The sequence below is a fragment of the Dysgonomonas sp. 520 genome (assembly GCF_010501095.1).
Taxonomy (GTDB): domain Bacteria; phylum Bacteroidota; class Bacteroidia; order Bacteroidales; family Dysgonomonadaceae; genus QVMP01.
This window is the reverse complement of the sequence record NZ_QVMP01000004.1, coordinates 57,672-115,342: the sequence shown is the minus strand read 5'-3', so window position 1 is coordinate 115,342 and position 57,671 is coordinate 57,672. Positions and strand designations below refer to the sequence as shown.

Below are 57,671 nucleotides of genomic sequence, written 5' to 3'. Positions count from 1 at the left end.
CAAGGAGCCATTGCCAATGCGGCAGAAATTACAGACGCACCCGGACTGGAACTGTTGTTCATCGCATTACGTCCTTCCGACGACATGAAAGAAAGGTTTTCTCCAATCTTCAACCAAGATCGAACTTGATGCGAGGTATTCACACGTAAAGTGAAACGCTCATAATCCGAACCTGATATAGTTCCTTTCTGGTTGAAATAACTTCCGCTTATCGCATATCGGCTTATATCGGTACCTCCAGTAACTGAAAGGTGATAATTCTGGATCAAAGCATTTTTTTCGAACACTTCGTCTTGCCAGTCTGTTTCAACCGAACTGTAATCCATCCCGTAAGGATTGGCATCTGTTTTTATCAGGGGGAAATATGGTGAGCCACCTGTATTACCGGACATCCACGCATTGAAGCCACGATTTTGATATCTGGCAATTGACGATGGTTGCGGGTTTATACGCATAAGCGTTTCCGCAAATTCGTCACGTTTCATCAAATCCAATTTCTTCCAACGGTTCTGAACACCCCAATAAGTATTCAATGAAATAACCGATTTGCCGGATTTACCTTTTTTAGTTGTCACAATGATAACACCATTTGCACCCCTCGAACCGTAAATAGCAGTCGCAGACGCATCTTTCAATATCTCTGTCGATTCTATATCGTTCGGACTTAAAAAAGTAATATTTTCCAAGATAATACCATCTACTACATAAATAGGAGCACTATTGTTTACCGTACCGATACCTCTAATGCGTACTTCTGCCGCTGCTCCCGGTTGTCCGCTGTTTGCATTCACCGTAACCCCGGCAACACGACCTTGCAGTGCCTGGTCAATCCCTGCCGCAGGTGTCTTTTGAAGTTGATCGGCTTTTACAGAGGCTACCGCACCGGTCAGGTCACTTTTTTTCATCGTACCATAACCGATAGCAACTACTTCCTGAAGCATTAAGACATCGTTTTCCATCGTGATATTAAGAGTAGAATTGCTCTTAATTGTTTTTGTCGTTTGTTCCTGATAACCCATATAGGAAAAAGTCAATGCTTTTCCGTTCGGAACCTTAATTGAATACTTTCCATCAAAATCGGTGGTAGTACCTAACCCTGCTTCACCCTTTACAATTATAGTAACCCCGATTAAAGGCTCTCCATCATCAGCTGATGTTACTACACCTGAAACTTGCCAACTATCTTGAGCAAAAAGTGAGCGCGTTAGAAAAAGAAAAAATAAAAGAGGAAATACCTTTTTCATGTTATTAAACTTTATCTTAGATTTAAACAAAATTGTTTGTGAACTGAGACAAAATTAATGAAGAACTCTCTTTTACTTTGCAAAAATCACCACACAAAAACTCAACAACACCTCTCAAAATACTCATCGCACATACAACAGGCGGTTGTGATATCTGTTAATTATCAGTGTGTTATATCTAAATATGCCAAACAACATATTTTGACAATAAGGTACATCAATCAGTTTTATTCTAAAATGCTCTGTTTTTAACAAAAAAATAGGGATGTCATAAACCCTATCTCCAAAAACATGTTAATCATGAAAATTGGCTGTATATCCGTTTCGCTAATTTGTGGGTTGAGATAGAGTTTTTGTTGGGTTTTAGTTTTTTTTAATTGAGATCATTGAGCAGCAAAACCGTTTTGTAGAAAGTTTTAATATTGGTTCTGGGGAGAGTTCTGCTTATATCTGTTGGTGGGGATTAAGAAGATTGTATCCAAGAAATCTATTCTTTAACTTCTATTTGAAATTTAGACATTAGGAATTTAAATAGCCTCTAAATCGCAGTGGTAATGTTTTATCTATTATTTTCATCTTTCAAAGATGCTTGATCAGTGGGTTGCCGAAGCTGTTAAAGGTCTTACAACTCAACAGCTCCGTACCCCCTTCATTGCAGTTATTTCACAAAGACTTTAGTCGTATGACAACTACCGTCCGTAAGGCAAAGTTTAAATAAATATATTCCCGGTTTAAGATCCGAAATATCGTACCGATCCAAGACTCCTTCACTCTTCAAAACAGCTCCCCAAAGATTCATTATTTGCACTTCCGAAAAATCATTTCCTTGTACGTAAAAATAATCTTTAGCAGGATTGGGATATATAAAAGCAGATGGCATTTCTGTTTTTATCTCATTTATCGAGGTCTTTTTTGGCTGTTGAATATATATGCGGGGCGAGGTCGATTTTTTTGAGCTTACATATTGCTGAAACGTCACCATAGAAGAACGCTCGCCTCCCGTTAACGACAAGCAGATCGATAGCTTTTTCCGACCTTCCGATATGGCATTTCGTAATGCATCGGAAATATCAAACCCATATGCTCGAAGGTTGTTGTTATTTATTGTAATTTTTCCTATTTCGGTTTCTGTTTTCCAATGTGGGCGATCGTTCCAGTACATAGGCTTGGGAAATTCTGTTTCTACGGTCGTCATCGTTATTTCTACCGGAAATAATGGTGCAATAACCTCTCGTAAAGACAGGAATAAATAAGCATGTTGATCTTCATTCAAATTTGCTGGGACATCAAACTCCAGATATCCTAAACGATTATACATCCGATCTGTCTTCAGTACTAGATTTTGATTTGCAGAAAGATCTTTTAGAGCTTGATTTTCTTGAATATAAGTATCGAAAGATGGGTATAAAACAACGTCTTCGTTGGATGGAACATATACAATACTTTTCCCGTTTAAAGCTCTTTTTCCACTCTCGTTTTCAATAGAAGTTAATTGATATGTTGTGGTTTTATCAGGAGAAACATATTCTTTTAAAATTCCATTCTCACCTCCTGCCCAGGACAGCGTTTCTGTATCGGTAGAATTAACAGACAAGGATATTGATGCCGCAGATTTACTTCTCACATCGAAAACAATACTGTCTGCTATATTTGCAGAGCGTAAAATAATATCGTGCGTATCGGCATATGGAAGTTGCTCTTCGTTTGCAATCACGCTCAGAAAGTTATCGCCTTGCCTGACATTTGATATTTCTATTTTCTGATCCGAATAATTTTCAAACTCAATCGCCTTAATCTTAGCATTGAATGTACCCTTCGCATTCAATGACCACTGATTATTAATAGAGGTTTGTCCTGTTTCATCTACATTCGGGTAGAAAAACGGTTCCAGATCACTTACAGATTCGTAGTCGTTATATAATTTTACACTAATAGCATCTGCTAAGTTTTGCGAAGCCGTAATCCGGGTAACAAACAATCGTTTGCTCGTTGCTTGTGGCCTCAGGTAAAAAGAATAAGGATAAACCGACTGCGAACTCGTTTGTTTGCTGCCTGCTGCTAGTACATAATCGGTATCGGAATTGTAAGTTAAGGACGACACCACATTGTTTGCCTCGTCCAGCAATCTGACCTGAAAATTACTATCATCAGGATTGTCCAACCAGTAATTCAAATAATGATTTGCTGTGAGATTTAAGTCAATCTCTTTATCTAAAGTAATTTTATGACTCCCCTTTGCCAACTGCATTGTGTTGGGCAACAGAACTATCGGATTTCTATCCATCTCTTTTTCGGGAACAAAACTCCTTACCCAATCAATAGCCATATATTGACCGTCGGCCTCGTCTGTTTCGGGTGTCCAATTAAAAGCCATCAGCATATTACTGAATGCGATATGCATCAGTTCTCCGGTGTAGCCACCCATATAGTTCCAGTCGTCTTGCCCATACTTTCCGTAAGCACGCTGTTCCTCGTCCGTTGCCCAAGGGTTTATCTGACCAACACCTGTATCCCACTGATTTGAATAAATGGCATGCGTTTTACCATTCCATACTTCTTCTCCATTCAGATAGAAATGAAAATCATTTCCGTTTAACCACAATCCCCAGATTTGATAATCGTCTTCGGCATAATATTTCATTGCGCCAAGTCCGTTATCTACCTGATTGCCGTTGATATCGGTTGCATATCCATAGGTTTTCCAGTCGTGCCAGCCTGAACGTGCGGCAAATTGCTGCCTGTTTATATCGTATTGTATTTCGTTGATGTCAATCTCGTAACGATCGGAGTATGCTGTTGCCATCTTAGCCCTGCTAACCATCCAGAATGCGCTGTTTACACCCGAAGCTCTTACTGCTTTCATTCGGGCTTCAATGTATACATTTCGCCCAAACATCTCCTTCGTATAAATATATCCGCAAGTCCATCGTTGTCGGGGAGCATTTTCGTCGGTTTGCTTTAGCATATAGATGCGCAACTCGCCATCTTCTACTTTTACATTAGCACTATCACGCTTAGAGTCGCCCAAAGTATTATAATTGCCATGCTCCACATTCCAAATATCAAGGTTCAGAGCATCCTGATTAAATTCGTCGGCAAATGAAACTATCCAATTACCCATAGCAGGCGGATGAACAGGAGTTTGAGCGCTCATACTCAAAATTCCTGATACAAAAAGAAGTATAAGGTTTATTGTCTTCATGAAATCGTAATAGATTTATTCTTTTATAAGCAGTTCGTTAAACGGAACAGCCGGAAACCCCGCAACATTATACAAATTAGGGCATGCAGGATTGTTTCGCCATGCGTATCTCGCTCCCACGGGAGCTTTTACATCTTCTGCCCAAAGTTTTACCATTCCGTAACCAACAACTGCCTTTGCAGGTTTATAAACATTATCGCTACCACATATTTCGAACTCAAGAAGTTCTTGGTTGTCCTTGACCTGCAATTTTTCGGCATGAGTAAAAGATATAAACAACGTATCGTTTCGCACTTTCATCGAATTAAATACCGGACCTGTATATTCATCTTTATCCGAACCATACATTAAGTGCTCAGCCGCCGCAACAAATCTTTCGCCCACAGCTTTTTTATTTTTAGGGTGAATGTCATTTAAAGTGCCAACATCAATTGTTGTTACCATCATCGTATGCGGAGTATTTCTCCATACACGGAATTGTGCATCTCTCAATTTTGCCCAAGAGACATTCGACGGTTCGCCGGACACGGTATAAGCTGACAACTGGGCAAATATGAAGGGCAATTCAGGGTCGTTCCACTGATTTCTCCAATCGGAAATTAAGGTCGAGAATAGCTTCTCGTAAGTATCCGGCTTTCTGCCATTGGCTTCTCCCTGATACCAAAGTACCCCTTTGATCGGATACCCCAATATTTTTTGTAGCATCAGATTGTATAGTGAGGAGGCATTTCTGTAAAAACTTTTAATATCGGTATCTTCCACCTGAAGGATACAGTTCTTTATAAGGTCGGAATCACTATCAAATGACATCGGACTTATCCATGCTCCAATGGGGGAATCGCCATGATTGCAACCGATAATTCCGATCGGAACATCTTGAGCCTTATTTAGTTCTATCGCAAAATAAGTAGCAATAGCCGACCATTCGTTTATCTTATCTTCCCGGCAAACGCTCCAAATACGATCTTCTCTGTTCAGGCGTTTTCCTCCGCTTACTATTCGTGCAACATCGTAGTATCTTATATTCGGGCGATCAGCCTGTTTTTTCAATTCGGTTATGTCTTCATCGGTTAATAAGCCGACCTTGAATGCCATATTGGATTGCCCTCCGGCAATAAACACATCGCCGATCAACACATCCGAAAATGTAACAGACTCGCCTCCCGAACTGACATTCATCCGATATGGGCCGCCCGCCGGCATGGAAGGCAACATAATGTGCCACCTCCCGTTATTATCAGCCAGAGTTTCTATTGTTTCATTATTAAATGCAACCCGTACAGAAGCGTTTTGCTTAGCTTTTCCCCATATTTTAATCTCTTTGTTTCGTTGCAATACCATATGATTATTGAAAACCGAAGGCAACTCCAACGCGAGAGATACAGTATCGTTACCGGCAGCAACGGAGCAGGATATAAACAAAACAAGATATAAACATGTAAATATTATACGCTTCATTTTAAACAAATTGATTGATTTTTACTTCTTTATTTCGATTGTTTTTTGCAAACGGATATCTGCAGACGAGCTTCCAACCATTATTTCATATTGTCCGGCATCGTAATCAAAATCTTTCAACTCTTCCTTATAATATGAAAAGGCTTCTTTGTCGAGAAGAATCTCGAATATTTGAGCACTGCCTTTTTCAATAAAATGTTTCGAAAAGCCTTTTAATTCTTTATAAGGTCTGGTTACTTTAGGTTTTATCGGTCTGACATAAACCTGAGCAGCTTCTGCGCCATCGTACTCCCCTGTGTTCTTAACAACAAAACTTACTTTATACTGAGGGCCTTTCTGACTTATTAATTTACTGACATTCAGGTCGGAATAATTGAACTGAGTGTATGATAGTCCAAAACCAAACGGAAATCGGGGTTTGGTGTCACTAATATCATAATGCCGATAGCCCATAAACAGTCCTTCTTTATAATGTACACGTTTACTGTTATTTGTGTCATAATAATATGGGTATGACGGATTATCTTCCCACTTCTTTTCGAAAGACATAGGCAACTTGCCTGACGGATTTGTTTTACCGAACAAAATTTCTGCTATTGCGGTTCCTCCCTCCTGACCGGCATACCAGATATGCAAAAGTGCAGGAACTTTATCTATCCATTTCGACATATCGGCATTCCCTCCGGCATTTAATAATACTACGGTGTTGGGGTTTGCAGTAACTACACTTTCAACCAAACGGTCTTGATACTCTGGCAATTGGAACGGACGATCGTTGCTTTCGCGCTCGCTGCTTTCATTGAAGCCTATATTAACAATGGCTACATCTGCGTTCTTTGCCAATTCGGCAGCTTCATCAAAATACAATTTGTCTTCTCTCCATCCGAAAGAAATATCTACGGGATGCACATGTGCAAAATATTCAAGTTCTATCGGATATTCTTTTCCTGCTTTCAAGGATAAAACAACTTCACGCGTAGTAATTCCCTGGTTTCGCCATTCTGTTATAACCTGCTTACCGTCAACCTTCAGCCTGAAACCATCGAACCCTCTTATGACAAAACGATATTTAGCCGTTTTTTCTGGTTTAACAAATCCCGTCCAACGCATCGAGCAATGATCGTAGGGAATACCTTTTCTTTCAGCTGCAATATGCCATCCGTTACCAATGTTGACAACAGAATCTATTTTTGTTATGGCAGGACTTCCTTCCAGTTTAATATTATTATAGTATTCACCTTTAAGACCTTTAACCTTTCCACCGGGTTCGGCATAAAAAACCGAGTTAAACACGGTTTCGGGTAGCGTCGGGACTCCTGATATATAAGAGATCTGAACATCATTTCCACTGTTTCTCAAGCCATCCAATACCGATACCGATTTGAAAGGAAAAGTATAGGAACTTCCTCCTCCAGATGTATATGAATTGGCATTAGGACCTATCACTGCAACGGTCTTAACTTTCGATGTCTTTAGAGGAAGCAGGTTGTTTTCGTTTTTGAGCAACACGATTCCGCCACGCGCCAGGTTCAACGCAATTTTAGCTCCCTCCGGATTATTCAACGGAATGGATGTGTCTAACTGTTCGTTCTCGAAAAATCCGTTTTTGAATATTAGCCTTAATATTCTTTTCACTTTGTCGTCGATTGTCGATTCTTTCACTTTCCCCGATTCTATGGCCGGAAGCAGATGTTCTTTATTCATAAACTTTGCTCGTGGCATTTCCAGGTCAAGACCGCCATTGGCAGCCTCCACAGCGTCGTAAGTAGCTGACCAGTCGCTCATAACAACACCGTCGAAACCCCATAGAGTTCTTAAGACGTAATTGTTCAAATAGTCGTGCTGAGTGGCATGAACGCCATTTATCAGATTATACCCATCCATGACGGCTCCGGCTCCGGCTTTCTGAATGGCTGCTTTGTATGCCGGTAGATATATTTCGTGTAACACCCTTTCGTCTATATCGCTGCTTACATTGTTTCTGTCCCATTCCTGATTGTTGGCGGCATAATGTTTTAGAGTTGCAATCACTCCCTGACCTTGCAATCCTTTGACGTATGCCACAGATATTTGAGAATTTAGAAGCGGGTCTTCTGTAAAATATTCGAAATTACGTCCGCAAAGAGGTGAACGGATAATATTCATGCCCGGAGCCAAAAGAATATGCACACCACGAGCGCGCGAATCGCGTCCCAGTTGTTTACCCAATTCATAGACCAACGACGTATCCCAAGTTGCAGCAGACAATGTGCCTGCAGGATAGGCGGTCGATTTCCCGTCTTTATGCGTACCAACAGGGCCATCCGTCAACTTAATTTCAGGAAGATCCAGACGTTTTATGCCTCTGATATAAAAGTCGTTATAACCTCCTATATAATCTATCTTTTCTTCCAACGTCATTTTCGACAGCAGGTCATTTACCCGATCTTCTACGGATGCGGTCACATCCTTATATGTCTGTCCGTATCCTACTAAAGAAAGGCAACTGAGGATGCTTATAATAAATACTTGTTTAATCTTCATTTGCTTTTTTATTTGATAAATTTTAAAATTATTTCTCTCCAAATTTTATAACCGTCAGTCGTCAGATGCCGACCGTCTTTCTGATAATGTTCGGGATTTAATTCTCCCCGTTCGTTTATCATAGCATTGTACACATCGGCATAGGCCGTATTTTCCTCTTGTTCGAGAAAATCTTTAATGAGTTTATTGGTTTCAATTGTCGACCCGAGCCTGTGAGCCCTTTTCGGGAAAGGTTTTATTGATATAAAAACGATTTCGGTTTCCGGCTTTTCTGCCCGTATAGCAAAAAACAACTTTTTGAACTGTTCTAATATTTCCTCGGGTTTCCAGTTATAACCTATATCATTATCGCCTACATAAATAAAGATCTGCTTTGCCTGATAGGGTGAAATAAGACGATCGCGATATTCGTATATATCCACTGTCTTTGTACCGGATACTCCACGGCTTACGATGGGTTTGTCGGGAAAATCACTTTCTATCGACTTCCAATTCTCGATAGAAGAACTTCCAACAAAAAGAATAACATCTTTTTGGGGTGGCGTAATCGAATCGAGCCGTTCATAACGCTGTATTTTTGTTTCCCATTTCTGTCGTTGAACCGGATTATCCTGTGCATTTAAATGGTTACTTAAAATAAGAAACCCGATAAAGATTAAAAACAAAAAACGGATTGTTGTCTTCATATTTTTCTGTTATTTAGCCTTTATATAAACTTTCTTAACTGTCTCTTTGCCATCAACTTTGGCAGTTATCTCAAATTCGGCATCCTCGTCCATTTTCAATTTATAAAAACTCCATTCGAAAGGGTAGTGAGAAACCGTTGTTGTCTCACCTTTATAAACGATTTCCAGAGACGCATTTTTACCTTTAAGCGGCGGAGTTTCGGAGTAACCGTATACCGAATCCCAGCCAAATGGAGACCGGATGCGGAAAACAAAAACTTTTCCGAACGGATCGCCCATATCAACAACTTTCAAACCTTCTTTCAATACCGGAGATTCGGCTCTTTTCATATTTTCGACGAGAGGAAAAGATATGGCTCTGAAACCTTTACCGGAGATAGTAGTCGAAAATTTATTTTTGGTTTTAGGTTGTTTTCCGATACTTCCTTTCTCAGAATAGACCGAAACAGGAGCATCTACTGCAATGTTAAGAGATTTGTTCAGGGTTATATCAAATGTTTCTTCTTTATCCGATTCATTGGTTACTATCACCCAGAAGTTTTTGTCGGAAATTGCCGTTATATAATTCAAAGCCGGATTGTTGAGTGTTACCAATCCTTTCTTCATCCATAATCTGGCTTCTTTATCTCCAAAAATATTCCCTTTTTCCGCACCATAGATACGATTAGAAAACCAAACAAATCCTTCTTGCTTACCATACGGGAAACTTACATTCCTACCCGAACGTTCGATGACTTCCGAAACCAAATAATCCCATGTAAATGCAAAATGAGGAGGAATATGATGATAGTAAATTGAACTGAAATCGGGCCCTTTGTAAGGAAAATCGGGCGACATTGTGACGTCCGTATAACCCGTTGCATAATAGCCCGGATAATTTGTAAACCTGCCTATAACGGCATTTCGGGCATAAGTTTGGTATATAGGCTTATTGGTATATTGATAGAGCCTTAATAAATGTGGAGCCCAGTTGCTCATAAATACGGGTCTGACTTGTTTGCCTTTTTGGAGCAGATAGTAAGTGGTTGATTGTTCAAAACCCAAACCAACGGGAGATACTAACCATTCAGGAACTTTTTTCTCCGTCACATCATTCGCAACCCGGGGAAAACCCAGACGGTATTTTTCTTTTCCTTTCCACCACAAACTTGTATTGCCATCGTATTTATTACCGGGGTGAATAACCTGTTCTTCATCCTTCACGGCAGGATAACTTCGGATTCCGGCAATTGTATGAGCAGCGCCATATTGAGCAGCCTTCAGATAATCTCCATTTTTGGTTTCCTCATACAAATCAATTAAGTTCCACCAGGGAGAGTAAAAAGTTGTATTGTAGAAAGACAATCTGTTCAATGGTTTTGATGTATTGGCATAGATTTGAGTACTGATATATCTGTCGGCTGTAGATGTTGCCAGATTCAACCATTTATGGTTTTTCGTTAATTTATACGCCGACAGAGCTTGCACCCACGAATAAACCGGAACCGAATAACCACTGGTTTTACGCAACGTATCTCCAGGCAATGCAATGTCTTTCAACCACGCATTCTTTCCTCCTAACATATGGTATAATCCTTCGTAATAAGACGTGGAGAACTGAGATGTAAACGGATTCAGTCGCAACGATTCCATTGTTCTGTTATATCCTGTCGGGACAATATCAATGGCCCACCGATAACCACTGCGCGAAAGAGTATATTCTATGGTTGGTAATCCGTGCGACAAATAAAACTCCTCGTCATCAGAAAAAACAGCAGCAGCAATTATAGCCAGTGGTGCTGCATGAACTACGGTGGGAGCTGTTTCCGGGTCTCCCTCAATGTCATAAAATCCTTTCAGTCCAACATCCCATCCTCCATATTCTTTGTTCTTCATCAAGTCGAATATATTGAACATGGATTCGGTTAACGAAAGATTTTCTTGCTTTCGATAATCATTCACCTTAAACACATTGTCCGAAACATATTCCATCGTTTCAGTCCATCCTTTCGGAAGTGCTCCGATGATAAATTTTCTTTTAATTGTTTCTCCCGCCTTCACTTTCGAGTCTTCCATTCCCAGAATGGGGGAGAACATAACAGGTTGCACTTCATTTATTTCGTTTTTTATTGCAAACCCCATAGGCGAAAAATCTACGCTACCCCATTGTTCAATAGAAGATACGTCTCCACAGATAAATGAAGAAACCAATCCCTGAGGGGTTTTTGCTTCGGCAATTGATACAGGTTGCTGCATTGCCGAAGAAGGAACCATTACCGGCTGATCTGTTAAACGCTTATACTGGTACAAAGGAGGTAATAGTATGTTATTCAGATTATTCTGTGGTATTAGCTGAAATGCTGCAAGACCCATGCTGTATGCTCCTGTTTGTGACGGATGACAAACCAAAGTTACTTCTATATGATTTTCATTTGTCGGTAATTTCCAATATCCGGTAATGGTAGAATTGTTTTTTGTTATATACTGAACCTTAATGGTCGTATTATTTATTTGAACAGCATTTACCGGAATAGCTTCGCTCATGTCTCCGGCATTGTAGGGATTAAGCAAATCTTCTTGTTGTTGTATTACATAGCTTTTTCCGTTGAAGGAGAATGAACTTTTAGCATCCGAATTAGGCCACAAAGGCAAGTATTTCTCATTGTTGACAACAGTTGCAGAGTCTGATGTGATAAGAAAAACTTTGTGGTCTTCGGCCGAAGTAAGAAACTGTTGCCATTTGCCATTCATCTTTATTTCGGTACGGCAAGCGATTACCTTATTGTTAACACCACCGCCAACAAAACTGAGGCGGATATTATCATTCTCTATTTTAGCTATTTCGACAACATTGTTATCCAAAAAAAGACGGGACGAAATATTACCCAATGTTAATGAGCTTGTTTTTACTTTCGCAGGGTTTTTTCTCCATTTGCCAACGTCTATTCTGGGTGTTTCGTTGGGATCAATTGAACTGTCCTTGACCAGTAAAATAGCGTCACACCGTCCATAATTACGTTTGGTATCATGTATTCTCAGTAATATTTGCTTTTTTTCTAACTCTACTTTGCCCACATTCTCCCAATAAAACCCTTCCTTGCCATGTTTGCCCGATTCAAGCATAGGCTGATCGTTTACAAACAATTGGAAAAGACGTGATCCCTGATCTTTTTTATAATCGGCTGCTCTCACCCATACGGTATAAGTGCCTTCTTCCTGAATATCAACAACTGTCAGGGCATCGGTCGATTCGTCGTTTTTGCCGCCACCAAGCACCCGAAGCATTTTTCGTGCAAAGCAGTCGGGATCGTTTGCTTCAATCCATTTTCCCTTAAACTGAAAAGCTTCAGCCTCAATCAGGTACTTGTCTTTTTGTGCATAAACATTTGCGCAAAACAGAATCAGTATACATATACAAATACTTTTTCCAATACTTCTCATTCTATACATATTTTATGTCGATAACGCATAACCCGACCATCCGTCATCTTATCCGACCATCGGGTTATGTGTTTTCTGTTTCAGAATTATGGTTTTACATTTACGGTGACCTCTGTCTCAGAATATTCGCTTCCACTATACCAAACCGAAGATGTAGCAAATACGGCCTTGAAGGTTCCTGCCTCTTGGTATACGTATTTATATTCATTCATTTTGGTACTGATATTCTTTAAGGCGACGCCTTCGTCCGCAATAGATGTTTTTACTCTGAATGGTTTCGATATTACCCAGTCGTCATTATTTGGTTCTTTACCTTGAATTAGGAGCTGGGCACTTGTAATTGTCCATTTGTCGGCAGTCGAAAAATCTACAGCTTTCCATCCCATCGTTGACATAGTTGCCAAAGTAGTTTTTACGCCTTCAGGAGAAACTTTATCTACATTTATAGTTCGTATAACCCATCTGTTTTTCTGGCCTGTATCTGTATATCGGAAGGCAAAATATACTTGTGCGGTATCGACTTCACTTACATAAGATTTCAGATTAACCACACCCGATGGAACCTGATCGGCGCCGGTCGAAAAAGTAAACAAGTGAGAGATATCTGTCCATGTTGCTTTTTCCACATTTGTTTCATCATATACACCATTAAAATCGTTGGACACATAACATTGCAGGTTCTGATCGATAACACCCAACGAAACATATGATTTAAAATCAACCAAAAGATCATTATCTGCATACAGCCTGTCTTTCAGTTCGTAGTTATGACCTGTTTCGCCCGAATAGAAAACAATATTATCGGGGTTTCCGCTAAAACGGAAAGTTACGGTATCTCCTACATGATATTCGGTATCAGCAATCCAAACATTCAATTTTGCACTTGGAATGTCATCTTTGCAAGAGACTAATAAAACTGCCAGCAAACTGCAATAAAATATTATTTTTTTCATGTTTTCAATGTTTTATTCATTAATTACCAACCTTTGTTCTGTACAATCAGCTTATTAACAACAAATTCGGTGTTCGGAATCGGGAAAACCACATTCCTGTCCGTAGTGTTCAGTCCGGCACTTGCCGCATATTTGTAACTAACGGGAGAAGATGGTGCATTTTTCTGAATGTCTGCAGCCAAATTTTTCATAGTCTGGATATATATTCCCCAACGAATTAAATCGTGTTTGCGAATTCCTTCGAAGCAGAATTCACGAGCTCTTTCGTCTTGTATCTCGGCCAAAAACTGAGCCTTATCTAAGCCTGTCGTGATGTCACAATCGGTGTCAGGAGTATAGGTCGGTTTATTAAAGGCTCTTCTTCTTACCTGATTTATAGCATCGTAAGCCTCCGCCGTTGGGCCATTTATTGCATTTTCGGCTTCTGCCTTCATTAATAATACGTCACTGTATCTGATAACCGGGAAATTGGTTGAATTAAAGCTTCTGGCTTTTACGCCCTTTTCGTATTCTCTGCGCCACTTTCCGGGTGTTCGGTCATAAATTTGTGCACTCGTGAAAAAGCGTTTCTCGAATACTTTTGTCGTAGCATTTTGTACATATCTGTAAGGAGCAATACACCAATCTCTTCGTAAACTATCTTTTTCGCCATACAAATCGTACAGTTTTTTTGTAATCTGTATCGGCCCTCCCGAATAGCCAATCTCTTCGCTCATACAATAGATTCCGTTTTCGATGCCTACACTGCCTGCCAAATCAACATCTCCAAGTTTATTTCCGAACATTCCTACTTCCCAAAGACATTCTCTGCTTTCATTCACATCCTGAGAGTGGTTTATGAATATTTGCTTGTAGTCTTCGTTTAAAGAATGTTTCGAAGACACTATCACACTGTCGGCATATACCAATGCTTGGGCATAATATTCCTGAGCTTGAGCAGATGACGGATCGGAGGTTAAAGGCATTCCTGCCATTTTCAGATATACGCGTGCCAGAATAGCCTGAACAGCTGTTTTTGACACTCGTTCGTTAGACGGTAATTGGTCAATATCATAAACAAGGGTTGAGGCTTCTTTCATATCAGCCACAATTCTGTCGTAAATATCCTGTAACGATGCTTGTGCCAGATATTTATCGTTCGCCGTTTTTGTAGATTCCAATTTTAGAGGGACACGTTCAAAAAAGTCGGTCAAAAGGAAATAATAATATGCCCTCAAAAACAAAGTTTCTCCTTTTATTGCTTTTTTGTTCCGAGTATCCAACTCCATCTCTTTCGTGTTGTCTAGCAACATATTGGCTCGGTTGACGGCTTCGTACAACACTTCCCAGAATCGGCCTATGTCAATATTGGCGGCGTCCATAGAATGTACTTTTATGTTTTTAGATGCAGTGCTTATGTTTTTGTAAAACGATTCGTCGCTAATTGTAAAATAGCTGTATAGAGCCTTACTGTACATTCTGCCATTGGTGTCGATCAATCGGTTGTAGATCCCATTCAATGCTTTTTGCAACTCGTCTTCCGTTTTATAATAATTTTCGGGCACTGTAAAATCAGGCTCCTTATCTAATATATCACATGAACTACCCATGAATAGGGTTAGTATCAATATAAAAATATAATGTTTCATATGTACTGATTTTTAATAATTAAAATGTTACTTCTAAACCTAAAGAAAAAACTCTTGGTCGAGGATAGGCCGACCAGTCGAAAGAGGGCGTTAGTGCGCTCGGACGAGTTGATACCTCAGGATCGAGCCCTGAATAATTGGTCCAGGTTATTAGGTTTTGTGCAGAAGCATATACCCTGAGCGATTTAATGTCTATTTTTTTCAACAAATGCTTAGGGATAGAATATCCTACCGAAAGAGTTTTCAATCTTAAAAAAGATCCGTCTTCAATCGTTCTTGATGAATATGCAGTAGGTCCCTGTCCGCCTATTCTGTACAACGAATTAGTTTGGTTTTCGGGTGTCCACCGATTTGCATAAGATGCAAACATATTTAAGAACGACCGGGTTGTGGGGTCTCCTCCTTCAAATTCGATGCGATTGGCATTCAGCACATCGCCTCCGTAGTTCCATTGAAGGAAAATACTTAAGTCGAAATCCTTGTAACGGAAGTTATTTGTGAAACCACCTATATGTTTCGGGTTCGGATTTCCAATAACCGTTAAATCGTTATTATCTACCACTCCATCTCCGTTTATATCTCTAAACTTAATATCTCCGGGTTGTACCGTTTCTCGTGGGGTTCCGTTATTTGGTATTCCGGGTTTTAAAGTGTAAGTGCTGCCCGATTTATCAAAATCTTCGTACTGATAAACTCCATCGAACAAGTAACCGTAATACATGGCTATCGGCTGTCCGGGTATTGCTATATAAGGGTGTGCATTGTTGAAATTGCCCCAGTAAACTGCAGTAGCAAGACTAGGCTCATCGTCGTTCAAAGCCAGTACCTTATTTTTATTGAATGAGATATTGAAATTGGAAGTCCATGTAAAATCTTTTGTCTTGATGTTTTCCGTATTAATTGTAAATTCCAGACCGGAGTTCGATACTTTTCCCACGTTTCTGTAAGCACTTAGATAACCCATGCTGGGAGCTAAGGTTGCCTTCAACAGTAAGTCTTTTGTTTTTTTATAGTAGTAGTCGGTAGTGAATGTAATTCTGTCGTCAAGGAACGACAAGTCCAAACCGATATTGCTTTGTACTGTTGTTTCCCACTTAAGGTTCGGATTGCCTAAGCTAAGAGGGATAACGCCTTTTTCCGGAACATTTCCGGAACTATACCCCGATCCTTTATTGATATCGAGTGATGTGTAAGCCGAGTAGTCTCCAACTCTGTTATTTCCTGTTGCTCCGATTCCGGCTCTTAGCTTCGCATCATTTACGAAACGAATGTTCTTCATGAAATTTTCTTCTGCAAATCGCCATGCCACAGAACCCGACGGAAAATATGCCCATCTGTTCTTTTTAGGGAATTTGGAAGATCCGTCTGCACGAAAAGATGCAGTGAGCAAATATTTCGATTTATAATTATAGTCAACACGTCCCAAATACGAAAGCAATCCGAAAGAAGAGTTATTTACAGGTGCAGGAGAAATTATTCCTTGAGATAGACCTGAAACACCAAGAGACTCATTAGGCACTTGTTTTGAGTAAAATCCGCTACTGAAATAATAAGAATCTTGTATCGTGAGCCCGCCTAATAGTTTCAGGCTGTGACCACTTTTGAATTTTTTGTCGTAAGTAAGCGTGTTTTCATTCAGATAGTTGATCCTGTCCATATTGATAATGGAACCATTTACTTTATCGTTCGTATTGGGGTGTCCCAATCGTGAACTCGAATTGTTAAATATTTCACGCCTTTGGTCAATACGGTTATATCCTCCGCTAACCCGAAGTTTGAGGTTGCTTAAAATATTGTATTCGATGTAGGCATTAGCCATAAAGAATGTTGTATGCAGAGGGTTGAACTCATTTTTCGCACCCATTAAAGGATTTACACGAAAATCTGTTGCGGAATTAACATCCGGATCGAACAATTCATTCAGCAGATCATCGCTTTCTCGTCCTGAAACCGGGCGATAACCCCAAATGCTGTACATCAAACTTGCCGTTGGACTGGTCTGCGATTCGGCAACCACTGTTCCGTATTTTTTCGTGTAAGTATAGTTCAGGTTTAAACCGGCACTTACTTTTTTACTGATTCGTTGAGTCAGCACCAAACGCCCTTGATATTTTTTATAGCCACTGTTCACAATAACTCCGTCTTGATCGGTAAGCAATCCCGATATAGAATATCTGGTACCTTCACTACCACCCCTGACAGAAATATTATGATTCTGAACAAATGCGTCCCGGTAAACCTGATCTTGCCAGTTTACACCTTTCTCGTTTCTGTAATCTTCCAACGTTTTGCCGTCAGATAGATATATGGGACTATACACATTCGGATTCAACTCTAGCTGATAACGAACAAATTCGTAAGGGCTCATCACATCCTGCTCCTTTATAATTTGATGGACTCCTGCCCAAGCGTTGTATGTAATAACAGGAGCACCGATTTTTCCTTTTTTCGTAGTTATTAGTATAACACCATTAGCACCTCTGGCTCCGTAGATAGCAGTAGCCGACGCATCTTTAAGAACATCTATCGATTCAATTTCTTCCGAGTTCAGGACATTACCTACTGCCGTTTCCATTGGGAATCCGTCAATAACATATAACGGAGAATTGTTTTGTGTAACAGAATTATTTCCCCGAATCACAATATTCAAATCGCTACCCGGCTGCCCGTCGCTGGACGTTACCATAACTCCGGCAACACGTCCGGCAAATGCTTCTTCGAAATTCGAAACCGGAGCTTTCTGCATTTCTTTGACATCGGCCTTTCCGATAGCTCCTGTCAAATCTTTTCGGGTAGTGGTTCCGTAGCCGATTACCACAACTTCGTTCAGTAGTTGATTGTCCGGAGCTAAACGTACAGTCACAGTTTTTCCTGCAACAGCTTTAATTGTCTGTTTTTTGTAGCCAAGAAAAGATATTTCCAACTGCGATGTTTCTTCACTTGCGTTTAACGTAAAATTTCCATTGATGTCACTAACTGTTCCTAGTTTTTCGCCAACAATGGAGACCGATGCTCCGATAATAGTTTCACCGCTTTCAGAATCATATACTGTTCCCGTCAGGGTGTAGGGTTTGTCTGCTTTCTCTGCCGAATGGAGAGAAAAAGAGAAAAAAAGCAAACCAATAAGACACAAAAAACCGATGTGCCGTTTTTTTCTTAAGATTAATGCGTTTTTCATTGTGTGATATTTAAATATATAACGTGATTGATAAGGATAACATTTAGATAAAATTCTATACTAATGCCGATACTGTTGTAAGTTTAACTGTCAATATGGATTCCAAATAAGGCTACGGGCACATTTGCGCTCGAGTTTTTCAGCTCTATTGTCAGTTTGTTTGTCTCCAGTTCCGAATCGAATTTTATATTAACTTTAGTCTGATAATTACTGATTTCTTTATTCCCGACAATTATTTCATCTACGCAAAATGGCATTTTTCTGTCATAGTGTCCCCATTGTACCGATTCCATAGCATGGTCGTAATCCGTGTCGGTGAAAAGAGTAATCCCTTTTATTTTTTTAGGTTCTTTCCAAGTCAGGGTTATCGTCGGTTTTTTATCGTTCAGGTCTGCTACCCAGGCATTCGGTTTTTCTACCGGACGGTAAGGCGATCTCAACAAATTTTCTTTAGCGAAACAGTTCAATGCCGGGCTTATTTTCATGGCAATGTTCTGTCCTTCGGGTCTGCGTTCGGGACACCAGAATTCGAAAGATTCAACCCCTATATCTTCCGCCGACTCTTGTTTTCCCCAATTAGACACTTCCGGACTGATTTTATTAAATACCGACACCAATCCCGATACAAGTTTCTGGGAAGAAAGAATTTCTGTGTCTTGGTTTTTCATAAAGCATACAAATACATAACATGTATTTGGTATATTGACCCCGAATGGTAAAGCTACATCATTTTCCCCTTCTTCTAGGTTAAAAGATAGTGTTTCTAGTGTTACATCGGGTGTATGATTGAAATACTTTGAACTGATACGTAATTCTACCAGTTGTGTCGTTGCTTTTTTTGCTTTTATCTTAACTGTTATCCGGGGCATTTTGCCAGCTTCTATCGGAAGCATTTGCGCGGCAGACTGGCTTAAGCTTTTCCATTTCCCATCAAAAGGAATCTCGCTAAGTTGTAGTTCCGAAGACACTTGCACTTCTGCTTCATTCAGAAGAATATCTTCGTATTGCACTTCCGATTGTGGCAAATATGCACCATCCTTAATCAGTTGAACCTGCAAATCTTTCATTTTATCCGCATCCAGTAACTGCGCTGTTGTACAATTGTTTGCGCTGCAAATTGCGGCAGCCGTTCCTATGGCCTGTCCTCCCACTGCAGCCGTCATCATTACACGGGTAGAGGCGAGAGCCACATGAGTAGAACTAAGAATGCGCCCTCCTATGAATACATTGTCTAAGTCGGGTGTGATATAGCAACGATACGGAATTTGATACACTCCTTTGGAATGCCACTGGCTACAAGCATCTTTCATAGAACTGAATACTCCGTCGGATGGATGCAGGTCTAAAGACCAACCTCCAAATGCAACAACATCCGGATGTGCTTGTTGTTCTATCAAATCGTGCTGGCGTATCATATATTGCCCTACAAATCGACGGCTTTCCCGCTTGCCGGGGATATTACCAACCCATTCCAGAGTCATGTTTTCTGCTTCAGGATATTTACCTGAGTTTTTTATATAGTTCCAAATGCCATATACAACCTTCAAAAGCTCGTATTTGATCTCTTCTGTATCAGCTATTGTATCCAGGCGTCCACCATACTCGATCCACCAATATTTACACCCGAATTGTTTCGAGTTAAAATAGTTCGGGTTCTTTATGCGGTTAATATTTTTTTCTATTTCTTCCTGAGATAATACAAAGTCGGGTGCAACATATTTTACGGGCTCTTTGGCTTCTTTGTAATAGAATAGGATTGAGTGCCCAAGCATTTCGCCATAAGTTTCTTTATTGGGAGCAAACTTTTCATTAAACTCGTCTCTGTCTTCAGCTCCAACCCTGTAAGTGGCTCCGGCCAGATACGCTAAAAGTCCATCGCCTGTGGCATCGCAGAAATAATTGGCTTCGAACGTATATTCTGTTTCGTTTAACGAATTATAAGCTCTGATGAAAGAAACATTTTTCTCGTCTCTTTTTTGCAAATCGAAGATTTCAGTATTCAGGAACAAAGAAATATTCTTTTCAGCCAATACTTTATCCAGCAAAATAGTATCGAATATAATCGGGTTTCCTTCTTTGTTCTTATAAGTATTTTCAACAACTATTTCGTCGATAATTCCGCCTTCGCGTGCCCACCGATTGTTATTTCCCATATGAGAAGTTGCCCCTAACATCCATACACGTACCTCGCTCGAAGCATTTCCGCCCAATACAGGTCGGTTTTGCACCAAAGCTACTTTCAAACCTCCTCTTGCAGCTGCGATTGCTGCGCATACACCTGTTATGCCACCGCCTGCTACAACAAAATCCGTGTTCACTATAGTTGTGGTTACCGAACGTTTTTCTTTTCTAAAAGATTCTATTACCATGAATATTTTTTATTCTTATAAATTAATTTACTTTTTTCTTACCTCGTTTAACAAGGAATAAGCCAAACAGGGCAAACACAACTCCGGTCGTGATTACTAATGTTTTTCCGGTATCGGCGATGCCTCCCAATAAAGCAATTGCAATACCTGTAAAGAAAATTCCGTAACCTATAACCTTCATGCTAAACTTGTTTTCTCCTTTTTCGGCTTGTATTTGTTCTTTAGATGTACTTTCTTGTCTTTTATTGTTTTGATTTTCCCATACCAAATAAGATTCGTACATGTCGGATACAGAGTTTTTATATTTGTAATATATTTCAAAACCAAGCATACATAAAATCGGGACGCTGACTCCCAAAACCATTTCTTCTGTTCGGTTCATTGACAGTCCGAAAAGCGGAGCAATGAATTTGAAGAAACCATTCAAGGAAAGACAGAAAATAGTTGTTGATAAGTTGGAGAACGAAGTTTGTCTTTTCGAAAACAAAGTCCATATAACAGGCAAATACATAGGCACACCGGTCAAAGCAGCTAAACTGATAACAACATTTACAACTCCTCCCATATACGGAATTAGCATTGCAACAATGATAGTTATCGTTCCGAATAGAATGGTAGACAATCGTGCCACACTCATTAGTTTTTTGTCGGAACTGTTTGGCCGTAATCGCTTGAAAACATCGTTTGTCAGAACTCCCGATGCAATATTCAGCTTCGAGTTAAGCGCACTTGTTGTTGCAAATATCATCCCTCCTATCATCAATCCCAATAAACCGTTCGGCAACACCTCTTTGCACATCAACAAATAAGCACCTTCGGCGTCAAGTGGCGACAGAGAAGAATCGCATATTCTGTAAATCATAGGTGGGAGCATCCATAAAATTGGACTAATGATGTATAAGCATCCGAAAAGCCATCCTACTTTTTTCGAATCTTTCTGTGTTTTAACACAAGTATAGCGTTGAACATACGCCCAGTTGCCACCCAGGAATATGCAGTTATAGATGCCGAACGCAACAATGAAACCAAGAGTGTATTCTCCGTTCAGAAAATTGAAGAACGTATCAGGAGCCGATTTCATAAGGGTTGTAACTCCATCTATTTGTTGAAACGAAAGTGGGATGACAATGATAACCGCCGCCGTAAGTATCACAAATTGCAACACATCGGTCGAAACAACGGCCCACAAACCTCCTGCAGACACATATAAAACACACAAGCCACCCAACAGCAAAATGCACGCATTTAAGGGTAGGTCGGTAGACACCTGCAATATTTTAGCCACCGGATATAGAAAAGAGGCGGTAAGGAATATGGAAAGAAACAGGAACAGATATGTATATACTTTCTGGGTTGGTACGCCCAACCTGTTGGTTATGTATTCGGCTGCTGTTAGTGCCCCTGTTTTATGCCAACGAGGTGCAATAAATGTGCCCACAATAAAGCCTGCAATAGCCATTGTCCATTGTATGCTGATGGCAACCCAGCCCTGCGAATAGGCAACCGAACCCCAAACGACAAAAGTTCCTGCCGAAAAAAATCCCATGAAAAGAGATAAACCGCTCATTTGCCAAGGCATTGCTCCACCTCCTGCAAAAAAAGATTTCATGTTTTTCCCTCTTCTGGTAAAGGCTAATCCAACAAGTACAACACCCAGACTGAAGAGGATAATAGTGAGAAGATCAAGAATTGTCATTTTGCGTTATTGTTTTTTTAATGGTATATGTTTTCCGTGTTTTAACAGTATTTATTAAAACAAAAGTAGAAGTAGGGCAAACTAAAAGCAACATTATTAACTAAAATCACTGGAAACGTTCTCGTAAATGTAGTGGGAGGGCGTATCACTTGCTGCATAATAGAGCCTTTCTTTGTTTAACATTTGGTCTATATATAAACCACCGATATTTTTTTAACTTATTATTAATTGCATTATCAATGTTTATTGACTAAAATTGTAGGAACGAGATTAAGTTTTATAAGTATCATGAAAACAGCAACAATTAAAGATATTGCTCTGGCTCTGGGGGTTTCTGTCGCAACGGTATCCAGAGCGCTCACCAACAAACACGACGTTAGCGAGCAAATGAGGGAAAAGGTTCTGGATATGGCAAAGAAGCTCCATTACAAGCCCAATATACATGCCCGTAACTTGTTGAAGAATAAGAATAATATGATTGGTGTTGTTGTTCCCGAATTCATTACGTTCTTCTTTCCCGAAATTATTATTGGCATACAAGAGGTTCTTAATCCGTTAGGTTATCAGGTATTGATCTGTCAGTCGAACGAGTCGTCTACACTCGAACGTAAAAATGTAGAAATGCTGGAAAACCAAATGGTGGAAGGACTGATAATTTCTGTAGCTAAAGAATCTCGAAACTACGAGTTATATGAACGATTAGCTTCGGAAAGTATGCCCATAGTATTTATCAATCGTGTGATTAACCGCCTGAATGTCAGTAAAGTTATTATTGACGACCGAAAATGGGCTTTTAAGGCCGTAGAGCATCTGATAAAGTGTGGCTACCGACGTATAGCTCATCTTGCAGGAAATGAACATTTATCAATTACGCAAGAAAGGCTGCAAGGATATCTGGATGCACTGAAAGCATACGATATACCTATCGACGAATGTTTGATTATGCACGTTGGAGTGCAACAGGATAAGGGGAAAATAGGACTTAACTACCTCTTGAACCTAAAACAAAAGCCGGATGCAATTTTTGCGGTAAATGACCCCGTTGCCGTGGGCGTTTTGTTGGAACTAAAAGCACAAAACATAAAAGTTCCGGAAGAAATTGCCGTTGTTGGATTTTCCGAGTCTCCTATCGGAAAAATATTAGGTTTGACGAGTGTTGCCCAACCAACATCCAAAATAGGTGAGGTGGCAGCTCAAATGCTTTTGGAAAAAATACAAGAGCCGAATTCTCCACCCCGAACACAAATACTGGAAGGGCAACTGAATATTCGTAGTTCGTCTCTACGAAAGAAACACTAACTTTTAGACAGCTTCAATATCTTTATTCCGTAAGACGGCAAATCGACACTGTGTGCCCCGTTATCCTTAACGGTCAAAGTTCCTTTTATATTTTTATTGCTACTGTTCATTACAATAACATACAGATGCTTCTTCGAAACCGCTGTCAGGTATTCGCATAGCGGATTATCGCAACTTATTAAAGAATCTGACAACAATAAATTAACTTTTTCGCCATTAATTTTACCGGAAGAAAATCCCATTGTTTGATGTGGCCCTACCTTGGGTGCTACAAATCCGCGGGGGAACGAAACATTACCATTGCTCCTCAATTCGGCTTCCGCAACAAGGTAATCCATAATCCATCCGATTTGCCACCAGGCATGATGAGGAAAAGCTCCGGCTCCATTATCAAAGCTGCTCCAATAATAAGAAGCAACACTCGTTTTTTTATCAACAAAACCATCCCTTCCGTTTGCAGCCGCCCTTGCCATATCTAAAAACAAGGTGTCTTTTGTTATATCATAAATACGTAAAAACATTCCGGCATGACTAGCCAACAAAATAGGGCCTCTTGTATTGGACGAGCCAATTGTGCCTGCATGTTCGAAGCAAAGACCCGATTGCGTAAAGCCCCATCCGGGCAACTCCTGTTTCCGTTGTTTCTGCATCTCTGTCTGCCCATTCGGATAGGTGTATATGTAGGTCGTATAAAATTTTGCTGTTTTTACGGCTGCCTCTTTGTATTTCTCATTTTTTGTTTGTTCGTACATTTCCAATAAAGCCTGTACGCTTTGCGATGTCGCAAAATCGGGAGAAAAACGGGTGTCGCCACAAACACCGAGAAATTGTCCGTTCTCTACTGCATTTTTAATAAACCAATCTGCACCGGCAATTGCGGCATTCAAATATTTCTTATCCTTTAATATCTTGTAGGCAGCAATCATCCCGTAAAACGTAGGACGTAAGTCTTTCAAGTCAGGATAAATAATTTCTTTAGTATGCTTGTCGATACCTACATTCCAACTTCCATCAGTATTTTGAACCTTCAACAAATATTCGGCCGCCAGCGATAGGTTGTGACGTGCTTCTTTATCCTGAGGATTGAATAAAAGCATATTCCCTAAATCAATAATTGCATAGTAAGTTACAGCTATGGGTTCGATATGTTGCCCCCATTCCTCGGCCCAAGTTTTACTCTTCCATAAATAGTACTGACCTTTAATAGCTCCTTTAAATTCGGAATTATCAGTATATTGTTGTTTCATTTTGAAGTTTCGGGCATATGGCAATACATTTCTTAACAATGCCGTATCTTGCGTTAATGATCCTAGCATCCACATTGCACCATAATCGGAGTTTTTCATCGCATCTTTATCTGCGCCTACCACTCCTCCCATATAATCTTGTGCGCCGATCATGGTTTCATCACATTCGGCCAACCGGAAACGTGATGTTTGCGTATCGGTGAGATAACGATACATTTTCAATACACGATCGATCAATGCTTGTTGGTTGTGCATTATTTTTGTTTTCTCGAAATCATATATGTCGTATACAATTTGTTTATATACTCCATACCAGTTGTCGGTCGAGAGAATATATCTGTATTCGAAAACCACTTCTTCGCCTGCATCCAATAGCGACTTCGTTTGTCCAAGTACAGGATAATATAGCGTAGGACTCACATTGTCAATAACATTCATCACAGACAGACCCACATTCCAATCAGAATGTGTGTTTTTGATTGAATCGTGAGGTATACGCGGGTATTGTGCTTCGGGCGAGATCCCGATTGTCAGTTCCCGGTCTGATAGTATAACGGCAGGTGTTGTTGCACATCTGTCCTGATAGATAACCGGACGGCGAGGAATATAATAACCATATCCGTATGCTGCAACAAAATCGTCACTAACCTTATTGGCGTGCAAATATCCGGGTATTGTTGCCCAACGAATTTCATCTTTTGCAACCTTCCATAGCTCGGGAGTAGAGACAGAATAATAACCTTTTTTTTTGGCTTTGAAAACCTGATGCACGCAAATAGAATTACCATCAACCCTCCACGTTGTTGTTATATCGCCTAAGTCCGATTCCGACTTGAATTTCAGAGGGTTATTTGATATCAGTACAGAGGGGCGCAGAAGGTCTCTGGTGCCGCCGGTGTTCAGAGAAACTGCCGAAATGTTACTTTTCCATGCTTCGTATGGATACCGAAAAACTTTCTCAGGGAAATGACCGCTTTGACGAGTAGAGAAAGTGTCTACCGGAGTCATATCGGGTTTTGTTTCGGAGTATATAACCAGCTGATTAAGCGAACCTCCTGATCCGGCTACATTTGCAGCACCTTGCCTGATAGCTATTTGTTCTAATCCCCAAAAGGTAGTGCCTTTTTTCCAGAGGCAAGTCAATTGCTCGTTTTGTAACAATACTTCGTCTTGATGAGCCGATAAAGAAGAAGGAAAGTATAATAAAAAGAAAAGGAGAATTTTTAGATTTTTCATGATTTTAGATTTTCATTCAGATTAAAAGACAAAGCTATCAGAAAGATTCATTTATCTCTTTTTTATGTGATCTTTTTTACCGTAAACGCTTACGGAGTTTCCTCGGAAATTAACAATAAAGAGATAGTTATTCAATTACATTTGTATCAAAACATATCATGAATGACGCATAATCTTAAGTAGAACACATCTTAGATTATACAAAATGATAGGGCAGTTTATTTATTATTTATACTTTATAAAATCTGATAACTTATGAGAAAATTATTTTTACTCACAGCCATTTTGGCAATTAGTATTTGTTCTGTTAGCGCAGCTAACGATGTAATCAGGGTTAGTACCGTGAATGGATATATAAATGAAGGTAGTCCGGCACAAACATTAGCCGGCAGTCGTGGCGGCTTAGAGATTCAATTAAGAAAGGGCGGAACAGCTACCCGTTGGGCATTTTTGTCGTTCCCTTTGGATGAAATAAAGGCCGATGCCCAAAACGTAACATTAAACATCTTCTTGACCTCGCCCCTTATACAACAACCCGACCTAGATCCGCTAAAGGCAAACTTGCTGTTACATGGTATTACAGGATACGAAGTCACCGACAACCTTAACTGGAACAACAAAACGGAGCCAACAGCCGAAAACGAAACATATATCGGAAAAGTTTCTTTAGCCAACAGCCAAAAAGGTAAATATCTGAAATTTGATGTTACCGACTTTGTGAAGAGTCAAAAAGCAGCCGGAAAATCCGTAGCAAACTTCCGCATGGTTCTCGATGGTGCTGCATCCAGCATTACTGTTGTTTATGTGAGAGGATATAAAGAAAATACAGCAAATAATTACCCTCCTGTTTTAATTCAAGATGAAGAAGAAAAAGATTCTTCAATCACAGCCCAAGGTGTTAACGGATTCATTCAGCAGGCAAGTGGAGATGCTGCAATCAGTTTAAATGCCAATCAGTATATTTACCTCCGAAACCATGCGGGTGCATACAACAGGTTAGGCTTTATCACATTCCCTCTAAATTCTATTGATGGAAGAAGTACGATTAACAATAAAATTGTTTTGAAAATATTTGTTCCCGGAGATAAAAATTCAGAGGATACCTTCGCTGGGTCTGTAGTCTCTTTGTTTGGTATCGAAAACTATCAAATATCAGCAACCTCAACTTGGAAACTTTATGACGGAATTGCAGATAAACAAGAAACCTTGTTTGGAACAACCTATACAATGTCTGAGGAAAGTAAAGACACTTATCTGGAGTTTGACGTTACTGATTTTGTGAAAGCGAAAAAACGTGCAGGAGCAACTTCCGTACAATTCAGACTAAGTGCTGTAGGCTCTCCTGCCACGGCCGGAAATGTATATCTTATGGGCGAAAATGCTGATAATTTGGCAATATATAACACAACACCTCCTGTTTTAGATCAAACTTTCGATTCGTTTTCGGTTTCAGTTTCAGCTGAAAAAGACAACGAGTGTCCTGTTTATCCAACCGTAACGTCAGATATCTTGAATGTTAATGCTACCGGACAAATAAGCATATACTCGATGGCCGGAAATTTGATTAAACAAGTAACTGCCGAAAACGGGCAAATAAGTGTTGCTAGCCTTAGCAACGGAACTTATTTGTTGAAAATCAACAATCGCATAGTTAAATTTGTCAAGAAATAGATTTGACAACAATCAGATTTCAAATTGAAAGACGGAAAAAACTCCGTCTTTTTTCAATGAAAACAACATGAAAAAAATCACACTTCTTCTTTTGTCCGGCATTTTATCGGTTTTTGTATTGTATGCCGAAAATAAAAGTTTTATGCTGACGGGTGCATCTTTTGCCATTCCTCAAAACGGATGGTTCGAAGTTATGTGCAAATCTTTTAATGCCATCCCTCTTAATAAGGCTGTAGGTGGAGACTCAATCTGCAGTACGGCAAACAGTATGGCCGCTAGCAGATTATATACTCTGGATGAACTGGATCGCACCGATGCCTTTATAATTTTTCATGCGCATAATGAGAACGTAAATGACGGGTCGGTATTGAAAGACGATTACACCAAATACGAATTGCCAACCAAAAATTATTCTATTGCTTACGATTATGTAATCAGAAAATATATGGACGATTGTAAGAATTTGGAGCATAATCCGTCTTCTAAATATTACAACATAGCAGGAGGAAAACCCGCAAGAATTGTTCTGTGCACCGATTGGCACGACGGACGCCTTGTGTTTAATCGTTCTGTCCGCGAATTGGCCACAAAATGGAACCTGCCACTTATCGAATGGGATAAAAATATAGGATTCTCGAATGCCGAAACATCAAATGGGACTCACCCCAGTGTGCAGTATGCAATGGATACAAAAACAATTGGTGGAATTGAATACGGCTGGCATCCCCGAAGAGGAGAGGCTGAGTATATACAGCTGAAAATGGCAGAAATAGCGGTGTCTGAACTAGAAACAATATTTGGCAAAGTTCCTGTTTCTGTGATAGCCGAGAATAAAAGTAAGGTAGTGACAAAAGGAGAAGATGTATATGCTTCCTTCTTTTTCAAAGGAAAATCGCCATGGAATTTCACTTATGAAGTTAACGGGACTTCTTTTTCGGTAAATAACGTTGATGTAACAAGTAATCCTTTAATTGTAAAGATCCCGACAGCCACACTTTCGGGAGACATAACGATTAAGCCGACGCATGTAAGCAATAGTGAAACATCTGAAGGTATTGCAGGTAACGAAATCATTATACATCAGTCCGATAATAATATGCTCCCTGTAATGGATACCTATATTCACGAAAGGAGCACAACGACATCTTACCTTTCGTCCAATAGTTTGCAGGTAAAAACTTATACCGACAGATATTCGAGAGAATCGTTCTTGTCTTTCAATATTACAGATTTGGATGAATCTTCCGAAAAAATCATTTTCCGAACCTATTTTTATAAAATAGATTACACAAAAAAAGATCTTGAATTTCAAGATGTACATAATATCGAACTTTGTGGAAACACTAATAATTATACCGATATTACCTGGTCAACCCGTCCCGATGATTTCGAAACCATTACATCAGAACGCATATACCCTAAAGACTTGAACAGTTATATAAACTGGGACATAACAAACTGGGTAAAACAAAAAAAGGCAGTAGGTGCTACACATATAACCTTATGTATAAAAGCGACTAAAGGTATCGATCTGCTAAATTTCTATTCTTCAGAGTATTCTAAATTTAAGCCTCAAATATTGACTGTGGCAGATAAGTCGAATTCTATAAATGAGGAAGTTATGCAAGAAAGAATAAAAATTTATCCGAATCCTGTAAAAGATGTACTTTTTATTGACGCAAATGACTTATCTTGTAAGTTAAATATATTCTCCTCGACAGGGCAAAAGGTATATGGTGCAACAAATTGCCAATCGTCAGTCAATGTATCTGCCTTACCTTCCGGGGTTTATGTTGTCCAAGTTATAACCGGGAAACAAATATATAACCGAACTATAATTAAAAAATAATGAAAAAGTATTCACTTTTATTTGTATGCTTAACAATTGTAAGCTTCACCCTTTTTGCACAAAAGGAGGAAACTCTGCCTGAAAAGGGATTTAATATTTTGCTGACGGGTGCATCTTTTGCTACCTCTTCTAATGGATGGTTCGAATTTGGGTGCGAACAATTAAATGCCAACCCCATCAATCGTGCCATTGGTGGTGAAGCAATTGCCAGCACTGCCAATAGAATGATAAAGGGTACGTTATATTCGAAAGAAGAATTGGAAGTGATAGATGCCCTCGTTATTATGCAAGTACACGAGCGGGACGTGTACGATCCAACTCAACTGAAGGCTAATTATAACGATTATGAAACGCCTTTCGATCGTATTAATTATGCGGCGGCATACGACTATGTAATTAAGAGATATATGACCGAGTGTTACGAACTGAAAAACGATTCTACATCCAAATACTTTGGCACACAAAGCGGAAAACCTGTTGTTATCGTCTTTTGTACACATTGGCACGATGGCAGAACCGTGTATAATCAAACAATCAGGCAGTTGGCCGAAAAATGGGGGTTTCCTCTAATCGAGTTTGACAAATTTATTGGGTTTTCAAAAGAAAAAAGACATCCTGTCACAAATCAACAAATTAGTTTGCTGTATGCACAAGATACCCAAAAAATAGATGGGGAAGTATTTGGCTGGCATCCGATGAAGGGGCAGAATCAATATATTCAACAACGCATGGGATGCATCTTTGCAGATTTGATGCGAAAAATACTTCCGATAGGCAGAAATTAGTTTTTATATTCGGAAGTCGTTCAGGCTAATTTGAAACTGTCAAAATGAAAGATATTATTATTCTTTATCTAAAAGAACGTTTTTGATTTGGAGGTCCTAAATATTTTTTATTTGATTATTCGTAAATATCTAAATTGAACTCTTCTAAAACGAAAAAGAGCAGTTTTCAATCTGAAAACCGCTCTTTCTTTTTCTATCATAATAAATTATTTATTCACTCTGAAACGTTCGTTGCCGTTTTTAAGGAAATCGACAATTTGTTTTGCGGCGGCAATACCAGCGTTTATATTTGCTTCTGCTGTTTGCGCTCCTGCTTTTTTAGGTGTAGAGAAGTATCTGTCTGCAAATTTTTCAGCTAATTCGGCATTGTTTCCGGGCATGATGTCTGTCACATATTTAAAGTCAGTACGTTCTGTCATCAATTTCACCATGTCTGCCTCGTTAATTACCTCTTTACGAGCCGTGTTGATAAGCACAGCTTTTTTAGGCATCTTGCTCAACAAGTCGTAGTTGATCGAGTTTTTAGTTTCTGCAGTTGCAGGAATGTGAAGCGATACAAACTGACATGTTGAATATAATTCTTCAACACTGCTCACAGCCTTCACACCTTCTTTTTCGATAGCTTCTGCCGATAGGTATGGATCGAAAGCATACACTTCCATGTTGAATCCTTTTGCTATACGTGCTACATTGCGTCCCACGTTGCCATAAGCATGAATACCAAGTTTTTTGCCGCCAAGCTCTATGCCCGACGTTCCGTTAAAGAAATTACGGATTGCGTAAATAGCCATGCCAAAAGCTAGTTCGGCTACGGCATTTGCATTTTGACCCGGTGTATTCATTACGCAGATTTTGTTTGCTGTTGCAGCTTCAAGGTCGATATTGTCATATCCGGCGCCGGCACGAACAACGATTTTCAGGTTTTTGCCTGCGTTCAAAACCTCTTTATCGAAAATATCGCTACGGATTATTGCTGCGTCAACATCTGCCACAGCATCTAGCAATTGTTTTTTTTCTGTATATTTCTCTAGTAAAACCAATTCATAACCTGCGCTTTCAACTTCCTTACGGATTCCGTTTACTGCTTCGGCTGCAAATGGCTTATCTGTTGCTATAAGTACTTTCATTGTATTTTGATTATTTTGTTACTTCTTTTTCAAATGCCTGCATTGCATCAATCAAATCCTGAACACCTTCAATTGGCATTGCGTTGTAGATTGAAGCACGGAAACCTCCTACCGAACGGTGTCCTTTAAGCCCGTCCAGATTTCTTTCTTTAGCAAATGCCAAGAAATCAGCTTCCTTGTCTTTGTATTCGTCGCTCATAACGAAGCAAACATTCATACGAGAACGGTCTTCAACTGCGCAAGTTCCTTTAAATACAGGGTTGCGGTCAATTTCAGCGTAAAGTATTTCTGCTTTCTTGATATTCAATTTTTCCATAGCAGGAACTCCGCCATTAGCTTTCATCCATCTTAATGTCTGCATAGCTGCATAAACAGGAACCACAGGAGGAGTGTTGAACATAGAGCCATTGTCGATATGGGTCTTATAATCCAACATCGTTGGAATCGGACGAGAAACTTTACCTAACAGGTCATTTCTGATAATAACGAATGTGACTCCCGCTGGCGCAAGATTTTTCTGCGCACCACCATAAATGATACCATATTTTGACACATCTATTACACGAGAGAAAATGTCGGACGACATATCTGCTACCAAAGGCACAGGAGAGTCAAGGTCTGTCAATATCTCTGTTCCGAAGATTGTATTATTTGTTGTGATGTGAAAATAGTCTGCATCTGCAGGTATAACGTAGTCTTTAGGGATATATGTAAAATTATCTGGTTTTGAAGTAGCAACTTCCACCACTTCCCCGAAGAGTTTAGCTTCTTTCATTGCTTTGCTAGCCCATGTGCCGGTGTTCAAATAAGCAGCTTTTTTCTCTAACAGGTTGAATGGAACCATGCAAAATTGCAAACTGGCACCGCCCCCTAAGAAAATAACCGAATATCCTTCGGGTATATTTAATAGTTCTTTAAACAAAGCCTCGGTTTCGTCCATAACCGCAATGAAGTCTTTTCCACGATGGCTCACTTCCATAAGAGACAGAGTAGAGCCATTAAAGTCAAGAATAGCTTTTGCTGTTTCTTCGATTGTTTGTTGAGGTAGGATTGATGGTCCTGCACTGAAGTTACGCTTCTTCATAATTTTAATAGGTTTATTTGAATTTATTGTTTTTTTAACGGCGACTTCAAAAGTAATAATTTTATCTGAAAACATGACTCCAAAATGTAAACAAATTACATTTTATTCATATTCCGAATAAATACCTTTAAAAAGGTAAGCATTTCGGCTAGCACGGCAAACATATTGTCTATATTTTTGCGAATTGAAAGTTACAATTTGGATGATAATGTACTTAACAAGATCAAAGATTCAGCCGTTTTGCCGTTTTTTTCATAGACATACCTACCAAAGCAAAGGTACAAAAAGGTACAAATATTTTGCAAACAAACATATAATAACGCAAAACAACCAATAAATATAAAAACAAAAAACTCGCTATAAATTAGCGAGTTAATATGGTTTATTTATAAATACTATGTATTTGTTTTGTATCAGTTACTTTCCGATACAGGATGTGTAGTTGTCATATTATCAGACAAATAGCATTTTTAACGGTACAAAGCTCAAAAAACAAATGTATAGAATGTATTGAAAACCAATTATTTAGAATTTTGCACGGTACAAATGTAGTGTTTTTCTTCAATTCTCCAAATCGGAGAGAGGTGGTTTCGATTGTGGCAGCAACACGTTTAAGATTACGGGTGGTGTTGTTTTGGGCATCGGAGGCGTGAGCAGCATTCCTACGTCATCAGTTAGCACACAGCGATCTGTTGTTTATGGTGGTTCAGGGTCAGCCAACCAGCTTATTTGTATAGAATCTAACAGCGGGGCACCCGTACTGACATACAAGATTCCACAAAATTACAAACAAATGACATTATTGTTTAGCAGTCCTGACTTTGCTGAAAATGCAGGCTACACTATATACACGGGAGGGAGTGTTTCGGGAGGAAACGATTTTCACGGATTATGCACAGGTGCAACTTATACTAAAGGAACTCCTATTCAGACATTTACTACCGACTCAATGGTAACAGTAGTGGATAAGTAGAAAATCATCCACCACTACTATTCACTAAAAAGTGGATGAATTAAACAAAAAAATGGAGTCACTATCTTTTTTCGGACTAATAAAGATAGTGACTCCAACTAATGATAAATTATTTCGATTTATAACATAATCTTGAACGAATATCCTCCAACTTTAAGAATATGTACTCCTTTCTTCGAAGAAACAGGAACAGTAAATTCTACCGCAGCTGCTTCACCTTGATAAATCAGGCAGCCATCAACAGAATATAAAGATATAGCATCACCTGGCTTAACATTCTTGATAGTCAAGATATCGCCTGAAACAACAGCCACAGGATAAGCCTGATCATAACTATCGGCTGTGATTGATGTAGTCATTTTTTCTACCGTTGCCGTGATGAAAACGTTTGCAAGATAAAATCCTTCAGTATCGTTCTCTTTGGGAGTACCAAACAATTCACTCTCCAAATCGGGAGTCCAACGGATATAAAGATTCTCTTTATCTGTTTCGGACAATGACGATGGAAGAGTTGCATTAAATTCTACCCACTGATTTTTGGCAGGAATTTCTATCGTAGCCAGACTTGTATATGGACCGGTAGCATTTGTTGCATATTCAATTTTTTGCTTTTTATGAACGCAGTCATTGTCTGCAGCAATATAAGATTTTATTTGAATGTTTTTATATTCCATTGTTTCAGCTCCGTCTTGGTATGCCTTTGCAGAAAATTCTGCCTGAAAATAACGTGGACTTGTAGTCATATTTGCAGCCTCGGTATATCTCCTTGCAGCTGTATAAGTAACCCCATCGAATGTTCTGGTATTGCTACCCCAGCTTGTAGAGCTTCCATCTCCTTTAAAAAATTTCATCGCACCTTTGTTTTCGGCCCTATGATAAAAGTCTCCTTCGCGGTTTGTTCTTGGCTCAGGAGCATCAAAATCCCAACCTACAATGAAAGGCACCCAGTCGAAATCGGCTGATGCTGTTTTGTTTCCGTCCATAGTTATCTGGCGGGTAAGCGAAGTAGAAGCATCATCCCATTGATTGAATGTTGCGATGGAATTGGGCACAACGGTCATTGTTACGTTTGTTCCTGTCTCGTATTTTCCATCTACAGGTTCTGGGTTTAGCGTAATTTTTCCCCAAGTTGCACCATCTCCTGTCTTATCTACGGTCAATGTATAAGTATCAATAGCTTCAAATACTGCTGTTACTTCTGTGTCAGCATTTATAGCGAAAGTAAATGGATTTTCAGTAGATTGCTGTACTCCTCCAATTTGCCATTCTTTGAAGCGGTAGCCAAAATTATTGGCCGCTGTTAATGTTACAGATTCTCCCTGATTGAAAGTTCCTGATGCTGGGGAAACACTTCCCGATGATGTAGGTGAAATAATTGTTGATAGTTGAGCTGGTGCAGATACAACATTAAGCCATCGAGGGTCGCCAATAATACCGCCTGTTGTACTTGCTGTTGTCAAAGGTGATGTAGATGGTATAGTGAAAACACCATTACTCGGATCTGGAAAACCCACCGATGTTAGGCTAAAATCGGATAAAGTGTAATCATCCTTTGTAGTCCAACCTGCCGATGGTGCAGTATTAAAATTACTTGTTTCAACGACTAAATTTTTTTGACTGGTAATGCTTCCTGAACCCACACTAACAGCATACGGAGATTGACCTGCTGTTCCCGAACCATTTATTATGTTGTTTTGAAGAGTATACGTTGATGATGCAGCATATTCTTCTACTTTACAAAAAGCATAAGTACTGTTTTTTGAGAAATTATATACTGTATTATGTTCAAATAGGAAAGTGAAAGCATTTGTATTGTCTTTTGCTCTTCCCCAAAACAGATGTTCTCCTCCGTAATTATATATTGTAGAGTTTGATACTGTCAAATTCTTCAACACATGAGCACTGTTAAAATAGATGAAACAATATCCCGTACCATTATTACCAACAATAGTATTATCAATAGTCATTTCGTTAACTGTTCCTGTACCTCCGGCATTAACTAAACATCTGTTTATCCCGGTTATATTACAATTACGAAATTCTATTTTGTCTACACTTAATGCTCCATTAAATGAAATGAAATAGTTATTGTTTCCTCCTCTGTTAATAGTTATTCCGTCAAATATAATGCTACCACCTGATATTCCCGCATCAGCACCCATTTCAAAATTGAGGATAGGACTAGCACCATCGGCTGCCTTGAGGGTAATAGCCTTTCCACTCGGAATTTTGACAGCAGTGTTGTATGTCCCCGTTGCCAAGAGGAGTACATCATTATTGTTCGCAGCATTATATTTGCTTGCGAAATCGGTTGTCGTTACAGGAATATCCGCGCCTTTCGCACAAAGAGAAAGGAGAAGAAGTGAAAATAATAATAATCGTGTTCTCATAATTTTTTGTTTTTGATGAGTAAAAATTTGATACATTTTGAGAATACAACACCCCAAGACAGAGAAAAATCTCTGTCTCAAGATGGTGAATACTTAAATAAAAAAATTAGAAAGTTTTATGCTGTATGCATGAGGTCGCTTTGTTTATTTATCCAGTCTAAACCAGTCTATATCAACCCTTCCGCCATCGTTCCCTTTTACAGGACGAGAGCAGAAAGTTCCAATTTTTGCGCCGATCCATTTTCCTTCCCTGGCCTTAAATTCCTTACCTAGAGAAGTAAACTTCTTGCCATCGATACTATAACTAAAAGTACAGGTTGCGCCGGATTTCACTTTCACCCGAAGATATACGGTTGCATCCTTCAAATCGGCCGAAGCATTGACGGTTTCAGTCGTACCTTTATCTGCCTTTTTACATTCGATCTGCGACAGGCGAAATCCGTTTCCTACATTTTCGAATGAAAGCAAACCATAATCTAATCCCATAACAACCAATCCGGTACGCTCTCCCGTAAATCTTGCATCAGGAACAAATGTCAGCTTCATAGTAGCGGTGAATTCGGGCGCAGGAGTTTTTTGCAACAATAGGTTAGGCACATCCCACAGGCTTTTATACCCATCAGCCTGAGGTACAGAATACAAACTCAGGCATCCTTTTGCCTCATTGGTAAAATACCACCACGACTGAGGGTTTCCATGCCATTGCCATTGTAAACCCAACTTGTTGGTAGAAAACTCATCACTTTCGGCAGGAGTTGCAATAGGATATGTTTTTCCTACATTTGGTTTTTTATGAATCAATACCGGATCGCCACAGCCGTCGCCATCCTTGTCAATTCCAATTACAGGCCAATCGTTTTTCCATACCATTGGTTGCAAGTGAGTTATACGACCCAAAGCTCCCACATCCTGAAAATGGATAAACCAGTCTTCGCCTGTGGTTGTGTCAACCCAGCCTCCTTGATGAGGCCCATTAACCTCTGTTTTCCCTTGAGCCATTACTACTTTTCTCTCGTACGGACCGAAGACGTCTTTCGATCTCATTGCCAATTGCCAACCGGTGGCAACCCCTCCTGCAGGAGCAAGTATGTAGTAATAACCATTTCTTGTATAAAATTTAGGGCCTTCTATTGTAGGGTCTGTTTCGTGTCCGTCGTAAATAATTTTAGATTCTCCAACCGCTTTTTTGCCATCTGAAGTCAAACGGGTTACGGCCAACAGACTTTTAATTCCGGCTCGGCTACCTGCATAGGCATGAGCCAAATAGACTTGCCCGTCGTCAGCAAACAGAGGACAGGCATCAATCAGTCCTTTACCTTCCTTCACCATCACCAGAGGCTCCCACATTCCGGCAGGATCTTTTGTTTTGGTCATAAAAATACCTTGATCGGGATCTCCGTAATAGATATAAAATTCTCCTTTATGATAGCGTATTGCAGGTGCCCACACACCACCACCGTGCTCAACTTTAGAAAAAATAGAATCGGGCGTAAGTTTATCTATGGCATGACCTATCAGTGTCCAATTCACCAAATCTTTCGAATGTAAGACAGGCAACCCGGGTACACAATTGAAGCTGGAGGCAGTCATATAGTAATCGTCTCCTACACGACAAACGTCCGGATCGGAATAATCTGCATATAATATGGGATTTTTGTACGAACCATTGCCCAAATCGGCAACCCATGTTTTAGAAGTTGTTTCGCTCTGGGCACTTACGTTTAATGCCGCAAAAGCAAATAATGCCACACTCAATCCTACTTTAATTTTTTTCATATTCAATTGTTTTTTAACTCTTTTGTTAAACCCTTTATTTTTTGTTCTTTCAATCCTTGTACAAAAAGATCGGCCATAGTCCTAGCACCCTCTTCCCTGAAATGGGTATTATCAGTTTTACCGCCCGGAAAATTTTTGTTTTCGCCATCCTTTACATGTAGATACAACCCGACAGAATTTTCTTTACCCAAGCCGACCAGTGTTTCTTTGCTTTTTTCGTACATATCTATCAACGGCACTCTTTTCTCTTTCGCTACTTGGCGTGCAAGGTTTACGTACTCGCCATGCGAATCCTGAAAATTACCATTTTTATCGAAACGCCGTCTGACTACAGATGTGCAAATAATAGGATTTCCTCCTTTCTTCTTCACCTCGTCTACGAAACGAGACAAATTTGTTACATAATCTGCAGGAGGTGTATAGCGATCCGGTTTTTTCTCGGAAGAATCGTTATGCCCAAACTGAATAACAACATAATCACCCTTTTTCACATTTGTGATTATCTTATCCCAGCAACCCTGTTCTATGAAAGTACGGGAACTGCGTCCATTTTGAGCATAATTTTCAATCACTACATCCGAATTGAAAAATTCGGGTAGAAGTTGCCCCCACCCTCTTTCCGGAAATGCTTCGGGAATACTATCGCCTGTTATGCTATCAAGAACATTTTTGAACAAGGGTTTGTTGGCCATAGTAGAGTCTCCCGCCATAAATATATGCACCGGACGTTTTTGAACAGCAACAAAAAGAGCTAAACTCGAAACGACAAAGCAAACAAAAGCTATATTTTTTATTATCTGTCTCATTCTATTCTATAATGACGATTTTCCTTTCTATATATTCGATATAATATCCATTTCACAAAGATAATCGGGAAATTCATTCATCTCCCCCGACTATCTTTACATGAAAAAAACTTTATTTAATAACGAACTTTAACGATTGAGTTTCGTTATTTGCCTTTATCACAGCCAAGTAAGCACCTGAAGGTAGATCAATAGCTGTTTTTTTGTCAGGACGAGAATGGGTTTTAACACATTTTCCCTGCAAATCGAATATTTTTAATGACTGAGCATCTGCTAATATTATCAAATCCTTTCCATCGAAATACATATCAGATACAATTTCATTGTCTGATATTGATGAAAGAACACTAACCGTTAAAGTTCCTGTTCCTTCAAAATATTCGGGATGAGTGGTTGCATTGAATGTTCCTGAGGTGTATTCTATTCCGTTCAATACCAATTTGCCTACTTCAACATTCGTGTTCATAATGGCTTTTGTTCCTGAAGCTAGTTTCAACACATTGTCGGAAGATGCCGATTTTGCATGAGAAAAAGCAACTTTGTTACCGTTCGAAACATCAATAGTCCCTCTACCGAATGCACCCTCAACCATTCCTTCGAATACGGCAGAAGACCCAGCTCCCCGACTGGCTTTAGTCAAATCCCATGTTCCGTCGAAATTGCTGTTATCTCCGTTTAGTATGGCAGTAGAAACCATGCCGGGAGCATTTGTATAGTTGTGGGCTGTTATTTTAGACGAGCCTTCGAAAGTGCCCAAAAGAGTCATTGTATTTCCCTCTGCACTTCCACTCATTTGCAAAGTTATATCGCCCTCCAGTTTCACTTTAGCATCTAAAGAAAAGCCTACACCACCTGTTGCATAGTTGATCTTTGTACCGTTACTCATTATAATATCGCCTGTTGATACTGCATTACCAACCAAGCGAAGGCCTCCCTTTTTCAACAGAATGGTTGCCGCATACGGTGTTGCATCTGCTTCCATCTCCAATTCTACCGTAACAGTGTCTCCGGCAAGAGGCAACAATGCAGGTGTATAGTTGGCTGCTGTTCCCCAACGCTTGCTTTCTGTCTGAGCCCACAAAAACATTGTAGGACGCCCTACCGTAATATTGCCCGATCCTGTTAAATAGGCCGAACTTGTTGTTGCATTATATACACCGGGTTGTTGCATTACTCCATCGAAGTATAATTGTTGTAAAACAACAGGTTTGTCGAGTTGAACTTTACCTCCGGTTTCTATTTTCAACGCAGCTTTCACATTTACGGCATTGTCGGAACCAATAATCAACGTTCCTCCGGATTTTACTTCTGTAGCCTTAACACCTAAGCTGTTATTTGCTTTAGCCTCAACACTACCTTGAGTGACCAATATAGTTCCGGAATAGGAACTGTTATCTGCCGATAAGATAAGTTTGCCATTGCCTGATTTTGTAATATCATGAACACCTATTATGGCAGCCTGAATATCGAGGTCGGCAGTCGTATTAATTGTTGTTGCAGATTTAGTTTGCATTTTTCCGGCAAGGGAAGAGTTTACCGTAGCCTCTATTTCACCGCCTGCCAAAGCAAGATAGTTTGCAGTAGAATTGGCAGTCACGTTCAATTTAGCGTTTTCATTCAATGTTAGGTCTGCCGCAAAAGTGTTGCCGTCTGCGTTCAGTGTTGCACTTATATCGACAGATGCAACGTCTCCGTTTGCAGGAACCCCTACCGGATTCCAGTTATTTGCATCCAGCCAGCTATTGTTTGCACTACCTGTCCAAGTATAGCTTTTTACAATGGGTGCGGCTGCAGTTGGATCCCAATTGTCCGATCCTGCCATCACTTTCTGAACTGTGTAGTTAAGGGCTTCTGTGTCTGTCATCGCTCTCAATCCTGCCCAGTTGGCACGTCCACTCATATCGGCACCTGCTCCCGTGTTTTTATATTCGTACAGATGCAAGTCGGCACTGGTATCGGCATACGACATATTCCATTTGGTAGGCCACCCCAAAGGATTGATCATCTCGCTCATTTCGCAATACAACCAAGCCACTTTCGGATATTCGTGCCAGGGACGCCCTAAAGCAAATTTCTGTCCGTTATCGGATGGTGATGGACTGTCGCCTGCATAGGTTACCTTACACTTGTTGAATACATATCCATAAGCTTGAGATTGAGGTGTAGAAGGTGCAGTAATCCATCCGCCTCCCCAACTACGTATTTCGCACGATTCGAAAAGCGCAATCCCGGCTCCATAAATGTAATCGGTGCGGCCTCCGATCAAACAATTTTCAAAATAGCTGCGTTTGCCCGCTGTCCATAAGTAAATTGTATCTTGATATCCGAAAAAGTTACAATTGCGATAGATACCTTTGTCGCCCGTTACTGTTATTGCAAGAGCTTGCCCTACCGGTCCGGCCGTATTTTGAAGTGTCAGGTTTTCGGCAATAAAGCCATCGGCCTGAATGGTTAATGTTGCTGATGTCCGAACCAAATCGGCATTGTCTTTCCAAAGTTCGTAAGCATCTGCCGGACATTTGTTTGCCGATTCTGCGTTCGAGCAATCGTACATGTGATAGCTGATAATGGTTTCGTCACGGCTTTCACCTATCATTGTGATATTCTTTTTGTTTGCCGGTATGATTAGCTTTTCGGTATTATACGTACCTCGTTTAATGTAGATAACGGTACGCCTGTCGCTATTGCTAGGCACTGCGTTTATGGCTTCCTGAATTTTAGTATAATTGCCCGATCCGTCTGCAGCAACTACTATATCTGCATCATACGGATTTGCAGCAAATAGCACGTTTCCGACGAAACAGCATAGAAATGTGAGAAAAAAAGAATGTAGTTTTTTCATGGAATATAATATTAGTTGAAATATGAGATTGGTGAAAAAAATTGCTGTATTGCCTCCCTCATATTATAGTTCAATTATTTATGTGAATCAGTAGTTGAAAAGTGTTGGTTTAAATTGTACAATATCTTTTCAGTAGGGGCGAATAACCATTCGCCCTGATATTGTTGACGTGAGGGGCTGTGTCAAAAGTCTTTTCTACCCCTAATCCCCTTAAAGGGGACTTTTTAAACAATTGATAATCAATACACCCCTTTAGGGGCTGGGGGTTATTTTCTGAAATTTGGAACTTTTGACACACGCCCCTACTTTCGGGCAGACCAGAGGCCTGCCCCTACAATCACCTCCTCACACCCTCCTCCTAAAAGAGGGGGCTAGGAAGAGATGTAGGGGTGGGGTTTTACTCCACCCGAAAAACGTCGAATATAAAAGAACACTTTTGTTATAATAAACTCAGCTACTGATTGGCTTTATTTATTAAATACTTTGCTTGTACTTACCGAACCATCGTCGTAGGTTGTTTTCTTTACAAGCACACCTTCTACGTCGGCAGAAACTTTATTTCCGAACAAATTGAAGTATTCTACTTTTTCGATATTTTTATCAACATCGGCTGCTTCAATGCTTAAAGAACCTCCGTTCAAAGACCAGCGGGCATCGCCAATGCCTGAAATAGTTTCGGGTGATGTCTTCATTTCAAACGATTCGAAGCTGAAAGAAGTAACTGTTCCTTCCACAGGCGTTGTTTCTGTTGTTCTTTTGAGCAAAAGGGAAGAAAAACCTTCCAGCAACGAGCTTTCAATATCTCCCAGATTTCTCGAATCTATTGGTTTTTCAGGAGCAACTGCATCATAAGAACCACTGATTATACAGTTTTTAAATTTAAATGTAGATGTTGTAGGAACACTAGAACCCACTTCCAGAGTATTTCTTCCTCCCGATGAATTGCAATTCAATACAGTACAATTTTCAAATAATACTTTAATTTCCTCTGCGCCTTCATATCTTAACAATGCTGCTTTTGATTTATAGAAAGTAGTATTTTTGATTGTTGCACTTTTCGTTTTTACTTTTTGGATATTCAATTGAGTATATCCAGCACTAGCATTACTGTTTTCAGTAAAAACACAATTATCTATAACAAGATTATCTAGTATAGCTCCATCGGTTGTTGCTCTCACAATACCTCTGCCATATCCATGAACAGTACAATTTTTGATAGTCAGGTTTCCTACGGACGATGTAGCTGTATTAACCTGAAAGAAGTACTTACTGTCTGCGGTTGGGTCGTGCTTGGCAGCAACACCATCTATGGTAATGTTTTTTACTGTTACATCAGCAGGAGCAACAAACTGAAATTGATTTAAAATAGCTTTTCCTTCATTGGCTGCTTTTATTGTAATATTCTTAGCTATCTCTACCGTGCTCGTATTTTCGGGTAAAGAATATTCTCCGTCCGCAAGGATAAGAACATCGCCTGCTTCGGCTTCATTCAAGATTTCGATAAAATTATCGTCAACTGTCACATTTATGTCTTTCGACATCACATTCATAGAACTTGCTAGTAAAAGTCCTAACCCCATTGTAAAAATTCTTTTCATAATCAATTGGTTTTAACGGTTTAAAAAAAGTTTTATATTCATTTTCTATTTCATCACTTTGACTGATGAGATTTTGTCATTTTCGGTTGTCACTTTTACAATGTAAAAGTTTGAATTATCGTTGTCTACATTGATGCTTGCGTGAAAATCTTGGCAAACGATGTTTTTTGTCTGTTTGCCCATAAGGTTATACACAGCTATCGACTTCATCTTGTTTTGCGACCATACGTTTATCGCATTAGAATGTTTGTTGTATTGTGCTGTTACCGGATTTTCTATACCGTCTCTCGATTCTGGCTCAATACCACTATTGGCATCTTTATACTGATTTTCTGTAATTTCGTGAACAAGGCTATTCAAATAAACCTCAAGATATGTATAACCTTCTTCATTCAGATCAGTAGCTTTTTTATCCGAATATCCATTGCTGTCGAGCCATCCGTCGGGAATGCCGTCTTTGTCACTATCTGTTGGAACATTATCCTGAGCCAAAGTCGGCCACGGAGACCAATCGCTTCCTGCGCCTGCCGGCTTAGTATCTGTCGGCGTATTTATATACCCCGATTTGTTGCCAGAGGCAGTATAAGTTGCTTTCCTGTTTTTTACATCAGAAATGATGCGTTGGTCTACTTCATCACGGCTCTTGCTGCATCCAACATATTCCAACACGCGCTGGTAAGCCAGATCGGCACTGTGAGTTCTGACAGATTCAATATCAAGAGGCTGGCTCAGGCGAATGGTATCTCTGGTTTTTTCGGTCCATAGATAATCTACACCTTCGCCGTTCGATTGCTGTGCATAAACGCCCTTAGTCCAGTTGTCCTTTGTTACCTCGCTATTGCCATCCATTTTATTTCCGTCGATATAGAACTTTCCCCAAACATGTTTCATCGGAGCAAAGTCGGGATAGGTGGTCACATACGATTCTGTTCGCACACCGATAGACACAATTCTATATTTAACTTTAGCAGACGCTTTGTCTGTTGCGGGTCCGGGTTTGTAGTAGTTGTTCACTATGTTTACATTCATGCCTTCGCCGCCATAGCAACCATTGCCTGCCCAATTATAAAAGACATTGTTGCGAATATCTACAAATTCGTTTTGCTGAGTACTGGCACGTGGCCCGAGGCGAGGAACCCTGCTTTCGCAATGTGCAATCATATTGTGATGGTAAGATGCCTTGTTTCCACCCCAGTTTCCTCCATAACAGTGTGTTCCCTTGCCATGTGAAGATACCCTCAACGCCTCCGACACCAAACACCATTGCACAGTCAGGTTTTCTATTCCGTAAACGGAAAGGCCTTCGTCTACACTCCAACTAATGGAACAATGGTCTATGATGATATTCTTTCTGTCCATTCCTCCTAATCCATCAGGCTCTCCTTTACTTGCATCGCCCGGACGGAAACGCAAATAGCGTATGATTACATTATCGGCAGAAATGGTGACCGGATAGTCAGCAATGCAAATACCATCGCCGGGGGCTGTTTGCCCGGCTATTGTTACATCTCCATTTTTTATTCTCAACTCACTGGTCAATTTAATTGTTCCGCTCACCTTGAATAAGATAGTCCGTTTTCCACTTCTATTTAAACACCAACGAAGCGAACCCTCTCTTTGTATAGCGCTACCGGTATTGGTATCTTCGAGCGTGTTTACATAATATACAGTGCCGCCCCGTCCGCCCGTTGTGTATTTACCTGCACCACCTGCACCGGGAAATGCAAGAGGAGTTTGAGCTCCGAGCTGAATGCTTAATGTTATACCTAAAATGATTGACAATATTTTTTTCATTACAATAATTTTGTGTGGTTGATATTCTTTATTTCATCACCTTGACAGATGAAGTCAGACCGTTATCTTGAGTAACCTTTACGATATAAAAATTGCTTGGATAGTTTCCCGTATTCACTGTTGCATAATGTTCATTACACGAGGTTATTCTTTTTATTAATCCTCCGGTAATGTCATATATCGATATAGATTCTATCAAATTCTGAGATTGAATATTTATAGAATCGGAACCATTATCGTAATATGCAGTTACTTTACTCTGTGCGCAATCGAAGGATTCGGACACTATGCCTGATGTTTCTTTATTCTGACCCTCTGTTATATCTTTTACCAGATTGTTTAAATAAATTTCTAAATACGTATATCCTTCATCATTTATGTCTGTTGCGGTTTTGCCCGGATAATTAGCACTTAACCATCCGTCAGGTATTCCATCCCTGTCAGTGTCTTCCAGAACTTCTCCTTGTATCAAGGTTGGCCATGCCGACCAATCATCGCCCGCATCGGAAGGTTTAAGGTCCGACTGAGAGTCTATAATGCCGGCTTTAGGGTAATTTTTGCTTTTCCAGTCGACAGTTGATCCGGGATAATTATTTGAATATCCGTTATATTTAGATAATCCTTTGAAGGGTGCTGTACCTGTGCGTGTTTCGTTTACTATTCTTGCATCGTAGGCGTCTCTCTTTAAACTGGCACCTGCATATTCTAAAACTTTTTCATACGCTTTTTGTGCCGTATGGGTAGAAACCGTATTGACAACAAACGGTTTGTCCATTCTCATAGCAGCCTTATCTGCTTCCGACACAGTGCCATAGGACGAATGAAACTGATTATAAACCCCATACGCCCAGTTATTTTTTGTTGTATTGACAGCATGCGTGTTTGTTCCGTCCACTACATTTCCATCAATATAGAATTGTCCCCAGATGTTATATCTTATGCTTCCTGCGTTTTTGTCTCTATCTATTGCTATAAGTCGCCCTCTGGATGTTCCCGTAGGTGTAGAAGGACCCGGCTTATAGTAATTATTTACTATATTCACCCGCATTGCTTCTGCACCATAGCAAGAGTTTCCCACCCAGTTGTAAATTACATTATTACGCATGTCTACAGTTTCGGTATGCGGTGCAGCCTCCTTTCCCGGTCCAAGCCGAGGATTGCGGCTGTCGTGGTGAGCCATCAGGTTGTGATGGAAAGTTGAGTTTGTTCCACCCCATATACCACCATATCCGTGTGGTCCCTTGTCGTGCTTGGATAGGCGTAAACTTTCGGAAATGATACACCACTGCATCGTAAAGTCATTGCAATCGTAGAAAGAAGAACATTCGTCTGTGCACCAGCTCACGGAGCAATGGTCTACAATCACGTTTTTAAAACCTCTTCCGCCTAAAGCGTCTGCACCATCGGCCTCCCCAACATTTATTTTTTCATCACCCATACGTATGCGCAGATAACGAAGAATTACATTGTCGGCAGCTATCATGACAGGGTAATCGGCAATGCAAATGCCATCGCCCGGAGCAGACTGGCCTGCAACCGTTACATTGCCATTTTTGATACTTAATTGGCTGTTGAGCCTGATAGTTCCACCTACCTTAAACAAGATTGTCCTTGCTTCCTTCTGATTTAGACACCAGCGCAGCGAACCTTCGCGCCTTACAGCACTTCCTGTATTATTGTCTTCTAAAGTATTCACATAGTAGACGCGTCCGCCTCGTCCGCCCTTTGTGTACATACCTCCGCCCTCTGCTCCGGGAAAAGCCGGAGTTTGTGCAACAAGATGGATATTTAGTATTATCGTTAAAATGATAAATAATATTTTTTTCATGATATCTTATTTTGTTCTACTTATTCAATAGAATGCTTGTTATTATAAAAGGCCCTACGGCTTTCGGGTCATTATCCCTGATTGGTTCGGAAATATAATATTCGAAACTTCCGTCACGGTAAAATTTCTCACCTCCAAGTCCTGCAACTGCACAACAGTCTGTTACCGAAATAGTACCATCCGATTCTTTTTTTATAAATCTTTTCACATATTGATTATACGCTTTCTTCCCTTTCTTCTCATAACTCTTGTCTAAGTAGCCTTTCTGAGCGCCTTTTATCCAAGAATAAATGAACATGATAGAACCGGTAGATTCCAGATAATTACCTTTTCTGTTCATCTGATCCGTTACCTGATACCACATGCCTGTTTTCGGATCTCTGAAATTTTCGAGAGAGGCTGACAGCTCTTTCAGTATCTCTATGATTTCGCCTCTTCGAGGATGGTGTGCGGGCATAAAATCAAGCACATCAATGATAGACATCATATACCACCCAATACTTCTTGACCAGAAATTAGGAGAAAGCCCCGTTGCCGGGTTGGCCCATTTTTGTTGTTTACTTTCGTCCCAACCATGATAATACAGGCCTGTCTTAGAATCGTAAGAGTGTTTACGGATATCTACAATTTGTTGAGCTGCATCATCAAACAATGCAGGTTCGTTAAATTCTTTCCCATACTGAGCCAAGAAAGGACTAGCCATATACAAGCCATCGAGCCAAACCTGATGCGGATAAACCTTTTTATGCCAGAAACTTCCATCGGCAGTTCGGGGATGCGTCAGCATTTGAGAGCGAAGCAACTCTAAGGCTTTCCTAAATCTTTCTTCTTTTGTGGCATTGTATATTGTGAATAAGAATTTTCCGGGATTCACTCGGTCGATATTGTATTCATGCAACTTATACGTTTTAATCTGTCCATCAGCCAGAACCATAGTGTCGGCATAAGAATAGGCATAATCAAAATATTTCGGCTCGGAAGTTTTTTCCCAAACCTGCAATACTGCCTGGAGCATCAAACCGTGACAATAGTTCCATTTCAGGTTTTTTGAAAAATCAAGCATCCACGATTCGGGATTGCGTTTCATATCCGAATCTGTCATCCACCGATAATATTTCTTGCCATTCGCAGGTATGGCCAATATCAATAGAGATAGTATGACAAAAAGTTTTTTATTCATTTGTCTCATTTTTGCGCAACGTTTTCACTTTTAAGAGAATCGGGCAGATCTATATTCTTAGTTTTACGCCCACTTATCCTTACAACCTGTTTCAATGATTTGGGATAAGTAAAACCTGTTACTTTCAAATTTTTCACATTATCCAAAATCAGAGCCGAACCTTCTTTGGGCAATATCTTAACGTTCTTCAAGGTAATACCATCCGACTCTACCAACTCTGCCCCGATGGTGGATGTTATGCTCACGTTCTCGATATTGATATTTGAAATATTCATTTCGGGTAATCCATTAAAGAACATGGCGCGATGGGCATTTCTTGAAATGAGATTCTTGACATAAATATTTCTGAATATAGGAGTAGTCTCGTTTACGTCGGGCAACACTTCTTCTTTTGGAGTTTTATCTCCATCGGCCAACGACTCACTAGCCGATTTTCCTCCATAATAAAGATCGAAAAGGAACGATTCGGTGGCTATGTCAAACATATTTATGTTTTTTATATAGATGTTCTCTACAATGCCTCCTCTACCTCTGGTACTCTTAAATCTGAGTCCGACATCAGTTCCTAAAAACTGGCAATTGTTTACCGACACATTTCTTACACCCCCCGACATTTCGCTTCCTACTACGAAACCGCCGTGCCCTTGAAATACTTTACAGTTGTCTACAATTACGTTTATTGTTGGGCGAGCACGCCTGCGGCCATCTTCGTCCTTACCCGATTTTAGGCAGATGGCATCGTCACCTACATCAAATATGCTATTAACGATGATCGAATTGACACATGATTCCAAGTCTAGCCCATCTCCATTCTGAGAGTATCCGGGATTACGGACAACTATGTTGTCTACAATTACATTTTCGCACATTAGCGGGTGTATATTCCATGCCGGAGAGTTTTCGAAAAGAACCCCTTCTAGAAGAACATTCTTACATTCAACAAAACTCACCATCACAGGACGCAGATAGTCTTTTACTGCCACCCAGTCTGCTTTAGACAAATTTTTGTTAGGGGTATTCACCTTCATTTTTTCTCCTAACAGAGAACTTTCGGAAGGAAACCAAAAAGATGGATCTTTCAATACCCCCCCCGATTTTACCACTCTATTCCAATGACTATCTGTTACTTTTGCCTTTTTCAACGGACGCCATGCTTCGCCCGATCCATTGATTGAGCCTTCTCCCGTAATTGCAATATTTTCGAGGTTATGCCCCGAAATCGGCGACTGGCAACGATATGTATCAAGACCTTCATAAACAGTTTTTACTAACGGATACAGATTAAAATCGGATGAAAAAAGAATTAAAGCTCCTTTTTCTAAATGCAGATTTATATTCGACTTGAAAACGATAGGCCCTGTAAACCAAATACCCGAAGGGACAATCAGCCTTCCTCCTCCTTTTTCCGACAAGGCATTCATTGCTTTTTCAAATGCTTCGGTATTCAATACTGTTCCGTCAGAAACTCCTCCAAAATCGGCTATCGAGACTTCATTATCGGGGAAAGACGGCTGTTGGAGTACCGGCATCCTGAAAGGCAACTCACTATATAGATAGCTATAACTTTTTTGAGCCATCACACTCTGAGAATTGGTATAGCTTAGCAACATTGCGAGCAATATCAGCAAGGCTATTTTATATTCTTTATTTCTTTGTCTCATATTCTTATCATTACATACACTCGAAAACATAGCTTTTGCCTTTTTCGATTTCAAATTCATATAAATAGGTATTCGTCTTTGTTTCGGTATTCTTCGAAATATTGTTGTTTGTTATTATAGTTTTTTTCACCGGCTGCGTTTTGAACAAAACATTAGCGGTGTTGTCTTTCGCCGGCTTCAATTCTTTTCCATTCAATGACAGTTTATCATTATAGCGCAGTCGTATTTTTCCTCCGATCGGAGACTTTATAACAGCTTTTTTTAGTTTGCCGTTTTCCCATGCCATTTCCGATAATTCAAAGCCGCCTCTACATCTCAGGCCTTTCACCGTACCCTTGCTCCACACATCGGGCAATGCCGGTAAAAGATGAATAGCTCCGCTGTGGCTTTGCACAAGCATTTCGGCAATTCCTGCCGTACATCCAAAGTTTCCGTCGATTTGGAAAGGTGGATGAGCATCGAACAGGTTTGGATAAGTTCCTCCGTTCTGGCCTTTTTCATCAACCGTCGGGGTCAGCTGCTCTTCTATCAATTTGTATGCATGATTACCATCCAATAGCCTCGCCCATAAACAAACCTTCCACCCCATAGACCATCCTGTTGAATGATCGCCTCGATGTATCAGTGATGTTTTTGCTGCCTCGAACAATTCGGGTGTATCGAATTTCGAAATCTGAAATCCGGGATATAGACCCCAGAGATGAGAGACATGGCGATGCCTGTCTTTCGGATTATCCCAATCCTCCATCCATTCCTGCAATTGCCCCCACTTGCCTATCTGCATAGGCGGCAACTGCGACAATGTTTCTTTTAACGATTCTACGAAAGCCTTATCATCCTTCAGGATAGTAGCAGCTTCGATAGTATTCGATAGCAAATCGAAGACCATTTGGTTATCCATCGTACAGCCTGCCACAACAACAAAGTCTCGCTTACCATTTACAACTGGGGCATTTTCGGGCGAATAGGACGGGGCAACCACCAACCAACCATTTTTAGGCTCTTTCACTAAAAAGTCTAAATAAAATTCGCAAGCCTGTTTCATTACGGGATAAACTTCTTTCAAATACTCGTTGTTGCCCGAAAACAGATATCTATCCCATAGATGCTGGCAAAACCAAGCATTACAGGTTGGCCAAACGCCATATTTCGAACCATCTACAGCACCCGTGCTTCGCCATATATCGGTATTGTGATGAAGAGTCCAGCCTCGGCAACCATACATGGCTGCACTTTCTTTTCCGGTTTCAGCTACATCCTTCACCAGTTGCAAAAACGGTTCGTGCATCTCGGATAGGTTCGTAACCTCGGCAGGCCAATAGTTCATCTCTACGTTGATGTCTGTAGTATATTTTCCATCCCACGGGGCACGTAACTGATAGTTCCAGATTCCCTGCAAATTGGCTGGTTGACCTCCGGGCTGAGATGAACATATAAGCAAGTAGCGCCCAAATTGGAAATATAATGCCGACAGTTGAGGATCGAAATTCTGAGAAAATTCCCTGACCCTGACATCCGTTGTCTTATTTGCTTGATCGTTACAGCCTAAATCGAGGGAAACCCGATTGAAGTATTTACTGTAATAATCCGTATGTCTTTTTTTATATTCTTCGTAAGTCTTTTTACCTGCATGTTTCAAATAATTTTCCGCTACCGCCTTCGAGTTTCCCGATACATCTTTGTAATTGATAAAATTGGTGCCGATGGAAACATATAATGTTACGCTGTTTGCCCCAGTTACACTAATTATACTATCGGACAACAGATTTATTTTTCCTCCATCATTATCAATTTTAGTTAGAGCCGTAAACCGTACTTTTCCTTCTATGCCTTCATGGTTGGATGCTTTTCCACTTATTTCCAATACATTTGCGGATGTTGAATATTTTGCATCTTTATACGGACTTGTATAACGAGCCTTGAAAGAAATGCTATTCGGTTTTGCTGCCGTCAGCTTTACAATCAGCATTTGATCAGGAAACGAAGTAAATGCTTCTCTCGTAAACCGAACGCCATTTACTTTAAATGTCGTTTTAGTAAGAGCTTTCTCTATATCCAATTCCCGATAATACTCCTCATATCCTTCCTGCTCTTCAAAATCGAGATGTAACGAACCCACTGTCTGATAGGGCATGCCATTTGCCCCCTTCGAGCAGATAACATCTCCGCACAGAGCTTGTGCTTCTACATTATGACCTTGGAAAATGAGATCACGGATTTTTCCTAAAGAATTTTTCGCCAAAGGATTGGTGTTATTATATGGAGAACCACCCCAAATGGTTTCTTCATTCAGTTGAAATTCTTCATTGACGGGATTCCCGTATACCATGGCTCCAATACGCCCATTGCCCAATGGTAACGATTCTACCCACAGGTTTGCAGGCGTGTTGTACCATAGCTTCATATTACTTTCTTGTCCGAAAACAGAAAGAAAAGAGAATAGGGAGAATATAAAAAACAGATTTTTCATTTCTTCTTTTTAGTTAACCAATGGGGGTGTCAAAAGCCCTAATCTTTACAAAGCAACCCTGCAACCCCTAAAGGGGGAGAAAAGACTTTTGACACAACCCTATCGGCAATTTATCAAAACAGCATAATCAGAACCATCGAGGGTCGCCCACTACTCCTTCACCGGCAAATCCGGATCCGGGTTTAATGAAGAACTCATCATTGTCGGGATTTGTGAATAGTTCGGATGCCGTACCTTCAAACACTGTGATGTCGGCAAATTTTCTGTTATTCTCCTGAAAATCGGAACTTCTGTATGTTCCTGCAAAAGAAATGGATAGAGCAGGCAGGTAGTCCTGATATGTTGCATTCACCTTTCCGTCTGCATTGGCTCCTGACAACAAACATTTTTCTACTACCACCAACGCCGGCAAATTATTTTTATCGAAACGGAAAAACTGATTCATTTTCGCATTTCCATTGTAGAATGTACATTGTTTTACAGTAATCAGTTCGGCATTGGTACGAATATCCGTCAATTGTGTCCCTACATCTACAAGTGTGCTTTCTTTCAATTCCAGGTCTTTCAACTGCACCTGAGCACCACCAACATTAAACACGCCATAACTTCCGGTATTCTTAATAAAACATCTGTCTACTAAAACCTTATCCACTTCCATCGGTGTATTTTGCAAACGTATTATGCAGTTATAGTCGCTTATGCTACAACCCGTAAAGCTAATATTCCTAATACCCACTTTAGTGTCAATGAAACGAGATGTCTCTGCACTTTCGCCCACAAGATTTACGTTCTCAAACACCAACGCATCCATAGTAGAAGCTGCAACCACCTTATTCATGTTTAAGATTGGCTTTTCTCCGCTCGAAGCTGTGAATGTTACGGAAACCATACCCGCTGGTATTTCTAAAGTTTGAAGATCATAAGCCTGTCCGTTTTCGAATATGAGCGAAACATTAGGCGTTCCCAAATCCAATAGTTCTTGCAAAACTGCAGCTATATCGTCACCCGGCTGCACATTGTAAGACTCACTTCCTGCAGTTCCTGCTGTTTTCAGAGAATGACGCCCCCTGATTTTGTCTCCGTTATACAGTGTAACAGTATAGTAGGTTCCCATCTTCAGGCCCGAAACAGTTTTCTCTGCATTTGCAATTTCTTGATCCGACAGATTTCCATCTGCCAACACGTCTTCTCCGGAGGCATCTTCAATCACCTCTATACGAGTGATTCTGTCGGTTTGCTCCCATTTTGCGGTAAACTCGTCTGCCCCAATTACAAACTCTTTAAATATATTTTCTTCTGTGGTTTTAAATGCAAACTCAACATATTCTGAGCTCAATGTTCCTTCTTTGTTCACAGCTTTCATTCTGATGCACTGCTGTGTGCTTCCGTTCAATTCGTCGAAAGGTATACGGAACTCGGTTTTCGTAGCTGTGGAAGAAAGAGAAAAAGGTGTCAACGTATCGGATAGTATCTCGACAGTGCGGATAACGTTCTCAAACTTAAGGCTATCTTCACTGATTTCGAAGATATAACGGTCGGCAGCCATAACTTTAGTGAAGCGAACTTCGATTGAAGTTGCCGAAACCTTCGACTGCTCAAAAACCAACGGACGGAACAATCTATCTTGAGATGAATCCACTCCCCAATCATTTACATCATCATCACATGACAATGTAAATAGAGCCGTATAAGCGACTAAGAGACAGCCTGCAATGTTTTTTATTATATTTAGTGATTTCATTTTGCTTATTTTTTAGTTTTTATATGCCTCACTTTCTTAGAAGCCATACGAGTTTTTAAACTTATTCTGAGCATCTATCAGGTTTTTATTGTAGATCGCAAACGGATGCCTGTTATTGCATACGTTGTTGCCCATCTTAAACAGATTCAGGTTCGATTGTATAGACGTTGCACTATCCATTTGAGCCACAATAGACGAATAATCATAAGAAGCATTTAACCCCGTAGCAGAAAGCAGGATACGAGTAACCCATGTTTTCATATTTGTGCCACTGCGAGCGGCATTGGCCAACCAGCTAGTTTCTAAATAGTCGGAAGAAGGAGATCCTCCTATATTTTCGTAATAATTGATTGAACTACGGTCTATACGTTCCGAATCGGAAAACTTGTAATAAATGATTTCGGGGAAGTCTTCACCTCTATATACTTTGTCAAAAATGCGAACTTCTCCTTTTCCATCCAGCATCTTACACATTGCCAGTTTCTGAGCTTCAATCCTGTCGCTTAGTTGTCCCCATCTTATCAGGTCATACTTTCTCAAAGCTTCTCCTCCAAATTCCCAAGCACGCTCATTTACCACGGCTTCGAAAAAGTCGGAGTCGTACGCACCAATTTTTCCGCTGCCTTGTCCAAATGCACGCGTCCGCACTTTTTCCAGGGCATCTTTCGCACTCATTCCGGCAACAGCATTGATTGCAGAAGAACCATTCAGTTCGTTCTGAGCTTCGGCAAACATTAAATAGATATCCGAATAACGCATCACAATCCAGTTGATACCTGTAGACACACGACCCGATTTGGCCTCTTTGTGCAATGCTTTGTACGCATCTGTCATCCAGTCGATACGCCATTTTGCAAATTTCCAGTCGACAGGGTTATTATTGAATTTTTCTTTGTTGTCTGCCGTATAAGAAATATTTGTGAGCGTTACATCTCTACGTTTATCATCCTTGTCGAACGAATAGAAATAATATGAGTTTGATACCACATTTCCCCCGCTCAACTGTATGGTTCCGTATTTTGTATTTGCATCTAAACGCGCGCCGATAAGGTTGCCAATATCTCCACTGTTTCCCAAACCGAAAGCAACTTCAAACAGATTTTCTTTTGCTTTGTTGTATTGGAGTTGATTTACTGTTTTCCACAAATTTTCAAAGTCATCCAAATCATGCGGATTATCTGTACTTCCTAATATTTCGGCGCACTGCTGAGCCGCTATTTCGTAGTATTTTCGCCAATTTTTTGTTCTTCCTGTAAAATAGCCGTTCATTTCGGGTATCGACGGATGCACCTCGGCTTGCGTATCAGGAAACTGATTGCGGTCACGAACAGACCATCCTCCCGCAAAAAGAGCCACACGAGCAGCAAGTCCTTTAACAAAACCTTTAGTAACCCTGTCTGCCTGACTGTAATTTTTATTGCCCACCGCACCTCCTAACCAAGGAAGATATTGCTCTGCCTCCAGCAAGTCTTGAATGATATAGTGATAAACCGTGTCTCTATCTGTTTTTCCGATGTATACGTTAGACAAATCAGACCTGGAAGGCTCCAGCGTGAATGGGATATCACCAAAGTGCTTCACCAACTCGAAGAAACCCAAAGCTCTCAAGGTAAGTGCTTCTCCAAGATAAGCCTTCATCAATGTGCTATCTTTGGTATTCATCAATGGTGAGTTTCTGATGCCTTCTACTGCAGTTCGAGCCAATTCTACAGTTTTGAAAACATTATCCCAACGTTGGTTCAGGTTGTCGGCCGATCCATAATAGTTGGAAGCACCGGCATCGCGGGTAGGGCTGTTATAATTGTCAGTGCTTAGTCCGGCTGTTTCTATATCCGAATTGGTAGGCCAGTTTGTTGTGATTTTCTGTCCATACACATAAGGTTCTGTAAGGGAAGCGTATACTCCCATAATAGCATCTTCGGTAAATGACAACGACTGATACACATTTTCTCCGGTCAATTTAGATGGAGCTTCCGTCTCCAAATAGTCGTCACACGAAGCGAACAACATTGCTGCAATTGATATACGATATATTATTTTTTTCATGATCTCTATTAATTAGAAAGTTATGTTTACTCCAAATACAAATGAACGTGATTTTGGATATGCCGAGTAATCGACACCCGGAGTCAATGGTGTTGAACGACGTGTGTCAACCTCAGGATCTTGCCCCGAGTAGCTTGTCCAACAATGAAGATTATATCCGGTTGCGTATACCCTTAGGTTCTGCAACATCAACTTCTTGATTAGTTTTTTTGGCAATGTATACCCCAAGGTAAGGTTGCTTAGGCGCAGAAACGATCCATCCTCTACCGCCCACGAATGAAAAATGGTGGAATTGATGATAGGATGCCAGATTGAAGCATTCTGGTTTATTTCTTGTAAGCGTGCAGGGTTTGCATTTGCTCCGTGATATATGTTCAATCCGGTTGCCGGGTCGATAGTTGAAAAACGATTTCCAAGCCTCATGGCACTACTCAAATTCTGATATTTTTTAGATCCGGAGTAAGTATTGAATTCTATCTTGTTTGCATTGTATATATCATTTCCGAACGACCAGTTGAACAGTGCCGACAAGTCGAATCCCTTCCATGTTGCGTTGATACCAAATCCACCTGTATGCTTTGGCTGGGCATTACCAATAACTTTTCTGTCTTTTTCCGTTATTTCGCCGTCGCCATCCAAGTCTTTGAGTTTTAGGTGACCCGGTCCGAAATAATTACCACTTGTTGTAAGTAGAGTCGAAGCATCAGCTATCGTATTTCCATTTTCATCGGTTGCATTCAATGACCATCTTTTATTAAGTTCGTCCCAAGAAAAATCGCTGAAAGAATACATTCCGTCTGTTACATAACCATACATTTGCCCAATGGGTTTTCCCTCTTCAACCAAATAGTCGTAAGCCGAAGTTGTTAATCCCCAAGCCGATGAATAAAGGCTCGATTTGCCATCGGCACTTACATATTTGTCTATTTTGTTGCGATTAAACGATATATTGAAGTTTGCCGAAAGCGTAAAATCTTTTGTTTCCACAATATGACCATTAAGAGAAAGCTCGACCCCTTTGTTTGAGGTTTGCCCTACGTTCTGATACTGAGTAGTATATCCCGAATGGGAAGGAAGTGGAACATCCATCAACAGATCTTTTGTTTTATTTCTGTAAATATCGAGTGTTCCGCTAAGCCTTTCGTTGAAGAAGCCAAAATCGAGACCAATATTTGTAGAGATGGTAGTTTCCCATGTTATGGCTTCATTATACAATCTGTTACTTACTTTCAGGGCGGCAGTCGACTCTTCTCCGGGATAATATAATTTACCGGCATTAGTTTCGTAAGAGTATTCTTTTCTGTGGTTAGATGCCACGCGCGCATTTCCTACCGAACCATAGCTAAGACGAAGTTTCAGGTTCGACAACCAATCTTTAGTATTTTCCATAAACGACTCTTCGCCTATTCTCCATGCCACAGCCATACCCGGGAAGAAGCCCCACAAATTGTCTTTCGAAAAAGCATTCTTTCCATCCTCACGAGCCGTAAGCGTAAGCAAATATTTATCTAAATACGAGTAATTGATACGGCCAAAGAACGAGAACAACCTAACCGGCTCTTCTGTTGTAGTATATGTAGGCAGAGCCTTTCCTTTATTCCAGAAATCTAAAACATTCTGAGCCGTCATATCGGCAGGATAAAACTTCGATTGAATCAGCACCTTTTTCCATTGCAAGTTGTCCATTTCTTGCCCAACCATAACATCGAAGCTATGATCTTTATGAAACTTAGGAGAATATGTTAAAGTATTTTGTATAGACCATCTTTCGCCTCTGTCATCATTTCTTTTTGCCACAGGCTGTCCTCCATTGGCACTAGATTCACCCGTTCCGCTGGTCCAGATATTGTCGGTATGGTTTTTTAAGTAAGCATAACTAAATTGAGTACGGAAACGTAACGGTTTGATGAT

The 57,671-nt window shown here is 40.2% G+C and carries 30 protein-coding genes and 2 pseudogenes (2 of these 32 cut by a window edge); 5 read left to right on the top strand and 27 right to left on the bottom strand.

Annotation, left to right across the window (positions count from 1 at the left end):
• From D0T56_RS03515 to D0T56_RS03465, 11 genes are all read right to left on the bottom strand, one after another.
• Positions 1–1,244, bottom strand: the 5' end (the start) of a protein-coding gene (locus D0T56_RS03515; protein ID WP_163318747.1) for a TonB-dependent receptor. 1,930 nt of this gene lie to the left of the window's left edge; the window shows 1,244 of its 3,174 coding nt (coding positions 1–1,244); the start codon lies at positions 1,242–1,244; its stop codon lies off the left edge, out of view.
• A gap of 658 nt (positions 1,245–1,902) precedes the next feature.
• Positions 1,903–4,446, bottom strand: coding sequence for a T9SS type A sorting domain-containing protein (locus D0T56_RS03510; protein WP_163318746.1), 2,544 nt, complete (start codon positions 4,444–4,446; stop codon positions 1,903–1,905).
• Between the two features lie 15 nt (positions 4,447–4,461).
• The gene (locus D0T56_RS03505) at positions 4,462–5,904 is read right to left on the bottom strand and encodes a sialate O-acetylesterase (protein ID WP_163318745.1); all 1,443 of its coding nucleotides are present in this window, start codon (positions 5,902–5,904) and stop codon (positions 4,462–4,464) included.
• A gap of 21 nt (positions 5,905–5,925) precedes the next feature.
• Complete coding sequence (locus D0T56_RS03500; RefSeq protein ID WP_185153828.1) at positions 5,926–8,427, bottom strand: glycoside hydrolase family 3 protein; 2,502 nt, start codon at positions 8,425–8,427, stop codon at positions 5,926–5,928.
• A gap of 8 nt (positions 8,428–8,435) precedes the next feature.
• Positions 8,436–9,113 carry a GDSL-type esterase/lipase family protein gene (locus tag D0T56_RS03495; RefSeq protein ID WP_163318744.1) on the bottom strand — a complete coding sequence of 226 codons (678 nt, stop codon included), beginning with the start codon at positions 9,111–9,113 and terminating at the stop codon, positions 8,436–8,438.
• A gap of 9 nt (positions 9,114–9,122) precedes the next feature.
• Positions 9,123–12,533, bottom strand: a complete 3,411-nt coding sequence (locus D0T56_RS03490) for a hypothetical protein (protein WP_163318743.1) — start codon at positions 12,531–12,533, stop codon at positions 9,123–9,125.
• Between the two features lie 86 nt (positions 12,534–12,619).
• Positions 12,620–13,486, bottom strand: coding sequence for a DUF5017 domain-containing protein (locus D0T56_RS03485; protein ID WP_163318742.1), 867 nt, complete (start codon positions 13,484–13,486; stop codon positions 12,620–12,622).
• Between the two features lie 23 nt (positions 13,487–13,509).
• Positions 13,510–15,114 carry a RagB/SusD family nutrient uptake outer membrane protein gene (locus tag D0T56_RS03480; protein ID WP_163318741.1) on the bottom strand — a complete coding sequence of 535 codons (1,605 nt, stop codon included), beginning with the start codon at positions 15,112–15,114 and terminating at the stop codon, positions 13,510–13,512.
• 19 nt (positions 15,115–15,133) lie between these two features.
• On the bottom strand, positions 15,134–18,292 hold the full coding sequence (locus D0T56_RS03475) for a TonB-dependent receptor (protein ID WP_163318740.1): 3,159 nt from the start codon (positions 18,290–18,292) through the stop codon (positions 15,134–15,136).
• Between the two features lie 83 nt (positions 18,293–18,375).
• Positions 18,376–20,661 (bottom strand): FAD-dependent oxidoreductase, encoded by a 2,286-nt coding sequence (locus tag D0T56_RS03470; RefSeq protein ID WP_163318739.1) that lies wholly within the window; start codon positions 20,659–20,661, stop codon positions 18,376–18,378.
• A 22-nt stretch (positions 20,662–20,683) separates the two neighbouring features.
• The gene (locus tag D0T56_RS03465) at positions 20,684–22,357 is read right to left on the bottom strand and encodes a sodium:solute symporter family protein (RefSeq protein WP_163318738.1); all 1,674 of its coding nucleotides are present in this window, start codon (positions 22,355–22,357) and stop codon (positions 20,684–20,686) included.
• Between the two features lie 288 nt (positions 22,358–22,645).
• On the opposite strand from D0T56_RS03465, the gene D0T56_RS03460 reads away from it, so the two are divergent.
• Positions 22,646–23,656: a LacI family DNA-binding transcriptional regulator gene (locus D0T56_RS03460; RefSeq protein WP_185153827.1), complete on the top strand. Its 1,011-nt coding sequence runs from the start codon at positions 22,646–22,648 to the stop codon at positions 23,654–23,656.
• On the opposite strand, the gene D0T56_RS03455 is transcribed toward D0T56_RS03460, so the two are convergent.
• Positions 23,653–26,139, bottom strand: a complete 2,487-nt coding sequence (locus tag D0T56_RS03455; RefSeq protein WP_163318737.1) for a glycoside hydrolase family 88 protein — start codon at positions 26,137–26,139, stop codon at positions 23,653–23,655. The two genes, D0T56_RS03460 and D0T56_RS03455, sit on opposite strands and share 4 nt — an antisense overlap.
• 255 nt (positions 26,140–26,394) lie before the next feature.
• Between D0T56_RS03455 and D0T56_RS03450 the strand changes: the two genes are divergently transcribed.
• From D0T56_RS03450 to D0T56_RS03440, 3 genes are all read left to right on the top strand, one after another.
• Positions 26,395–27,810, top strand: a complete 1,416-nt coding sequence (locus D0T56_RS03450; RefSeq protein ID WP_163318736.1) for a DNRLRE domain-containing protein — start codon at positions 26,395–26,397, stop codon at positions 27,808–27,810.
• 67 nt (positions 27,811–27,877) lie between these two features.
• Positions 27,878–29,659: a DUF5040 domain-containing protein gene (locus tag D0T56_RS03445; protein WP_163318735.1), complete on the top strand. Its 1,782-nt coding sequence runs from the start codon at positions 27,878–27,880 to the stop codon at positions 29,657–29,659.
• Positions 29,659–30,444, top strand: a complete 786-nt coding sequence (locus D0T56_RS03440; protein WP_163318734.1) for a DUF5040 domain-containing protein — start codon at positions 29,659–29,661, stop codon at positions 30,442–30,444. The genes D0T56_RS03445 and D0T56_RS03440 overlap by 1 nt, the downstream gene beginning before the upstream one ends.
• A gap of 206 nt (positions 30,445–30,650) precedes the next feature.
• Here the strand turns inward: D0T56_RS03440 and D0T56_RS03435 are convergent, their stop codons facing one another.
• Positions 30,651–31,571: an NAD(P)-dependent oxidoreductase gene (locus D0T56_RS03435; protein ID WP_163318733.1), complete on the bottom strand. Its 921-nt coding sequence runs from the start codon at positions 31,569–31,571 to the stop codon at positions 30,651–30,653.
• Positions 31,572–31,581: 10 nt separating this feature from the next.
• The gene (gene serC / locus D0T56_RS03430) at positions 31,582–32,655 is read right to left on the bottom strand and encodes a 3-phosphoserine/phosphohydroxythreonine transaminase (protein ID WP_163318732.1); all 1,074 of its coding nucleotides are present in this window, start codon (positions 32,653–32,655) and stop codon (positions 31,582–31,584) included.
• Positions 32,656–33,229: 574 nt separating this feature from the next.
• On the opposite strand from serC, the pseudogene D0T56_RS16700 reads away from it, so the two are divergent.
• Positions 33,230–33,628, top strand: a pseudogene (locus tag D0T56_RS16700) (hypothetical protein); the annotation flags it as partial.
• Between the two features lie 119 nt (positions 33,629–33,747).
• Here D0T56_RS16700 and D0T56_RS03420 read toward each other — a convergent pair.
• The 13 genes and pseudogenes from D0T56_RS03420 to D0T56_RS03360 form a co-directional block, all read right to left on the bottom strand.
• Positions 33,748–36,018 carry a DUF4957 domain-containing protein gene (locus D0T56_RS03420; protein WP_163318730.1) on the bottom strand — a complete coding sequence of 757 codons (2,271 nt, stop codon included), beginning with the start codon at positions 36,016–36,018 and terminating at the stop codon, positions 33,748–33,750.
• 144 nt (positions 36,019–36,162) lie between these two features.
• On the bottom strand, positions 36,163–37,794 hold the full coding sequence (locus tag D0T56_RS03415; RefSeq protein WP_163318729.1) for a glycoside hydrolase 43 family protein: 1,632 nt from the start codon (positions 37,792–37,794) through the stop codon (positions 36,163–36,165).
• Positions 37,795–37,796: 2 nt separating this feature from the next.
• Positions 37,797–38,600, bottom strand: a complete 804-nt coding sequence (locus tag D0T56_RS03410) for a rhamnogalacturonan acetylesterase (protein ID WP_163318728.1) — start codon at positions 38,598–38,600, stop codon at positions 37,797–37,799.
• Positions 38,601–38,712: 112 nt separating this feature from the next.
• A complete protein-coding gene (locus D0T56_RS03405) occupies positions 38,713–41,442 on the bottom strand; it encodes a pectinesterase family protein (protein WP_163318727.1) in 2,730 nt (909 codons plus the stop codon).
• Positions 41,443–41,909: 467 nt separating this feature from the next.
• Entirely contained in the window at positions 41,910–43,040 is a 1,131-nt protein-coding gene (locus tag D0T56_RS03400) for a DUF4957 domain-containing protein (RefSeq protein ID WP_163318726.1), read from the bottom strand.
• Between the two features lie 318 nt (positions 43,041–43,358).
• Positions 43,359–44,768: pseudogene (locus tag D0T56_RS03395) on the bottom strand (polysaccharide lyase family 1 protein); the annotation flags it as partial.
• A gap of 94 nt (positions 44,769–44,862) precedes the next feature.
• Entirely contained in the window at positions 44,863–46,662 is a 1,800-nt protein-coding gene (locus D0T56_RS03390) for a pectate lyase (RefSeq protein WP_163318724.1), read from the bottom strand.
• A gap of 16 nt (positions 46,663–46,678) precedes the next feature.
• Positions 46,679–47,842: a glycoside hydrolase family 105 protein gene (locus D0T56_RS03385; protein ID WP_163318723.1), complete on the bottom strand. Its 1,164-nt coding sequence runs from the start codon at positions 47,840–47,842 to the stop codon at positions 46,679–46,681.
• A 5-nt stretch (positions 47,843–47,847) separates the two neighbouring features.
• Positions 47,848–49,503 carry a glycoside hydrolase family 28 protein gene (locus D0T56_RS03380; protein WP_163318722.1) on the bottom strand — a complete coding sequence of 552 codons (1,656 nt, stop codon included), beginning with the start codon at positions 49,501–49,503 and terminating at the stop codon, positions 47,848–47,850.
• Between the two features lie 10 nt (positions 49,504–49,513).
• Positions 49,514–51,973, bottom strand: a complete 2,460-nt coding sequence (locus D0T56_RS03375; protein ID WP_163318721.1) for a glycoside hydrolase N-terminal domain-containing protein — start codon at positions 51,971–51,973, stop codon at positions 49,514–49,516.
• 127 nt (positions 51,974–52,100) lie between these two features.
• Complete coding sequence (locus tag D0T56_RS03370) at positions 52,101–53,714, bottom strand: DUF5123 domain-containing protein (RefSeq protein ID WP_163318720.1); 1,614 nt, start codon at positions 53,712–53,714, stop codon at positions 52,101–52,103.
• Positions 53,715–53,750: 36 nt separating this feature from the next.
• Complete coding sequence (locus D0T56_RS03365) at positions 53,751–55,760, bottom strand: RagB/SusD family nutrient uptake outer membrane protein (protein WP_163318719.1); 2,010 nt, start codon at positions 55,758–55,760, stop codon at positions 53,751–53,753.
• Positions 55,761–55,772: 12 nt separating this feature from the next.
• Positions 55,773–57,671: the 3' portion of a TonB-dependent receptor gene (locus D0T56_RS03360; RefSeq protein ID WP_163318718.1), read on the bottom strand. It continues 1,344 nt past the right edge of the window; the window shows 1,899 of its 3,243 coding nt (coding positions 1,345–3,243); the start codon falls outside the window, past its right edge; its stop codon occupies positions 55,773–55,775.

Excerpts from the sequence above, each read along its gene's own strand:
- D0T56_RS03510 (WP_163318746.1), bottom strand. The coding sequence starts at position 4,446 with ATGAAGACAATAAACCTTATACTTCTTTTTGTATCAGGAATTTTGAGT.
- D0T56_RS03505 (WP_163318745.1), bottom strand. The coding sequence starts at position 5,904 with ATGAAGCGTATAATATTTACATGTTTATATCTTGTTTTGTTTATATCC.
- D0T56_RS03500 (WP_185153828.1), bottom strand. The coding sequence starts at position 8,427 with ATGAAGATTAAACAAGTATTTATTATAAGCATCCTCAGTTGCCTTTCT.
- D0T56_RS03495 (WP_163318744.1), bottom strand. The coding sequence starts at position 9,113 with ATGAAGACAACAATCCGTTTTTTGTTTTTAATCTTTATCGGGTTTCTT.
- D0T56_RS03490 (WP_163318743.1), bottom strand. The coding sequence starts at position 12,533 with ATGAGAAGTATTGGAAAAAGTATTTGTATATGTATACTGATTCTGTTT.
- D0T56_RS03485 (WP_163318742.1), bottom strand. The coding sequence starts at position 13,486 with ATGAAAAAAATAATATTTTATTGCAGTTTGCTGGCAGTTTTATTAGTC.
- D0T56_RS03480 (WP_163318741.1), bottom strand. The coding sequence starts at position 15,114 with ATGAAACATTATATTTTTATATTGATACTAACCCTATTCATGGGTAGT.
- D0T56_RS03475 (WP_163318740.1), bottom strand. The coding sequence starts at position 18,292 with ATGAAAAACGCATTAATCTTAAGAAAAAAACGGCACATCGGTTTTTTG.
- D0T56_RS03470 (WP_163318739.1), bottom strand. The coding sequence starts at position 20,661 with ATGGTAATAGAATCTTTTAGAAAAGAAAAACGTTCGGTAACCACAACT.
- D0T56_RS03465 (WP_163318738.1), bottom strand. The coding sequence starts at position 22,357 with ATGACAATTCTTGATCTTCTCACTATTATCCTCTTCAGTCTGGGTGTT.
- D0T56_RS03460 (WP_185153827.1), top strand. The coding sequence starts at position 22,646 with ATGAAAACAGCAACAATTAAAGATATTGCTCTGGCTCTGGGGGTTTCT.
- D0T56_RS03455 (WP_163318737.1), bottom strand. The coding sequence starts at position 26,139 with ATGAAAAATCTAAAAATTCTCCTTTTCTTTTTATTATACTTTCCTTCT.
- D0T56_RS03450 (WP_163318736.1), top strand. The coding sequence starts at position 26,395 with ATGAGAAAATTATTTTTACTCACAGCCATTTTGGCAATTAGTATTTGT.
- D0T56_RS03445 (WP_163318735.1), top strand. The coding sequence starts at position 27,878 with ATGAAAAAAATCACACTTCTTCTTTTGTCCGGCATTTTATCGGTTTTT.
- D0T56_RS03440 (WP_163318734.1), top strand. The coding sequence starts at position 29,659 with ATGAAAAAGTATTCACTTTTATTTGTATGCTTAACAATTGTAAGCTTC.
- D0T56_RS03435 (WP_163318733.1), bottom strand. The coding sequence starts at position 31,571 with ATGAAAGTACTTATAGCAACAGATAAGCCATTTGCAGCCGAAGCAGTA.
- serC (WP_163318732.1), bottom strand. The coding sequence starts at position 32,655 with ATGAAGAAGCGTAACTTCAGTGCAGGACCATCAATCCTACCTCAACAA.
- D0T56_RS03420 (WP_163318730.1), bottom strand. The coding sequence starts at position 36,018 with ATGAGAACACGATTATTATTATTTTCACTTCTTCTCCTTTCTCTTTGT.
- D0T56_RS03415 (WP_163318729.1), bottom strand. The coding sequence starts at position 37,794 with ATGAAAAAAATTAAAGTAGGATTGAGTGTGGCATTATTTGCTTTTGCG.
- D0T56_RS03410 (WP_163318728.1), bottom strand. The coding sequence starts at position 38,600 with ATGAGACAGATAATAAAAAATATAGCTTTTGTTTGCTTTGTCGTTTCG.
- D0T56_RS03405 (WP_163318727.1), bottom strand. The coding sequence starts at position 41,442 with ATGAAAAAACTACATTCTTTTTTTCTCACATTTCTATGCTGTTTCGTC.
- D0T56_RS03400 (WP_163318726.1), bottom strand. The coding sequence starts at position 43,040 with ATGAAAAGAATTTTTACAATGGGGTTAGGACTTTTACTAGCAAGTTCT.
- D0T56_RS03390 (WP_163318724.1), bottom strand. The coding sequence starts at position 46,662 with ATGAAAAAAATATTATTTATCATTTTAACGATAATACTAAATATCCAT.
- D0T56_RS03385 (WP_163318723.1), bottom strand. The coding sequence starts at position 47,842 with ATGAATAAAAAACTTTTTGTCATACTATCTCTATTGATATTGGCCATA.
- D0T56_RS03380 (WP_163318722.1), bottom strand. The coding sequence starts at position 49,503 with ATGAGACAAAGAAATAAAGAATATAAAATAGCCTTGCTGATATTGCTC.
- D0T56_RS03375 (WP_163318721.1), bottom strand. The coding sequence starts at position 51,973 with ATGAAAAATCTGTTTTTTATATTCTCCCTATTCTCTTTTCTTTCTGTT.
- D0T56_RS03370 (WP_163318720.1), bottom strand. The coding sequence starts at position 53,714 with ATGAAATCACTAAATATAATAAAAAACATTGCAGGCTGTCTCTTAGTC.
- D0T56_RS03365 (WP_163318719.1), bottom strand. The coding sequence starts at position 55,760 with ATGAAAAAAATAATATATCGTATATCAATTGCAGCAATGTTGTTCGCT.